63 protein-coding genes (2 of these 63 cut by a window edge) are annotated in these 53,625 nt (G+C 62.7%); 28 read left to right on the top strand and 35 right to left on the bottom strand.

Translation table 11 applies throughout. The features are described from left to right. The 4 genes in view from LDZ26_RS18630 to LDZ26_RS18615 are tightly spaced (each overlapping or abutting the next) and all read left to right on the top strand, a layout consistent with a single transcriptional unit that may run on beyond the window. On the top strand, positions 1 to 98 hold the final stretch of the coding sequence (locus LDZ26_RS18630; RefSeq protein WP_244849616.1) for a type VI secretion system tube protein Hcp. Its footprint begins 391 nt before the window's first position; 98 of the gene's 489 nt are visible here — the last part of the coding sequence; the start codon falls outside the window, past its left edge; its stop codon occupies positions 96 to 98. Then, positions 95 to 499 (top strand): DUF3592 domain-containing protein, encoded by a 405-nt coding sequence (locus tag LDZ26_RS18625; protein ID WP_244849615.1) that lies wholly within the window; start codon positions 95 to 97, stop codon positions 497 to 499. The genes LDZ26_RS18630 and LDZ26_RS18625 overlap by 4 nt, the downstream gene beginning before the upstream one ends. Then, positions 393 to 908: a DUF3592 domain-containing protein gene (locus tag LDZ26_RS18620; RefSeq protein ID WP_370650708.1), complete on the top strand. Its 516-nt coding sequence runs from the start codon at positions 393 to 395 to the stop codon at positions 906 to 908. The genes LDZ26_RS18625 and LDZ26_RS18620 overlap by 107 nt, the downstream gene beginning before the upstream one ends. After that, positions 901 to 1,470: a hypothetical protein gene (locus LDZ26_RS18615; RefSeq protein ID WP_244849613.1), complete on the top strand. Its 570-nt coding sequence runs from the start codon at positions 901 to 903 to the stop codon at positions 1,468 to 1,470. Before LDZ26_RS18620 ends, LDZ26_RS18615 begins: the two co-directional genes overlap by 8 nt. A gap of 256 nt (positions 1,471 to 1,726) precedes the next feature. On the opposite strand, the gene LDZ26_RS18610 is transcribed toward LDZ26_RS18615, so the two are convergent. Then, positions 1,727 to 2,269, bottom strand: coding sequence for a phosphonate degradation HD-domain oxygenase (locus LDZ26_RS18610; protein WP_244849612.1), 543 nt, complete (start codon positions 2,267 to 2,269; stop codon positions 1,727 to 1,729). A 156-nt stretch (positions 2,270 to 2,425) separates the two neighbouring features. On the opposite strand from LDZ26_RS18610, the gene LDZ26_RS18605 reads away from it, so the two are divergent. Both LDZ26_RS18605 and LDZ26_RS18600 read left to right on the top strand, forming a co-directional pair. Further along, the gene (locus tag LDZ26_RS18605; protein WP_244849611.1) at positions 2,426 to 2,689 is read left to right on the top strand and encodes a hypothetical protein; all 264 of its coding nucleotides are present in this window, start codon (positions 2,426 to 2,428) and stop codon (positions 2,687 to 2,689) included. Between the two features lie 67 nt (positions 2,690 to 2,756). Next, positions 2,757 to 3,311: a J domain-containing protein gene (locus LDZ26_RS18600; RefSeq protein WP_244849610.1), complete on the top strand. Its 555-nt coding sequence runs from the start codon at positions 2,757 to 2,759 to the stop codon at positions 3,309 to 3,311. Here the strand turns inward: LDZ26_RS18600 and LDZ26_RS18595 are convergent. From LDZ26_RS18595 to LDZ26_RS18580, 4 genes are all read right to left on the bottom strand, one after another. Then, positions 3,308 to 3,556 (bottom strand): hypothetical protein, encoded by a 249-nt coding sequence (locus tag LDZ26_RS18595; protein ID WP_206468891.1) that lies wholly within the window; start codon positions 3,554 to 3,556, stop codon positions 3,308 to 3,310. The two genes, LDZ26_RS18600 and LDZ26_RS18595, sit on opposite strands and share 4 nt — an antisense overlap. 193 nt (positions 3,557 to 3,749) lie before the next feature. Then, positions 3,750 to 4,121, bottom strand: coding sequence for a VOC family protein (locus LDZ26_RS18590; RefSeq protein WP_175940734.1), 372 nt, complete (start codon positions 4,119 to 4,121; stop codon positions 3,750 to 3,752). A 5-nt stretch (positions 4,122 to 4,126) separates the two neighbouring features. Further along, a complete protein-coding gene (locus LDZ26_RS18585) occupies positions 4,127 to 4,435 on the bottom strand; it encodes a hypothetical protein (RefSeq protein ID WP_244849609.1) in 309 nt (102 codons plus the stop codon). 140 nt (positions 4,436 to 4,575) lie between these two features. Continuing rightward, complete coding sequence (locus LDZ26_RS18580; protein ID WP_244849608.1) at positions 4,576 to 4,749, bottom strand: hypothetical protein; 174 nt, start codon at positions 4,747 to 4,749, stop codon at positions 4,576 to 4,578. A 241-nt stretch (positions 4,750 to 4,990) separates the two neighbouring features. Between LDZ26_RS18580 and LDZ26_RS18575 the strand changes: the two genes are divergently transcribed. The 4 genes from LDZ26_RS18575 to LDZ26_RS18560 all read left to right on the top strand — a co-directional run bounded on the left by LDZ26_RS18575 (position 4,991) and on the right by LDZ26_RS18560 (position 8,400). Then, complete coding sequence (locus LDZ26_RS18575) at positions 4,991 to 5,530, top strand: DUF3280 domain-containing protein (RefSeq protein ID WP_244849607.1); 540 nt, start codon at positions 4,991 to 4,993, stop codon at positions 5,528 to 5,530. A 150-nt stretch (positions 5,531 to 5,680) separates the two neighbouring features. Next, on the top strand, positions 5,681 to 6,745 hold the full coding sequence (locus tag LDZ26_RS18570; RefSeq protein WP_244849606.1) for a beta-propeller fold lactonase family protein: 1,065 nt from the start codon (positions 5,681 to 5,683) through the stop codon (positions 6,743 to 6,745). Positions 6,746 to 6,855: 110 nt separating this feature from the next. After that, entirely contained in the window at positions 6,856 to 7,266 is a 411-nt protein-coding gene (locus LDZ26_RS18565) for a hypothetical protein (RefSeq protein WP_244849605.1), read from the top strand. Between the two features lie 81 nt (positions 7,267 to 7,347). Next, positions 7,348 to 8,400 (top strand): ATP-binding protein, encoded by a 1,053-nt coding sequence (locus LDZ26_RS18560; RefSeq protein ID WP_244849604.1) that lies wholly within the window; start codon positions 7,348 to 7,350, stop codon positions 8,398 to 8,400. Here the strand turns inward: LDZ26_RS18560 and LDZ26_RS18555 are convergent. The 11 genes from LDZ26_RS18555 to LDZ26_RS18505 all read right to left on the bottom strand — a co-directional run bounded on the left by LDZ26_RS18555 (position 8,331) and on the right by LDZ26_RS18505 (position 18,627). After that, positions 8,331 to 9,029, bottom strand: a complete 699-nt coding sequence (locus tag LDZ26_RS18555; protein WP_244849603.1) for a response regulator transcription factor — start codon at positions 9,027 to 9,029, stop codon at positions 8,331 to 8,333. The genes LDZ26_RS18560 and LDZ26_RS18555 overlap by 70 nt on opposite strands. Positions 9,030 to 9,033: 4 nt before the next feature. Next, entirely contained in the window at positions 9,034 to 10,221 is a 1,188-nt protein-coding gene (gene pqqE / locus LDZ26_RS18550; RefSeq protein ID WP_244849602.1) for a pyrroloquinoline quinone biosynthesis protein PqqE, read from the bottom strand. A gap of 24 nt (positions 10,222 to 10,245) precedes the next feature. Beyond that, positions 10,246 to 10,554 carry a pyrroloquinoline quinone biosynthesis peptide chaperone PqqD gene (pqqD, locus tag LDZ26_RS18545; protein ID WP_244849601.1) on the bottom strand — a complete coding sequence of 103 codons (309 nt, stop codon included), beginning with the start codon at positions 10,552 to 10,554 and terminating at the stop codon, positions 10,246 to 10,248. Continuing rightward, positions 10,551 to 11,285: a pyrroloquinoline-quinone synthase PqqC gene (gene pqqC, locus LDZ26_RS18540; RefSeq protein ID WP_244850321.1), complete on the bottom strand. Its 735-nt coding sequence runs from the start codon at positions 11,283 to 11,285 to the stop codon at positions 10,551 to 10,553. Before pqqC ends, pqqD begins: the two co-directional genes overlap by 4 nt. Before the next feature lie 45 nt (positions 11,286 to 11,330). Then, positions 11,331 to 12,251, bottom strand: a complete 921-nt coding sequence (gene pqqB / locus LDZ26_RS18535) for a pyrroloquinoline quinone biosynthesis protein PqqB (RefSeq protein WP_244849600.1) — start codon at positions 12,249 to 12,251, stop codon at positions 11,331 to 11,333. Between the two features lie 31 nt (positions 12,252 to 12,282). After that, positions 12,283 to 12,852, bottom strand: coding sequence for a cytochrome b (locus tag LDZ26_RS18530; RefSeq protein ID WP_244849599.1), 570 nt, complete (start codon positions 12,850 to 12,852; stop codon positions 12,283 to 12,285). A gap of 62 nt (positions 12,853 to 12,914) precedes the next feature. Continuing rightward, positions 12,915 to 13,736: a formylmethanofuran dehydrogenase subunit C gene (locus LDZ26_RS18525; protein WP_244849598.1), complete on the bottom strand. Its 822-nt coding sequence runs from the start codon at positions 13,734 to 13,736 to the stop codon at positions 12,915 to 12,917. Then, positions 13,733 to 14,674 (bottom strand): formylmethanofuran--tetrahydromethanopterin N-formyltransferase, encoded by a 942-nt coding sequence (fhcD, locus tag LDZ26_RS18520; protein ID WP_370650737.1) that lies wholly within the window; start codon positions 14,672 to 14,674, stop codon positions 13,733 to 13,735. Before fhcD ends, LDZ26_RS18525 begins: the two co-directional genes overlap by 4 nt. An 11-nt stretch (positions 14,675 to 14,685) precedes the next feature. Continuing rightward, positions 14,686 to 16,389, bottom strand: coding sequence for a formylmethanofuran dehydrogenase subunit A (locus tag LDZ26_RS18515; RefSeq protein WP_244849596.1), 1,704 nt, complete (start codon positions 16,387 to 16,389; stop codon positions 14,686 to 14,688). After that, positions 16,389 to 17,651, bottom strand: coding sequence for a formylmethanofuran dehydrogenase (locus LDZ26_RS18510; RefSeq protein ID WP_244849595.1), 1,263 nt, complete (start codon positions 17,649 to 17,651; stop codon positions 16,389 to 16,391). Before LDZ26_RS18510 ends, LDZ26_RS18515 begins: the two co-directional genes overlap by 1 nt. A 277-nt stretch (positions 17,652 to 17,928) precedes the next feature. After that, on the bottom strand, positions 17,929 to 18,627 hold the full coding sequence (locus LDZ26_RS18505) for a HisA/HisF-related TIM barrel protein (protein WP_244849594.1): 699 nt from the start codon (positions 18,625 to 18,627) through the stop codon (positions 17,929 to 17,931). A gap of 13 nt (positions 18,628 to 18,640) precedes the next feature. Here LDZ26_RS18505 and LDZ26_RS18500 point away from each other — a divergent pair, with 13 nt between their 5' ends. The 3 genes from LDZ26_RS18500 to LDZ26_RS18490 are packed head-to-tail and all read left to right on the top strand — an operon-like array spanning position 18,641 to position 21,379. Next, positions 18,641 to 19,672, top strand: coding sequence for an ATP-grasp domain-containing protein (locus LDZ26_RS18500; protein ID WP_244850319.1), 1,032 nt, complete (start codon positions 18,641 to 18,643; stop codon positions 19,670 to 19,672). After that, entirely contained in the window at positions 19,669 to 20,787 is a 1,119-nt protein-coding gene (locus LDZ26_RS18495) for a hydantoinase/oxoprolinase family protein (protein ID WP_244849593.1), read from the top strand. Before LDZ26_RS18500 ends, LDZ26_RS18495 begins: the two co-directional genes overlap by 4 nt. Before the next feature lie 4 nt (positions 20,788 to 20,791). After that, on the top strand, positions 20,792 to 21,379 hold the full coding sequence (locus LDZ26_RS18490; protein WP_244849592.1) for an aspartate kinase: 588 nt from the start codon (positions 20,792 to 20,794) through the stop codon (positions 21,377 to 21,379). Here the strand turns inward: LDZ26_RS18490 and LDZ26_RS18485 are convergent. From LDZ26_RS18485 to LDZ26_RS18460, 6 genes are all read right to left on the bottom strand, one after another. Beyond that, the gene (locus LDZ26_RS18485; protein WP_244849591.1) at positions 21,370 to 22,074 is read right to left on the bottom strand and encodes a (5-formylfuran-3-yl)methyl phosphate synthase; all 705 of its coding nucleotides are present in this window, start codon (positions 22,072 to 22,074) and stop codon (positions 21,370 to 21,372) included. The genes LDZ26_RS18490 and LDZ26_RS18485 overlap by 10 nt on opposite strands. A 22-nt stretch (positions 22,075 to 22,096) precedes the next feature. Further along, the gene (locus LDZ26_RS18480) at positions 22,097 to 22,666 is read right to left on the bottom strand and encodes a DUF447 domain-containing protein (protein ID WP_244849590.1); all 570 of its coding nucleotides are present in this window, start codon (positions 22,664 to 22,666) and stop codon (positions 22,097 to 22,099) included. Positions 22,667 to 22,751: 85 nt separating this feature from the next. Then, a complete protein-coding gene (gene pqqA, locus LDZ26_RS18475; protein WP_008354335.1) occupies positions 22,752 to 22,826 on the bottom strand; it encodes a pyrroloquinoline quinone precursor peptide PqqA in 75 nt (24 codons plus the stop codon). Positions 22,827 to 23,009: 183 nt separating this feature from the next. Continuing rightward, positions 23,010 to 24,410, bottom strand: a complete 1,401-nt coding sequence (locus LDZ26_RS18470) for a DUF6513 domain-containing protein (protein ID WP_244849589.1) — start codon at positions 24,408 to 24,410, stop codon at positions 23,010 to 23,012. Then, a complete protein-coding gene (locus tag LDZ26_RS18465; protein ID WP_244849588.1) occupies positions 24,389 to 24,988 on the bottom strand; it encodes a flavoprotein in 600 nt (199 codons plus the stop codon). The genes LDZ26_RS18470 and LDZ26_RS18465 overlap by 22 nt, the downstream gene beginning before the upstream one ends. Further along, a complete protein-coding gene (locus LDZ26_RS18460) occupies positions 24,985 to 27,042 on the bottom strand; it encodes a sigma-54-dependent Fis family transcriptional regulator (RefSeq protein WP_244849587.1) in 2,058 nt (685 codons plus the stop codon). The genes LDZ26_RS18465 and LDZ26_RS18460 overlap by 4 nt, the downstream gene beginning before the upstream one ends. 384 nt (positions 27,043 to 27,426) lie before the next feature. Between LDZ26_RS18460 and LDZ26_RS18455 the strand changes: the two genes are divergently transcribed. Then, on the top strand, positions 27,427 to 27,873 hold the full coding sequence (locus tag LDZ26_RS18455) for a dihydroneopterin aldolase (protein WP_244850317.1): 447 nt from the start codon (positions 27,427 to 27,429) through the stop codon (positions 27,871 to 27,873). 15 nt (positions 27,874 to 27,888) lie between these two features. Here the strand turns inward: LDZ26_RS18455 and LDZ26_RS18450 are convergent, their stop codons facing one another. The 9 genes from LDZ26_RS18450 to LDZ26_RS18410 form a co-directional block, all read right to left on the bottom strand. Beyond that, positions 27,889 to 28,287 carry a hypothetical protein gene (locus tag LDZ26_RS18450; RefSeq protein WP_244849586.1) on the bottom strand — a complete coding sequence of 133 codons (399 nt, stop codon included), beginning with the start codon at positions 28,285 to 28,287 and terminating at the stop codon, positions 27,889 to 27,891. 85 nt (positions 28,288 to 28,372) lie between these two features. After that, positions 28,373 to 28,882, bottom strand: a complete 510-nt coding sequence (fae, locus tag LDZ26_RS18445; protein ID WP_206468853.1) for a formaldehyde-activating enzyme — start codon at positions 28,880 to 28,882, stop codon at positions 28,373 to 28,375. Positions 28,883 to 29,072: 190 nt separating this feature from the next. Further along, the gene (locus tag LDZ26_RS18440) at positions 29,073 to 29,924 is read right to left on the bottom strand and encodes a triphosphoribosyl-dephospho-CoA synthase (protein WP_244849585.1); all 852 of its coding nucleotides are present in this window, start codon (positions 29,922 to 29,924) and stop codon (positions 29,073 to 29,075) included. Then, a complete protein-coding gene (locus LDZ26_RS18435; protein ID WP_370650707.1) occupies positions 29,911 to 30,870 on the bottom strand; it encodes a RimK family alpha-L-glutamate ligase in 960 nt (319 codons plus the stop codon). Before LDZ26_RS18435 ends, LDZ26_RS18440 begins: the two co-directional genes overlap by 14 nt. Continuing rightward, positions 30,843 to 31,853, bottom strand: a complete 1,011-nt coding sequence (gene mch, locus LDZ26_RS18430; protein ID WP_244849583.1) for a methenyltetrahydromethanopterin cyclohydrolase — start codon at positions 31,851 to 31,853, stop codon at positions 30,843 to 30,845. The genes LDZ26_RS18435 and mch overlap by 28 nt, the downstream gene beginning before the upstream one ends. A 4-nt stretch (positions 31,854 to 31,857) precedes the next feature. Further along, the gene (locus LDZ26_RS18425) at positions 31,858 to 33,009 is read right to left on the bottom strand and encodes an ATP-grasp domain-containing protein (protein WP_244850315.1); all 1,152 of its coding nucleotides are present in this window, start codon (positions 33,007 to 33,009) and stop codon (positions 31,858 to 31,860) included. Beyond that, on the bottom strand, positions 33,009 to 33,938 hold the full coding sequence (locus LDZ26_RS18420) for an NAD(P)-dependent methylenetetrahydromethanopterin dehydrogenase (RefSeq protein ID WP_244849582.1): 930 nt from the start codon (positions 33,936 to 33,938) through the stop codon (positions 33,009 to 33,011). The genes LDZ26_RS18425 and LDZ26_RS18420 overlap by 1 nt, the downstream gene beginning before the upstream one ends. A gap of 45 nt (positions 33,939 to 33,983) precedes the next feature. Then, a complete protein-coding gene (locus tag LDZ26_RS18415) occupies positions 33,984 to 35,012 on the bottom strand; it encodes a beta-ribofuranosylaminobenzene 5'-phosphate synthase family protein (RefSeq protein ID WP_244849581.1) in 1,029 nt (342 codons plus the stop codon). A 789-nt stretch (positions 35,013 to 35,801) separates the two neighbouring features. After that, a complete protein-coding gene (locus LDZ26_RS18410; protein ID WP_244849580.1) occupies positions 35,802 to 36,176 on the bottom strand; it encodes a 4a-hydroxytetrahydrobiopterin dehydratase in 375 nt (124 codons plus the stop codon). A gap of 380 nt (positions 36,177 to 36,556) precedes the next feature. Between LDZ26_RS18410 and LDZ26_RS18405 the strand changes: the two genes are divergently transcribed. From LDZ26_RS18405 to LDZ26_RS18370, 8 genes are all read left to right on the top strand, one after another. Continuing rightward, positions 36,557 to 38,365, top strand: a complete 1,809-nt coding sequence (locus LDZ26_RS18405) for a methanol/ethanol family PQQ-dependent dehydrogenase (protein WP_244849579.1) — start codon at positions 36,557 to 36,559, stop codon at positions 38,363 to 38,365. An 88-nt stretch (positions 38,366 to 38,453) separates the two neighbouring features. Continuing rightward, positions 38,454 to 38,867 (top strand): c-type cytochrome, encoded by a 414-nt coding sequence (locus LDZ26_RS18400; protein WP_244849578.1) that lies wholly within the window; start codon positions 38,454 to 38,456, stop codon positions 38,865 to 38,867. Positions 38,868 to 38,984: 117 nt separating this feature from the next. Beyond that, on the top strand, positions 38,985 to 39,836 hold the full coding sequence (locus LDZ26_RS18395; protein ID WP_244849577.1) for a substrate-binding domain-containing protein: 852 nt from the start codon (positions 38,985 to 38,987) through the stop codon (positions 39,834 to 39,836). Continuing rightward, positions 39,833 to 40,600, top strand: coding sequence for a hypothetical protein (locus LDZ26_RS18390; protein WP_370650706.1), 768 nt, complete (start codon positions 39,833 to 39,835; stop codon positions 40,598 to 40,600). The genes LDZ26_RS18395 and LDZ26_RS18390 overlap by 4 nt, the downstream gene beginning before the upstream one ends. A 6-nt stretch (positions 40,601 to 40,606) precedes the next feature. Continuing rightward, complete coding sequence (locus tag LDZ26_RS18385) at positions 40,607 to 41,620, top strand: quinoprotein relay system zinc metallohydrolase 2 (protein ID WP_244849576.1); 1,014 nt, start codon at positions 40,607 to 40,609, stop codon at positions 41,618 to 41,620. Further along, the gene (locus LDZ26_RS18380; protein ID WP_244849575.1) at positions 41,608 to 42,504 is read left to right on the top strand and encodes a quinoprotein dehydrogenase-associated SoxYZ-like carrier; all 897 of its coding nucleotides are present in this window, start codon (positions 41,608 to 41,610) and stop codon (positions 42,502 to 42,504) included. Before LDZ26_RS18385 ends, LDZ26_RS18380 begins: the two co-directional genes overlap by 13 nt. After that, positions 42,501 to 43,442, top strand: a complete 942-nt coding sequence (locus LDZ26_RS18375; protein ID WP_244849574.1) for an MBL fold metallo-hydrolase — start codon at positions 42,501 to 42,503, stop codon at positions 43,440 to 43,442. The genes LDZ26_RS18380 and LDZ26_RS18375 overlap by 4 nt, the downstream gene beginning before the upstream one ends. Before the next feature lie 39 nt (positions 43,443 to 43,481). Next, a complete protein-coding gene (locus LDZ26_RS18370) occupies positions 43,482 to 43,790 on the top strand; it encodes an EthD family reductase (RefSeq protein ID WP_244849573.1) in 309 nt (102 codons plus the stop codon). Positions 43,791 to 43,797: 7 nt separating this feature from the next. Here LDZ26_RS18370 and LDZ26_RS18365 read toward each other — a convergent pair whose 3' ends face one another. Together LDZ26_RS18365 and phnN are read right to left on the bottom strand one after the other, a co-directional pair. Next, positions 43,798 to 44,544, bottom strand: a complete 747-nt coding sequence (locus LDZ26_RS18365) for a Pr6Pr family membrane protein (RefSeq protein ID WP_244849572.1) — start codon at positions 44,542 to 44,544, stop codon at positions 43,798 to 43,800. 141 nt (positions 44,545 to 44,685) lie between these two features. Then, positions 44,686 to 45,243: a phosphonate metabolism protein/1,5-bisphosphokinase (PRPP-forming) PhnN gene (gene phnN, locus LDZ26_RS18360; RefSeq protein WP_244849571.1), complete on the bottom strand. Its 558-nt coding sequence runs from the start codon at positions 45,241 to 45,243 to the stop codon at positions 44,686 to 44,688. Between the two features lie 234 nt (positions 45,244 to 45,477). Here phnN and LDZ26_RS18355 point away from each other — a divergent pair, with 234 nt between their 5' ends. Then, positions 45,478 to 46,842, top strand: a complete 1,365-nt coding sequence (locus LDZ26_RS18355) for an aromatic acid/H+ symport family MFS transporter (RefSeq protein ID WP_244849570.1) — start codon at positions 45,478 to 45,480, stop codon at positions 46,840 to 46,842. 217 nt (positions 46,843 to 47,059) lie between these two features. Next, the gene (locus LDZ26_RS18350; RefSeq protein ID WP_244849569.1) at positions 47,060 to 47,344 is read left to right on the top strand and encodes a hypothetical protein; all 285 of its coding nucleotides are present in this window, start codon (positions 47,060 to 47,062) and stop codon (positions 47,342 to 47,344) included. Between the two features lie 96 nt (positions 47,345 to 47,440). On the opposite strand, the gene LDZ26_RS18345 is transcribed toward LDZ26_RS18350, so the two are convergent. Next, entirely contained in the window at positions 47,441 to 47,875 is a 435-nt protein-coding gene (locus LDZ26_RS18345) for a VOC family protein (RefSeq protein WP_244849568.1), read from the bottom strand. 112 nt (positions 47,876 to 47,987) lie between these two features. On the opposite strand from LDZ26_RS18345, the gene LDZ26_RS18340 reads away from it, so the two are divergent. The 4 genes from LDZ26_RS18340 to LDZ26_RS18325 all read left to right on the top strand — a co-directional run bounded on the left by LDZ26_RS18340 (position 47,988) and on the right by LDZ26_RS18325 (position 52,406). After that, positions 47,988 to 48,914 carry a LysR family transcriptional regulator gene (locus LDZ26_RS18340; protein WP_244849567.1) on the top strand — a complete coding sequence of 309 codons (927 nt, stop codon included), beginning with the start codon at positions 47,988 to 47,990 and terminating at the stop codon, positions 48,912 to 48,914. A gap of 19 nt (positions 48,915 to 48,933) precedes the next feature. Next, positions 48,934 to 50,004: an FUSC family protein gene (locus LDZ26_RS18335; RefSeq protein WP_244849566.1), complete on the top strand. Its 1,071-nt coding sequence runs from the start codon at positions 48,934 to 48,936 to the stop codon at positions 50,002 to 50,004. A 158-nt stretch (positions 50,005 to 50,162) separates the two neighbouring features. Further along, positions 50,163 to 51,986, top strand: a complete 1,824-nt coding sequence (locus LDZ26_RS18330) for an alkaline phosphatase (protein ID WP_244849565.1) — start codon at positions 50,163 to 50,165, stop codon at positions 51,984 to 51,986. Positions 51,987 to 52,163: 177 nt separating this feature from the next. Then, positions 52,164 to 52,406, top strand: coding sequence for a hypothetical protein (locus LDZ26_RS18325; RefSeq protein WP_244849564.1), 243 nt, complete (start codon positions 52,164 to 52,166; stop codon positions 52,404 to 52,406). 29 nt (positions 52,407 to 52,435) lie between these two features. Here LDZ26_RS18325 and LDZ26_RS18320 read toward each other — a convergent pair whose 3' ends face one another. Next, positions 52,436 to 53,625, bottom strand: the 3' portion of a protein-coding gene (locus LDZ26_RS18320) for an MDR family MFS transporter (protein WP_255774976.1). 370 nt of this gene lie beyond the right edge of the window; 1,190 of the gene's 1,560 nt are visible here — the last part of the coding sequence; its start codon lies beyond the right edge, outside the window; its stop codon occupies positions 52,436 to 52,438.

Raw genomic sequence — 53,625 nt, 5'->3', positions numbered from 1 at the left:
TTGACCTCTCGTTCACCAAGTTCAAGCACGAGTACGCGGCAGGCGTCGCTGGCCTGCCCGGTCCGAAAGCAACGGTGGAATACGATCTGACGCGATGAAGAACAAGCGTCTTATCAGGCGATATGCCATCGTCATTGGAGCGGCGATCTGGTTTGTGCAGCAACCTGCTCGTTCTTCCACTACGGATTTCTTGAGAACTTCGCAGGTGGTTCCGGGCGAAGTGGTGAGACTGAATTCAGATAGCCAACATCCGCAGGTCGAGTTTACGACGCTAGAGGGACAGCGCATCTCGGTCGTAGCGCAGAGTCGGTCGCCGGTCAGCGTGGGTGAAAAGGTGGAGATGCGATACGACCCGAAGCAACCGCACATCGCGAAGATCAATACCCTTTGGGATGTGTGGGGTGCGCATCTGTTTCAAGCGTGGCCGTTCATGGGGTTGCTTGTCGCTGAGATGCGCGGACTTTCCGCGAGATGGGGGGCCAGTGAAGAGAGTGATTAGCCTGAGGTCACGGCCTATTAATTGGTATGGGGTCTTTATCGGAACAGTCATGTTCTGCATTCAACTCAGCTTCCTTCCCAATACCATCGAGTTCGTTCGCGTTTCGAAAGTGGCTTTTGCAGAAGTCGTCAAGTTGAACGCGGGCGGTAAGCACCCGGAAGTCGCATTCACGACTTCGGACGGACAGCGTATCTCTGTTCCAACAAGTAGCTGGTTTCATTCTGTCGATGTGGGTGACAAGGTAGAGATACGCTACGACCCACGACAACCCGGCAACGCAACTATGAACACGTTGTTTGGTGTTTGGTCCCTGCATTTGTTTTGCGGCGTTCCAGCAATGGTTCTAATACTGAGCGGATTGCTTGGTTTTCCTCGGCAGGGATGGGGGGTTAACGAAAACGATGATTGAAAGTAAGTGGACCTTTGAGACATCGGCGGGGGGTAGCGCTGGTGTCGGACCCGTCACATTGTCCAACGGAATGTTTGTTTTGAATGACCCGTCTAAGCGTCCGTTCAAATTCGACTATCAGGTGGGTGGTTTCGCATTGGGACCGGGCCTGCGGCTGCCGTCGCGTTTTCAGCTTCCAGAACTGAAGCTGCCTCGATTCATTTCGAAAGACGGCACCCTTGCTGGAACGGGCGCGACCAGCGATTTCGACGGTGGCGGTAAGATATTTCGCTTCACGCAAAAGGAGCTTGAACCATCTGATTTCGTTGGACTCACGTTGAGTTTCGATTTCGGTGGCGGTGTGCTCGTCGCTGGGGGCATGACATGTTATCTAGCGGCTCTGCATCAGCTCATGGTCATGGCGTGGCTTTTCAATCCGGGAGTGTTTGCTAACGCCCTGTTCCGTTCTGCTAAGGCGTTGGTGGTAACGTGGGGCGTAAGTGAGGGTCTAGTAGACGGTATCAACGCGACACCGATGATCGGTTCAATCTCCCACCCAGGGCCGTACGTCGAGCAGCCATGATATGCAGATGAAGCGCATGGAGACGTTCGTCGTCGTTGTCACTTGTTCTTGATCTAACAAGAAGAAGCGGTGCGATCGCGGTAGCAGCTGTGCAATGCACAAACCAGAAACCAACGAGGCGGCATGAAGATCGTCCCGTCAAAACGATCTACAAGAAGATTGTTTGACGTTCACGGACGTTGCGGCTGCGTGGTCATCGTGTAGTCAGCGTGCATGCACCGCAGTCTGCTCGAAGGGTCGTTGCACCGCTTGCCCGCTACGCAACCCTCGCCGCGATCCCCAAATAGTGCGAAAGCGGCGGCGTGACGCGGCTTGCGTCCTTCGCGGCGTCGTCCCAGCGTCGCAAGGTCATGGCGTCTCGCGCGTAGGGCAGTGCTACGAAAGCGCGCGCTTCATCGGCATCGAAGACCCCGCCCTGCAATTGCAGGCTGCGCACCGAATCCGCCGACAGCCGCGCGTGATACGCGGGATCCATCGCGCATAGGCAGCGTTTAGCATCGACATGAAGGCGAATCGGTTCGAGCACTGCATCAGGAAACACGGCCCGCAGAAAGGGAAGCGCGAAGTACTGGTGCAGATCGTCGATACCGCGCTCGGTCGGCGTCTCGCCCTGCACGTTCAGCAGATGCCCGAGGTCATGCAGCAGGGCCGCGACGATCAACTCACGACTCGCACCCGCTTCTTCCGCGAGCCACGCCGTCTGCAGCGCGTGCTGTAACTGCGTGACAGGTTCGCCGCTGTAGGCCATCGAACCGTGCGTATCGAAGAGATGCCGGATATCGTCGATAGAAAGCGCCATCGTGAGTGAGTCGCCTCGGCGTATGCTAGATGGAACGAAGCCCGCCATTATCAACGCGCCATATGACGCGTTCATGGCGCAGCGAGTCACGTCATGCCGTTTCTCTTTCATCGACGCCCGGAACTTGCAGGTCTAACCCGTCGCGCGCGAAGCGACGTGCGACGCCTGGCGTGGCACTTCGCGCAGCGTCACTGGACGCTGCATGCGCCGGCCTTTGCGTGGATCGTCTTCGTCGCGCTGCATACGCGATTCGGCCTCGTGCCCGACCCGCGCGCGTATGTGTTCGTGACGCTCGGGCTGTTCGCGGCGGCGGTCGTCGTCATCCGGCTGCATATCGCGCATTATCTGCGTGCGGCGCGCGCCATCTACGATGCCTTGGGTCCGGCAAGCATCGACTCCATCGTCCGCACGCGCCGATAGCCGAGCCGCGGAAAGTCCCCATTTTTCGCGTGTTACGATGCCTCGCGTCCTTTCTCAACGATCGCACATGGCAACGTTATACGAAACGCTAGGCGTCGACGAACACGCCACGGAAGACGAGATCAAGCGCGCCTATCGCAAGGCCGCGATGCGCTGCCACCCGGATCGCAACGCCGGTCAGGAAGAGGCGGCACGGGCTCGTTTCCAGGAAGTGAAGGAAGCGTACGCGATTCTGTCCGACCCCGCGCAACGCGAGGTGTACGACCGAACCTTCGCCGAAGAAATCGAACGCTGGGAAGCGCGCATGCGCGAAGAGGAAGCGGAGCGTGAGGCACTTTACGCAAAGCGCGTATCGCTTGCCATGCGCTTTGCATCGCAGGGTCATAACCGCGACGTCGTGTTCGGCGTATTGCTCGGGCAGGACTGCGATGAACCCACCGCGCGTCGTATTGCGGAAAGCGTCGTCGCGCTGCATGAGTCGCGTCAGGAACCCGCGACGAGCGAAGCGAAAGAAGAGCAGTCCGCAGAGCCTGAACCCGAGAAACCCAAAGCCGACGAGCCGCATGCAGCGAACCCGCTCGGAGCGATGTGGTTTCAGTTCTTCAACAATCTGCGCCTCTAGGCCGCGAGTCGTTCAGTGCGCATGTTTTCTTTGCGCGGCGCGGCGGGATAGACGCACCATTGCCCGTCGTCGTGACGGAAGAAGAACAGCGCCTTCGACGCAGTGCCTTGCATCGTTTCCACGCACACGAAACGCCGATGATCGGCGCGCGTGCGGCTGAACTGCTTGACATGGACCGGCACGCTTGCCGGCGCGAGCCATTTCTCGACCAGAAAACGAAGCGATCGTTCGTTCGCGCATTTCATCTTAAGTCTCCTGCATGCGGCGTTCATGGCTGTATATCGGCCGAAGGCATTCGACGCTTGAGCGGTCCCATGAAAAGACGCCTGCCGCAACGCACCACACTCATGACAAAGCACTTGAACTGTACGCCTGAATTGGCCGTGTACGCGCGATTTGGCGTAATAGCAACAGGAGCGCGCGGTGACGCTCGACAGCTCAAAGCGGGCGCGCGAAGCTGAGTTCGTGGCCGTCGGGATCGGTGAGATGAAAGTAGCGCTCGTTCCACGGCGCGTCGCGCGGTGCGAACTGAGGCTCGATACCGAGCGCCTTCACTTTGCGATAGAAGGCATCGACATCCGATACATAGAAGATGATGCGGCCCCACCACGAAATGGGGCCGTGCGTTTCGCTCGTGATGTTGAGGTAAGAGTCGCCGAGCGCGAACGATGTGAACGCCTCGTTCGCACCGCCGTGCACGATGCGAAAGCCCAGCGCCTGATAAAAGCCGACGGCGCGCGCCATGTCGTGCGTGGCGAGCGTGACGGCGCTGAGACTGACGATGCGAGCATCGTCGATGGGTGTCGTCATGTAGCTCAGGAATGATGGTGATGCGAGACGATGGACAGCACGGACAGGTCGGGATGCGTGCCATCCACGATGCTCTTGCCGATATGCCGCGCATCGTCTAAAGCGTCTGCGGCGGTCTTGTATGCGTCGTCGCCATCGGAGTGGAAGTGAACCGCTTCTCCGGGCACGTCTGCATTCGCGCCATGCAGGCACACATGGCCGATGAAGACGTACCGTTGCGCCGGTTCTGACCCGGCCTTGAGTTGCGGAAGCACGTGGATATCGAAGCCTTCGTATTCGAAGACATGCCATTGAGTAGAGAGGTCGACGGTCATGATCGTCTCCTGTTTCGCCATGCCGGCAATATGACCTTACTCCTCTTGACGCGAGTAATCCATTGGCGAATGCATCGATGAAGCAGTGGCGGCCCGCGTGCACGCACTCGCGCCGCCGCTATAGTCGATCGACATCGATCTCAAACGATATTCATCTGCCAGTCGTCGATGGCCGCGGTCGAACGGCCGTCGACAGTCGCGAGAACGGACCGTCCTCCGGCGATCTGCTGCATCTGTTGCCGCGAAAGGACCGCTTCGTTGCGGCGCGTGGTGGTGTCGAGCGTGAGGTCGGTAATGACGAGAGCGGGCTTCATAGCGTCTCTCCTCAGCGTGGCGTGGGTGAATCGAATATGCGGCGAGCACATCGAGTGCTCGCGCGAAATTCTGCAAAGCCTATGCCAATGCGACGCTCATCTTCGCGTCGGCACGCGGGCTATGGCCCACGATGCTCGAAGGCCGCGCTCACCCGATGCAAGGCGTACCGGAATGTTGGACAGAAGCCGACAGACCGGCGCATGCTGTTGGCTCTTGCATCACCATGCAACGTTCGAGACCATGACCATCACATCCGTCGTCCGTATGCTGGCGTTACTCGTTCTATGTGGTCTGCCGTTGAGTGGACAGGCGCAGGCGCAACGCACGCAACAATCCATCGCGCTGCTGGATTGCACATTGATCGACGACAACGCCGCCTATAACGATGCGGACACCAATCGCATACAGACCGAGCGGCTCGCGATGGTCAGCAACGCACTGCGCGAGCAACTGCGAGAGAAGACGCCCTTACACGTGACGGACAACGCGCAGGCGAGCGATCTCATTGCAACGCTTCAACGCGCTCAGGACATGAGCGCCTGCAATGGCTGCGAGCTTCGCGTTGCGCGCGAACTCGGTGTATCGCGCGTCGGCGTGTGCTGGGTGCAGAAGATCAGCAACCTCATCCTCAATATCAATCTGCGCGTGGAGGACGTCGATAGTGGCGCCACGCTCTTCCAGCGTTCGGTCGATATGCGCGGCAATACGGACGAGTCGTGGCAGCGCGGCGCGAAGGCGCTCGTCGACCTGCTGACGACCGAAGCGTCTGTCATGCGTTAGGCATGCGGTCACATGCGCCCTCCGTATTTCGGGAATTTCTCCCGACATGCAGCGTTGCCTGCACGCGGGATCCTGCGCTAAGTTGGCTCTAGGGCCGGCGTTTAATACGCCCTTAAAAACGATACGAAGAACGTTCAGCCGGAGACGATCATGCAAGTGAGTTGCGACCCGACGCGCCTTTCACTCGCGTCGCTAATAACATTCGCGCTGCTGGTTTGCGCGAGTCACGCATACGCGGCCGCGCCGCTCGCCTATGTAACGAGCGAAAGCAGCGGCGTGGGCGTGATCGATCTCGACGGCCTGTCGCTTACGAAGACCATCGACGTCGGCAAGGACGGTCCGCGTGGCCTGAGCCTCAACAGCGACGGCACGCGCCTTTACGTCGCCAACAAGTCGACGGGCGATCTGTCCGAGATCGATACGGCGTCCGGCAACGTGCTTCGCCGCGCGAAGATCGGCAAGAATCCGGAGTTCGTGCGCGTACACGGGGGCGAGGCGTATGTCACGTATGAGCCGGGAGAATCCGGCGCGCCGGGGAAACCCGGAGAGCCGCAGAAAGATGACGACGATGCGCATTCGCCGCCCGCGGAAATCGCCATTGTCGACTTGAAGACGATGAAGGTCGGGCGTTCGGTCAAGAGCGGCCATGAGACGGAAGGCGTCGAATTCTCACGCGACGGCAAGCTCATACTCGTCACGAACGAGGGCGACGATACGGTATCGGTCTATCGCGCCGGCACCGGCCAACTCGTGCGCACGGTCAGTCTGCCCAAGGGATCGCGCCCGCGCGGCATCAAGGCATCGCCTGATGGCAAGGCTTATGTCGTCACGCTGGAGAACGCGAACAAGTTCATGGTGCTCGCGGGTAACGACCTCAAGCCGGCGAAGACCGTCGATACGAAAGCCGGACCCTATGGCGTGTCGTTCGATCCATCGGGCAAGCGTCTCTTCGTGGCCGCATCTCGCGACAAGACGCTGCAAGTCTTCGATGCTTCCACATACGCACACTTGAGCGACGCGCCGATCGGGCAGCGTTGCTGGCACTTCAGCTTCACGCCCGACGGCTCGAAGGTGCTGCTCGCATGCGGCCGTTCGAACGCGGTCTATGTGCTCGATGCTTCGAACTACGCGACCGTCAAGCAGATAAACGATGTACCGCTTGCATGGGGCATCGTGACCTATCCGCCGAGTGCGGGCTCCATCACCGGACGTTGATTTCGAGCGCACGGCCGTTTCGGTTTGTGCCGCGCATCATTGCGCATTCCACGTCGCGCCTCGCGGCGGCCGACTGCTAGTATCAGTTAGGCTCGCCGGCGAGGACAATCATGCATACATTAGCCGAGGCGTTTGACACCATCAGCGATACACCCATGCGCAAGCGCGTGCTCATCGCGTCTCAGGGTGCCACGGGCAATTGCCGCTGGCTGCCTGCCTCCATAGACAAACACGGCGAGTTGCGCTTCGACGTGTGCGAAGACGAAGGCGTCGAGATCGACGACGAAGCCGCCGATGCAGTGCGTCTCTTCGATGCCGGCTCGCTCTCTTCCTGCGCATTGGTCGTGCATCTCGGCGCGCTCGGCGTCGGCGCGCTGGTCATGGGACCGGAATCGCCGAGCGACGCCATGCGCATGCTCGAACAATTGAAAGCGCATGCGCTGAGCCGTTTCGTGGAGAACTATCTGGCGGAACTGCGGCAGCGGCGGCCGGCCAAGGTGTATCCCTTCAAGCCGCGTTGATCAGGGAGATTCTCCCGTTCATCGAAAGAAGCGCTCAAACGTGCGATGCCTACTGCGCCGCCTGTCGCAGGCGTGCGTAGAATGTTTCGCGTGAAGCCATCCGAGTCCTTCTCCTCGCCTGCGAAAGAGCCTTCCACTCGTACGCCGCGCTCGACGGTCGTGCGCGATCTCGCCTGCGTGCTCGCCGTGACCTTCATTGCGGGCGCCCTGTTCGCGACGTTCGACTTCAGCGAGTTCACATATCGCTGGACGCGCAGCGCGGAGCGTTTCCAGCTCGACGAGATGCCGGCGACGCTTGTCGTGCTGGCGCTCGGCCTGGCGTGGTTCGCATGGCGCCGTTATAGGGAAGCACAACGCGAAGCGCGGCGGCGTCAGACGCTGGAAGAAGAAGCCGAGCAACTGCTTGCGCAGAATCGCCGCCTCGCCAATCAGGCCATGTCCGCGCAGGAGAACGAGCGTCGTCATCTTGCGCGCGAATTGCATGACGAACTCGGTCAATACCTGAACGCCATGTCGCTCGATGCAGCGCGCATTCGCGACCTTTCCGCCGGACGGGAAGCGGAGATTCATCGGCTCTCTCTCGCGTTGATGCAAAGCGCGACGCATGTGTATCGCGAGATAGGCGGAATGATACGCAAGCTACGACCCATCGGGCTCGATGAATTCGGCTTGCCGACCGCGCTCGAACATTGCATCGAAGGATGGCGCGAACGCTTGCCGCAGGCGGTGTTTTCGCTGACGGTGGAAGGCGACTTCGATCACTTGAGCGATGCGCTCATTATCACGCTGTATCGGCTGGTGCAGGAAGGGCTCACGAACATATCGAAGTTCGCGCGCCATTCGCGTGTCGAGATCTATCTCGTGCGCACGCCGCAAAATGCGAACTCAGGCGCGGACGAAATCGTCGTCACCATGGCCGATGACGGTCCCGGCATCGACCTCACGATACCTCGCAAGGGCCTGGGACTGGTCGGCATGCGCGAGCGCGTCGAGGCGCTCGGCGGCGAGTTTCACATTGCAAGCAGCCCGGGCAAAGGTTTCCTCTTCTGCGCCCGCGTGCCCGCTCACGCAGGAGTGCCGTTGCCGAGCGAGCCGAACGGCGCATCGGCTGCGCCGGTGAAATCGGAAAAATGAAGACCGAGGCGGCTCGCGATTTGCGCAAGCTGCACGCCATTGTCCGCGCCGAACTTCTGGCGTATGACCGACTGGTGATTCGCCACCGTCTTCTGGCTCAGACCCAACTTCTCCGCGATGCTCGGCAACGTATAGCCCTGAACCAGCAAACGCAGGACTTCGAATTCACGGGCCGATAACTGCCGTCCCGGCGGGCCTTCACGAATCGTTTCGCGCAAGGCGAGCGCCTGCGATATGTCGGGACTCAGATAGCCGATGCGGCGCGCCACGGAGCGCACGGCTTCAACGAGCACGTCCGGCGCGCTCGCTTTCGTCACATAGCCGCGCGCCCCGGCATCGAGTGCGCGGCGTACGAAGATCGCTTCTTCGTGCACGCTGAAAATAAGCACGCGCGCTTGCGGCTCGCGTGCGAGCATGCGCCGCATCGCCTCTATGCCGCTTGCACCCGGCAATGCAAGATCCATCACGACGACATCCGGCTGCAACGCGCAGAACTTCTGATAAGCCTGCGCCGCGTCCGCTGCTTCGCCCGCGACGCTCACGTCGGGGCTCAGTTCGAGCAGACGCTTGTAGCCCTCGCGCACGACAGCGTGATCGTCCACCAGCAGCACGGAGATGTCGGCGGTCATGTGACTATCCTTCGGTGTCCGAATCAAGTGGACGATGTGCCGCCGCCATGCGCCGCGAGTTAGCGTCGTTGCGAAAGACGATGGGCTGTTCCGCGGGTTCCTGCCTCACCGATGCCGCGCGCACCACTTCGATGACCCGTTCATGATGCGGGGACTTGTCGCATACCGGGTCCGCGTTCGCCGGATCTTGCGTGAGCAGATACGCCTGACAGCGGCAGCCGCCGAGGTCGATGGCTTTCTCGTCGCAACTGCGGCACGGCTCCTTCATCCAGCCGAAGCCGCGAAAGCGGTTGAAAGCATCGCTCTCATACCAGATGTCTTTGAGCGGCGTCTGCGTCACGTTGGGGAAGGTGAGGCCTGGCAAAGAGCGCGCCGTATGACACGGCAACGCGGCCCCATCCGGCGCGATGCCGAGAAACACGGAGCCCCATCCGTTCATGCAACGCTTCGGCCGACGCTCGTAGTAATCGGGCACGACGAAGAATATCTTGCACTTGTCGCCTATCTCGCGCCGGTAACGCTCGACCACCGCTTCGGCTTCCTGCAACTGCTCGGCGGTCGGCATGAGTTGCGCGCGGTTCGCGTGCGCCCAGCCGTAGTACTGCGTGTTCGCGAGTTCGAGATACTCGGCGTCCATCGCGAGCGCCATGTCGATGATGCGGCCGATATGCGGCAGGTTATAGCGGTGCAAGACGCAATTGAGCACCATCGGGAAGCCGTGGGCCTTGATGAGATTGGCCACGCGCTTCTTCAACTCGAAGGTCTTCGTGCTGGAGAGAAAGTCGTTCAGCTCCTGCGTCGAGTCCTGAAACGAGAGTTGAATATGATCGAGTCCCGCGTCCTTCAGAGCAGTCAGACGCTTGTCCGTGAGACCGATGCCTGACGTGATGAGATTGGTATAGAAGCCGAGTTTGCGTGCCTCTGCGACGAGCGTTTCCAGATCGTCGCGAAGAAGCGGCTCGCCGCCTGAAAAGCCGAGTTGCGCCGCGCCGAGCGCGCGCGCCTGCCGCAATGTGTCGAGCCATTGCTCGGTGTTCAACTCTTGCGTATGTTCCGCATAATTGACGGGGTTGTAGCAGAACACGCAATGCAGCGGACAGCGGTACGTCAGCTCGGCGAGCAGCCAGAGCGGCGGCGGTATGGCCGCGCCTTCGTGCTCGGGCTTCGCAACGGGTTCGGAAAGATCGGTCATGCTCGTGCCTCTGCTTGTGCCTCGTTACTCCAGCCAGCCGCGCGAACGTGCGCCGGCGATGAACGCCCGCACGTCGTCGCCGAGGCCGCTTGCGTTGAACGCCTGTTCCAGATCCGCGACGAGCGCGGGAATGTCGCGCGTGCCGTCACAGCGCAAAAGAATCTGCGCGGCGCTTTGGTTGAGCTTCACCATGCCTTCGGGATAAAGCAGGACGTGCGCATCCTGCGCGGGCTCCCATTGCAGGCGAAAGAGACGCTTGAGCTTCGGATGCAGTGAGTCATCCGGTGCTTCGACGGCTTCCTGGACACGCTGCGTCGGGTTCGTATCGCTCATGACGGAAAGGCCTTTTCGATGGAATCCAGCATGGTCCAGAGAATATCCAGCTTGAATTGCAGAATGTCGAGCGCGCGTTGTTGTTGCTCGCGTGTCGTGAAGTGAGCCAGCGTCACTTCGAGACCGTGTTCGACATCGCGCTGCGCGAGCGACACACGCGAGCGAAAATAAGCGAGACCATCGGCTTCGATCCACTTGTAATGCTCGGGCCATGTCGCCAGGCGATCCTTGTGAATCTGCGGCGCGAACATCTCCGTCAATGACGAGCACACCGATTCCTGCCACGGGGCGCGCCGCGCGAAATTCACGTAGGCGTCGACGGCGAAGCGCACGCCGGGCGTGACGAGCCGAAGCGACCACAGATCGTCGCGCGATAGACCCACTGCATCGCCCAGGCGCGCCCACGCTTCGATGCCGCCCGGCTGATTTTCATAGCCATCGTGATCGAGAATGCGCAGCACCCAGCGGCGGCGCGTCTCGCGGTCCGGGCAGTTGGACATGACCGCCGCGTCCTTCAGCGGAATGTTGATCTGATAGTAGAAGCGGTTAGCGACCCAGCCGCGAATCTGCTCGGGCGAGCATCCACCGCTATTCATCTTCACATTGAACGGATGATGGATGTGGTACGCCGTGCCTTTCGCGCGCAGTTGTTCTTCGAACTGTTCGCGCGTCCACGCTGGCTCCGCGGTCTCCACTGCGGTGAAGTGCGGGCCGGTCGTGGGGTTGAGCATCGGCGTGAACGGGTGGTCAGACATTCATCGTTCTCCAGGGATTCTTCATAGCTCGAAGCTCATGCCGTCGTGCGCCACTTCGATGCCATGCTCCGACAGCATGCGGCGTTCAGGACCATCTTCGATGAGAATCGGGTTCGTGTTGTTGATATGGATTAGCACTTTGCGCATTTCCGCGCGCGCGATTGAATCGAGCACTTCGATCATGCCGCCTGCGCCGCTCTGAGCGAGATGACCCATGTCGGCGCCGGTCTTCTTCGTCAGGCCCAGACGAATCATTTCGTCGTCGGTCCATACCGTGCCATCGATCAGCAAGACGTCGGCCCCGCGCATCGCCTCGAGCACATGCGGTTCGATCGCGCCGAGCCCCGGCGCATAGAACGCTCGCTTGCCCGTTGCGCTGTTCGTGAACACGAGGCCGATGTTGTCGCCCACTTCGGGCGCTTCGCGGTGCGGCGAGTAAGGCGGCGCCTTGCTCGAAAGCGGTAGCGCTTCGATCTGCACGCGCGGCAGTTCCGGCACGCTCAACGCGGCGCCGTCGAGCGCAATGCGCCGATGTTCGACGCCGCAGTAATGCGAGAGAATCGACGTGACCGGAAAGCCGGTCGAAAGGTCTTGCCACACGGCGTCGGTGGCATAGAGCGGCAACGGCGTGCCGCGTTCGCGCAGCATCAGAAGACCGGTGACATGATCGATCTGCGCGTCCATCACGATGACCGCCGCGATGCCCGTATCGCGCACGCGGCGCGCGGGCTGCAGCTCGGGATTTGCCGCGATCTGCGCGAGTATGTCCGGCGAAGCATTGACGAGCAGCCAGTCCTCGCCGTTATCGCTGACGGCAATGGAAGACTGCGTGCGCGCCCGCGCCGCTATCGTGCCGCGACGCACGCCGTCGCAATTGCGGCAGTTGCAGTTCCATTGCGGGAATCCGCCGCCTGCCGACGAGCCCAGCACACGAATCTTCATAAGCCAGCCTCGCTGACCTGCATCACGGCGCTCATGGCCACATTCTCCTTAAGAGTCCGTCCTTGTCGATCAATTGATGTTTCATCGCGCCCAGAAAATGCAGCACGATCAGCGCGGCCATGATCCACGCCAGATATACATGGATGCCGAAGAACAGTTCCCGCATGCCCTTGTCGTCCCATCCCCATTGCGGCAACGGCACGCCCCAGAAGCGCGTGCCGTACTTGTTGAACGACGAGCCGAGGTAACCGGTCAGCGGCATCGCGATCATGCCAACGTATAAAAGAGCCTGCGTGGTGCTCGCGGCGGCGCGTTGCCACGCTCCCATCGGCGGCAGAGGCGGCCGGCCATAGGCCAGGCGTACCAGGATGCGGATCAGCACCAGCAGGAAAACCGTCATGCCGAGCGACTTGTGGAAGTTGATGAGCGTCGACTTGAACGGCAGCCCGCGCGGCAGACCGACCATGTAGAAGCCGATGCACAACATCGCGATAATGGCGGCCGCGATGATCCAGTGCAGCGCAACGAGCGGACGCGCGAAGCGATCGTTCGCCGCGACCGCCTTGCCGTGCGCCGCAGCGGAGATTCGTGCAGCGGTCATGGCGCGCCTCCTTCGTCAAAGGGCATTCGTCCGCCGGATATGAGTGCATTGTTCTCGTCTGTTCATGAATTGGCGATCAGCAATTCCCCCCGTCCGTCCACGGCGAGATCGCCTGCATAGCGCGTCGGCATGGTGCTGTCGGCGAGCGTCGCGAATAGCGGCATCTCACGCGTGAGCATCCGGGTCAGCAGCCGCCAGAAGACGTCGAAGCCACGGCCGCCTTCGACGAAAGTCGGTTCGATGCGTCGCGGCGCCTTCAATAGTACGACCGTGCCGCGTCGCATGCCATAACCGAGGTGCGCGCCCGTACCGCCCGCGATGCAAAGCGTCCCCGCCACGAGCCGCGATGCCGCGAAATCGCCCGCATTGCCGCCGATCAGCACGGTGCCGCGCCGCATGCGGTCTGCAAGACGCGCGCCTGCATCGCCGTGGACGATCAAAACGCCGCCGCGCATGCCTTCCATGTCGCCGGGCAGCGCGCCCGCAGCAAAATCGCCGACGCTTCCACGCACCGTCATGCGGCCGCCTTGCATTTCGCATGCGGTGAAGCGGCCCGCATTGCCGTCGATATGCAGCTCGCCGCCGCTCATGCCGATGCCCGCGTAGTCGCCTGCTTCGCCGTGGACGAAGAGCGAACCGGCATCGAGCGACGCCCCGATGCGGTCGAGCCACGCAACATCGCCTTCTATATGGAGTATCGGCGCTTCGCTCTGCGCTCGGGTGATGTCGAAGAGATCGGCTAACGCGCACTGCTCGCCGTGACCTTGCAATATGGATCGCGCGACTTCGCTATCCTCCAAGCGACCGAGTGCGCAAGGAAGTAACTTCGACGCATCGACGCGAAAGCCGGGCGCAGTTTTTACACGTAACGTAATGGCGCTCATGCACGACTCCCCGCGATGCCGGCCGCGAGTTCGTGCAGCTTGAAGTGATACGGCCCGAGCTTGCCGCCGTAATTGCCCGCCGATATACGCAGCATGCCGCCCGCTCGTCCTATTGCAGTCGCGGCCGCGATGCCGGCAGCCATCGCGGCGCGCACATCCGCATCGGTCAGACCGTCGATCACGATTTCGAGCACGCATGCGACCTCGGGCGTGAGCTCGCTTTTCTTCGACAAGCCGACGAGCGTGGGGCAGAAGGCATCGTTCGTGGAGGCGGTCGCGCCCGCGTATTTCGAGCCGATCTTGGAGCCGGAGCGCACCACGCCGCCTGGAAAGGGCGTGATGATGTTCGGCAGCGCGTGCATGGCGGCAACGGCGGCTTCGGCGGCGTGCAATGCGCTGTCGAGATCACGCGCGAGGAACAGCAGGTTGCCGCCGCCCACTGCCTTCACGGTGGCCGTGAATTCCTCGCAGACGAATTCGCCGTCCATCACGGGCACGCGCCAATAGCGCGTCGTGCCGAGCACTTTCGATATCTGGAAGCCGTCGCCGAAGAAGCGCAGGCCCGCGCCGAGCGGTGCGTTGTCGGAGAGCGGCGCGCGGCTCGTTGCCGGATCGATGCCGCCATAGACTGCGGTGGTCGGGCATGTGAGCACGCATTGCCCGACGCGCCGCGCGACTTGCTTTGCCAGTTCTTTCGACGACACAGCGAAGATGAGCACCGAAATGCCCGGCCTGCCATCGGGCGTCTCATCGGCTGCGAGATCGCGTTCGATGCCCGCTTCGCATCCGCAATCGATCACGGATGTCGCAAAGCCCGTCAGCGAATTGGCGGCGTGACGCGCCCATCTCGGCGTATGCGCGGTAATGACGAGGCGCGTCGCCTTCATCGGGAACGCTTCGGCGAACGTGTCGTCGATCTCCGTGTCGTTGATGCGCATGGCGGTCATGGTCATGCGTTCCCGCGCGTGGCGAAGCACGCGACCGGCAACAGCCTGCCGCCGTTGCAGCATGCGCAGATTTCGTCGTCGCCGATAGCCGCGTTCTCGAAGCGCGCCGCAAGGTTGGCTTCGGTGAAAGCGCGCACGCGCGCTTCGACCGAACGGTCATAGTCCGGCTGCACGTAATGGATACCGCCTGTCGGTACGGTGAGAAGCACGCCATCGCGTGCGATTAATTCGCCATCCTTAAAGACATAGGCCGGTGACGTGAACATGCGTTCGCGGTCCGCATCCTCGCGATAAACGGCAATGTCCGCTGCTGCGCCGACTCCAAGATGCCCGCGATCCATCAGCCCGAGCAATCGCGCGGGTCCGGCGCGCGTGATGATGGCGATCTCGTAGAGCGAGAACTCGCGAGTGAGTTCACCGAGCGCGGTCGCGGTCTTCGCATCGGCGTGCAACTTGTCGAGTTGCTCGTCGCGAAAGGACTTGTCCATCAGGAGCCGAATGAGATGCGGGTAACTCGTGAACGGACCGCCGTTCGGATGATCGGTCGTTATCGATACGCGCCACGGATCGTCCACGAGCAAAAAGATCTCCAGCCCGATGATCCATTGCAGCGCGTTCACGAAGCTCTCTTCGCGATACCGGAAGGGCAGCACGCCACAGCCGCCATCGCATTCGATATCTCCGAGTATCCATTTACGCGGACGAGCGAGCGGCGCGTTGCGGAACTGCATCATCGTGTCGCCCGAAGCGGTGACGGTCTGACCGAAGATGATCTGCCCGACATCGATGGTCACGTTGGGACGCGCGTTCACCGCTTCGGCAATGGCGCGCGCGCCGGATGAAAATTTGCGCGGCCCTTCCGTGCCGTAGCTGTGGAACTGGATATGCGTGAGATGCACGGGCAGGCCTTCTGCCGCATCCATCGTGGCGATGGTCGAATCGATGTTGCCGGGCACGCCGAGATTGCTTGCGTGCACATGCAACGGATGCGGCACGCGCAAGTCGGTGAGCGCGCGAGTGAGTGTCTTGAGCACGTCGCGCGGCGTGATGCCGTAATGCACGTGTGCTTCGTCGAGATCGAGCGAACGCTGATTGAACTTGAAAGCGGATATGCCGCCCGGGTTCACCACCTTGACGCCGAGCGCCTTGCTCGCGTTGATGGTCCAGCCGACGTAATCGCGTATGCGTTCGTAGTCTTCGCGTGCCGCCAGCATCTGCAGGAACAGTTCGTCGTTGCCCATCATCACGTAGGCGCCGTGATCGATGATCGGCGTATCGCCCATTTCGAGGTGAGTATGACGCGCGTTCGAGGCGATCATCGCGGGCTCGAATGCAGCCGTGTAGCCCATTTCCGCGTAACGATATCCGGTGGCGAGCGTGCCCGGCGCGCATGTGCCGCAGGAAGGCAGACGCATATAGCGGCCTTCGTCGGGCCGGTTCGGCACGGCGCGCGGATCGTCGCGATGATCCTCCGGCAAGAGCAGACGAGAGAGATTGGTCTTGCCGCCGCCGATATGCGAGTGCAGATCGATACCGCCCGCCATGACCACCATGCCGCTCGCATCGAAGTCACGTTCAGGCGGGATGTCGTGATCGTTCAGGCCATCCACGATACGGCCGTCGCGGATCGCGATGTCGCGCTGTTCGCCGTTGACGCCGTTCGTCGGATCATAGACGGTGCCGCCTCTCAGTCGCGCCGTGCTCATCACGTCCTCCTTGCGCGTACAGACTGCACGAGTTCACTCGCGATGGCGGCCACGGTCGGCAATGCCGTACCGCGTGCCGGCACGAGCGGCGCGACCACCGATGTATCCATGCGAAAGAGGTGTCCGCTGCTATCGACGCCGGGTGTCGCAACGGGAATGAACACAGTGGGCGCCCTGCGTTCATCGAGCGCTTTGGCGGGATGCGCGAGAACGATCGCGGGAATATCGTCGGCGAGTGCATCGGGCATCGGCTCGGGACCGAAGCTGGATACCCACAGCAGCGCGTCAGCTTCACGCTTATGCAAAAGCGTTTGCGTGCGATAGCGATATGGATCGTGCTCGAGGGGCATCCCCACGTTGACGCGCGTTCTGAGCGGAAAGCCGGAGAGCCACGTGACCGTCTGATTGACCGAGAGCGCGCCGTCGTCCCCGGTCAATGCAAGGACGCCCGCGCGCATGGTGCGATTGAGCGTCTTCACAATTCGGTGTATCGCTTCTATCGCGAGCGCTGAATGCGGGCTTGGCAATGCGGCGGGTTCATAGATGAACGCGGTGTAGTGCGCCGTCTGGATGCGTTCGGTCAAGGCCTGCAAGACGTGGGCGGTTTCTGCGTCTGCGAACGCATCGGGCTTGCGGTCTTCGAGGAGCGCGGACCAGAGCGCGAGCGTATCGAAGGCATCGAGATCGCGCAGCAGTGTCTCGCCACGCGGGGCGGCCGTATCGACGTCGCATCCGACGAAGACGATCTTCTTTTCATGCTGCGCGGTTTGCAGCCGCTCAAAGAAGCGCGGAAAACGGCGTGATGGTTCGCACGCGAACACGATGATGAGATCGGCGCGCGAACGCACTTCGGATAGCGTGGTGAAGAGCGCGCCGCGATCTTGCAGCGCGAGCGTGGTCGCGGCGAGCGAATCGCCGTGCATGTGATCGAGCATTGCGCCGCTGTGGGCGGCGAGTTCGTAGAGCGCGCGTGCGCCGGCTACGTCGGTGGCGAGGCCGCCGAAGAGCGGGCGGCGGGCTTTCGTCAGGATGTCTGCGGCACGCGAGATTGCTGTACGAATGTCGGTTTGGGTTCCGTTGACTTTCGGTTGTGCGTTTGCCGTTCCGGCGGTCATGCTCGCGAGCGAGTTCGCTAGGCGCGGACAGGCCGTGTTCTCTGCGCTCAGGCGCGCGTCGGCCGCGACGTCCAGCGCAATGTCGTCGCATAAGAGCGGGCAGAATGGACACGTCCAGAGGGGTTTTGCTGGCGCTGGTTTGGGCATGGTGCGCGGGTCATTGCAAGGTCTATGCCGAGATTGTTTTTTGCTCGCGCTTTCTTGTTTGTCGTGGAGCTTTTATTCGTGTCGGTCTATTAGTGTTGCCCCTCCCCGGGGCGGGGCAACACTAATAGACCGACACCAAAACAAGTTCCACGAAAAAACTGACGCAGAAGAAACACACATGAAACACACTGTCACGCCGAGCGGCAGCTTAGAGACCACAACACCGAACCAATGCCATTGGCACAAATATTGAGTCGCCCGTTGGGCGAATGCCAACTCAAACCGTCCGATCATGAATCGCAGAAGCAACGAGCCACCCGTGCGCGCCGCGCAACCCGACCTGCGTGAGGTCGTCGCGATCCCGCACCCCTCCCGCGCCGATCAAAGAGCGGTCACCGGCCAAAGCCCGCACGGCATCGAACGTATCGAGGTCCGGTCCGGCCTTGGCACCGACATGATCCAGCGTCATCACGATCACGCGCGAAGGCCACCACGCGCTATCGCCATTAAGCGCACCGAGCGCGCGCCCGCCGCGAAAGTCGAGCGAGAGAATCGGTTCATAGCCGGCGACGCTCGCTTCGCCAATCGCGCCTGCGTCGAGCAAGGTCTCCGTACCGAACACAGGCACGAGCGTCGCAGCCGGAGCGCATGGCGTCATATTCACGATGCGCTCGAACAACACGCGCATGGACGCGAAATCGCGAAAGCCCGCGTCGAGCCAGATAGCGACGCCATCGCCGAGCGCCTCTCGAAGCGACGCCAAGGTGTCGATATGCGCACCGCGCCCGAGAATCGCGCCGAGATCGGCCACGTATAGCGTGCAAGCGCCGGTCGCGGCCAGCAAAGCACGGGCGACCTCCAACGGTTCGCTTGTCGCGCACAACGAAGACTGGATCGGCCGGTAGCGCGAACGCTCGCCGCGCACTGCGCGCACCGCGTGGCCGTCGAGCAGATCGAGAACGGGTATCACCTGCATGGATGGCTTCCCCTTGACCAGAATATTCGTGTTCGAGTACCTCACCGGCGGCGGCATCGATCCCGATGTCGCGAGCGCAAGCACGCTCGCCGATCTCAGCGCGCTCATCGTCGAAGGCCGCGTCATGCGCGACGCCATCGCCGCCGACTTGCGCGCGCTCGAAGGCGTCGATGTCACCGTCGCCACGTCGCGCTTCGAAGAGATGAGCAAGGATCACGCGCATGCGCGCCCGCAGCCCGGCGAGCCGATCACGCGCTTTGTCTCACGCATCGCCCGTGAGCACGACTATGCCATCATCATCGCGCCCGAATGCGACGGTCTGTTGTTGCAGTTGCACGATGCCGTCGGCGCGGCGCGCTGGCTCGGCTGCGCCAAAGAAGCCATACGCACGGCGTCGAGCAAAAGCGCGACAGCCGCATGCCTCGCGGTCCATGACATCTCCGTCATGCCCTCGCTCGAACCCGAGCAGGCCGTCGCGTCACACGGACGCCGCTGGGTCGTGAAGCCGGATGACGGCGCGGGCGCACTCGACACGTATGTCTACGATCAACTCGACGCAGCCCGCGAAGAACACGAAGCGCGCGCTGCGGCCGGGCGCAATCCCGTTATGCAGGAATGGGTCGATGGCGAACCGCTCAGTCTTTCGCTTCTCTGCGAGGACGCGGGCGCGCGCCTCTTGTCCATCAACCATCAACGTATCGCGCTTTCCGAAGCAGCGCAGTCTAAACCACACGAGCGCGTCGTACAGTTCGATGGCGTCGATGTAAATACCGTTGCGCGCCATGGCGACCGAGGGCGCGTGCTCGAAAGACTCGCGCAGCGCGTGGCGCATGCGGTTCCCGGCTTGCGCGGCTTCGCGGGCATCGACCTCGTATGGCACCCGCAACGCGGACCGGTCGTCATCGAAATCAATCCGCGCGTGACGATGGCTTATGCCGAACTCAGCAAGACGCGCAACATTGCGGCGGAATTGCTCGCGGCGCACGGTGTACCGGGCTTCGCACAACGTGAGCCATATTTACGCGCATGGGGAGCGTCGTCATGACGACGCGTGCAGGCGGCGCGCCGGTCTTCGGCTGGGACGTGGGCGGTGCGCATGTGAAGGTGTGCCTCGCGACGGCGGGCACGGCGGTCGATGTTGCGCAATGGGCGTGTCCGTTGTGGCAAGGCATAACGCATCTTGAGCGAACCGTCGATAGCGTGTTCGAACGCTGGCCGCAAGCCGCCGACGCGAGCGCGCGCCACGCGGTCACCATGACCGGCGAAATGGTCGATCTCTTTGCGGATCGCGCAGAAGGCGTGCGCACGCTGACCCGCATGCTCGCGCAACGGCTCGGGCCGCGCACGCTCTTTTACGGCGGAAAAGCAAACTGGCTCGCCCGTTCCGCGTGCCGCGAGGGCTGGCGCAAGATCGCATCGGCGAACTGGCTCGCCACCGCGGAATACGTCGCCACGCGCTTGCCTCATGCGTTGCTCGTCGATATCGGCAGCACGACCACGGACATCATTCCGATCGTCGCAGGCCACGTCGCCGCACGCGGCATGAACGATGCACAGCGTCTCGTGAGCGGCGAGCTCGTGTATCAGGGTGTCGTTCGAACGCCTTTGTGCGGTGTCGCGCATCGCATCGCATTCAGGGGCGAAACCACGGGCGTGATGAACGAGTGGTTCGCGACGACAGCGGACGTGTATCGCCTGACCGGCGAGTTGTGGGCCGAGCACGACCAGCATCCGAGCGCGGACAACGGCCCGAAGACGGAAGCCGCGAGCCGTGCGCGTATTGCACGAATGATCGGACGTGACGCGTGCGATGCAAGCCCCGATGAATGGCGGCGATTCGCGCTTGCATGGCGGCGCGAACAGTTGCGCGTGCTCGAAACCAATCTGGCTCGCGTGAGCGCGCAACACGAGTCGTTGGCAAGGGCGCCTATCGTCGGCGCGGGATGCGGGCGCTTCCTCGCTGCGGCGCTGGCGCAACAGGAAGCGCGCAGCTATGTGGACTTCGCGCGGCTCGCGGGAGTCGCGTCGGACGATGCAGCGCAATACGAATGGGCTTCGACGTGCGCGCCGAGCGTGGCGGTCGCGCTGCTGGCTTCGTCGCCCTTAACGGGTTTGAATACGGACGGCGCGAACGAGGCGGTCAATCTCGAACGAGGATAACGGCATGTGGGTGATCAAGATCGGCGGAAGCCTGAGCCACGATCCCGTGCTGCGCGAGTGGCTCACGCGGCTTTGGGAACTGGGCGGCGGGCGTGTCGTGATCGTGCCTGGCGGGGGCGATTTCGCGGATGCGGTGCGGCAGTATCAGCGCGAATGGCGCTTCGACGACCTCGCCGCGCATAACATGTGTCTGCTCGCGATGACTCAATACGCGATTCTCATGCAGGGCGTGCTACCGGAGTTGGTGCTTGCATCGAACGAAGAACGCATCCGGCGCGCGCTGCGCGATGGCCAGGTGGCCGTATGGGTGCCGACCGATCTGATGCGCACCACGCCCGACTCGATGACCAACTGGGACACGACATCCGACAGTCTCGCCGCGTGGCTTTCGACCACGCTCAACGCCGAGCGCCTGATGATCGTTAAGTCGTGCGCGATCGAAGCGCACGCGCCGCTCGAAGCGCTCGCTGCAAGCGGCGTGATCGACAGACGTTTTCCCGCCTACGTCAGAGACGCGAATTATCTGGTGGAAGTGTTCAGCAAGGGCGATGCGTCGGTCATGCGCGAGCGGCTGCTCGCATTTCACGCGTGAGCGGTCATGCGCTCGCCATGCAGCGCACGCGACCACTGACGCACACGCGATGCGTCGAGCCGTCCCGTGCGTCCATCGCGCTCGTCGCATAGCGCGCCTCTGAAGCCCGCGATATCCGGTGCAAGCGCGCGTATCCGTTCGAGATCCCGCCAGCCTAGCGATCCTGCGAGGGCGGTCATCATGCCGCGTGACCGCGCTTGCGAAAGGCATGTGGCGAGCGTTGCGGTATCGACGCAATCGAACAGCGTGCGGCCGTCCTTGTTCGCGGTATCGAAGACGAGCGCGACGAAGCCGAGCTGCGCGGCGAGTGTAACGAGCGAACGCTCGATGCCGTCGTCGCAAAGCAGCACCGGCACGACCGTCGCCGGCAAGGTCGCGAGATGACGCAAGCACGCCGCGGCGCGCGGTCCCGGCGCGACGCCGGCCTTCACATAATCGACGCCGGTGCTCGCGACGTCCAGCACGCGGTTCGTCATTTCATCGAGCGCGTCGTTCGGCAAGTCTCCAATGGTCGCGCTGATGGGCCGCACCGCGTACGGCGCCCTCAATGCGCTAACGATGCGCTTGATCTTGTCCGTCGCGACGCCGCCGAGCGCGCCCGCGCGGGGTTCCTTCAGATCGATCACGTCCGCGCCCGCTTGTGCGGCATCGAGCGCTTCGTCCACCGAGCGGACGCTTGCGAGCAATGCGGTCATGGTCGAACTCCCGAGCGTTGGATCAGGGATGAAGCGTCTTTGCGCGATGCTGTTCGATGGCCTGCAATAGCCAGTTCCACGCGGTGCGTTCGGCATCGCCCGCTGTCTTCTCGATGGCAATGCGCAGATAGTCGATCTCGCTATCTACCTTCTCTTGCGGCAGCATGAATAGACGGCTCACCAGAATCGCGCCTTCCACCACCGCAGCCTGCGCGCGATTGAAGCCGGGAAACGGCGCATGCGTCTCGCGATGCACGCACGCCATGCGCAGCGTGGGGCGCGTGTCGTCGTCGTTCATTTCCACCAGTTGCAACTCCGCATGCGCGAGCGTTTGCGCGAGCCGCACGCTCGGCACCGCTGTTGCGCGAAGCGTCGGCCAGTCGCGCTGAAAGCCCGTGACGCAGCCTGCGAACACGCGCACGTCCGTCGTGAAGTTGATGACGGCGCTTCGCGTCGCGATGACGTTATCGAGCGTCGTCGAAGGGCGAAACGGCGCGAGAATGGCTGATTCTTCCTGAAAGCGCACGCCCATGGGCGCGACATGCGGACGGCCATCGCGATCCGCCGTGGTGACGATCGTCTCGTAGATCATGGCTGTCCGCGCGCGCGTTCACAGGCATGTGGCTCGCACGAAGGCGCATTGACGCACGCGGCTTCGTGCAAGTGGGACGTTGCACTCAGCGCGTGGCGATATACATCGTGATTTCGAAACCGAAGCGCATATCGGTGAAGCTCGGCGTGGTCCATTGCATGGCATTTTTCTCCTTGGTTAAACGAGTGAATCAGTCGATGCCGACGACGCCCTTTCGATTCGAGCGGCGTGCGCGTGCGAACATACGCAAGCGCCATGCCAAACGACGATGCTTCGTCTGCGCGCATGACTGTGACGGGAACGCAGCAAAGTGTCCCGCTGGGTGACGCGAAAGGCGCATGGGTCAGCGCTTTTTCATGGTCGTGCCGGGCGCGTGCCATGCCGTCAGATCTTCCTCAGGACGATCCACCTCGCATCCCCAATCGAGCGGCTGGTCCTGATCGAAACGCTTGCCGAGTTGCCATGCAATCTCGGCCCGCGCAAGTTGCACGCCCATGTAGAACGCGTGGCCGCCGTCGGCTTCCAGCTTGAGGTCGGGGTAAAGCGCGAACGGGTCGGTGGCAATGCGATGTCCGTCACGGTTATAGACATGAATTCCTTGGGCCGAAACCTGAACGCGAAAGTTAGGATCACGTACGAACAGCGAAAGTTCGTGAATCTCTTCGGCACTGTAGGGAAAAGGGCGCCTGGCATGCAGCGCGCACAGGTCGCCCGACATGCCTTTGGGCAGCGTCTGCGTTTCGCGTGCGGCGTGCATCACGCGTCGCGCGACATCGGCTTCGCGCACGGCACGGCGCGCATGCAGGCTCACGGACGTCGTGAGCACGGCCGCGATGCGCAGTTCCGCCGCCATGCCGAGCAGCACCGCGTTGATGCCGCTCGTGTCCGCTTCCGTCAACTCGGTCACGTTGCCGATGCCCATCATGATCGCAACGTCCGGATGACGCTCGCGCAAGCTCACATAACGCGCGATGGATGCCGCGAGCCCGAATGGAATCGGATCGAGAATCGGGTCGGCGAGGAACGGTCGATTGCGTGCTTTCATTGCGTCGATGGCCGCTTCGAGCGATGCCATGTCGTGCGGCTCGCGCGGCACGAGAACGGGCGTCGATGCCGTTTCCTCCGCGATCCAAAGCGTATCGACGTTCAGGCTCATCAAGTAATCGGCGCCTGCGCGTGCGCCGCGCACCAGTTCGTCGGTGAGCATCGAATCGACGCTCACGCGATAGCCCTGTTCCTTGAGCATCGCCACTGCGTCTTCGAGATGCGGAAACGGCGTCTCGGGCAGGCAGCCGATGTCGATCACATCCGCGCCCTGTTTAGCGTAGTCGCGCGCGCGGCCGGCGATGCCTTCGAGGTCGAGACGCGGTGCATCGACGATCTCCGCGAAGATCTTCGTCTCGTAGCGCGATAGATCGACATGCCTCGCTTCGCGCCCGAAGAACTGCGGCAAGTCCTTCACTTCCTCCGGACCGCGCTCGACCTTCACGCCGTAGTGCGCGGTGAGCGCATCGAGGTCGCCGCGGCATCGGCCCGGCACGATCATGCGGCTCGTGCCTTCGCCGAGCGGAGTCGCAACCCGCCGGCGAATCATGTCGGCGGTCATGAGGCCCGCCACTTGCAGCCCGATCTCGCGCACTTCCCATGTAAAGGGCGATGCGGCGCTTGTCGGCGCAATGCCTTCGAGCACGCGACGAAGGCTCTGTTCGGCGAGCCTGCCCGTCAGGAAGACAATGTGTTCCATGCGAGATTCAGGTCCGAAAGCCGTTGTTCGAGCGCGGCCTTCAGGTCATCGAGCGTGCGCGCGACAGTCGTATGTTCGATGCGCGCCAGGCGTTCGACGTTATCCAGCTCGATGGCGCGCGGCCTCACTTCGACCCATTCGTGAGGCGTTTGCGTGATGACGCTCGGCGCTGTATCGCATGCGAAAACGATGCCCGGCACGCATTGCTTGCCGGCTTGCGCAAAGAGATTGGTGGGCAACGTGTCGGAGATGCCGAGCGCGCACTTCGCCACCGTGTTGCTGGTTGCGGGCGCAATCACGACGGTGTGATATTCGCCGTGATAGATCATGCCCACGGGCACGCTGCTCGCGCTGTTGTCGCGAAAGACCTTGAAGTGCTCGCGCAGCTTACGTATAGGCCAGCCATAGAGCGGCAGCACTTCCTCGCCTGCGCGTGAGAGGAAGAGATCGCAGCGCGGCAGGCGCAAAGCGAGTTCGAGCGATTCCTCGATCATGTGCCCCGAACCGGTCACGCACCACGCGAAGCGCGCGTCGGGCTTGAACTCGTCGAGCCGGCGAGCGGGCGCGGGCTGCGTCATGCGTGATCCGGCGTGGGCGAATCGTGCGACAGCCTGATGTGCAGCCGATGCATCTTGCGATACAACGTGTTCCGGCTGATGCCGAGCACCTTCGCGACGTTGCTCACGTTCCAGCGATGTTCGTCGAGCAGCATCAACACGGTCTCGCGTTCCCTCACCTGTATCGCGTTGAGCGCGGAGGTGTCGGCGTCGTCGGTGAGATGCGGCCGTGGCGACGTGGCGCTTGCCGTGGATGCATTCGTCGCGCTCACGGCACGCGCGCCGTTCATGATCTCGGGCGGCAGATGCGCGCAGCGAATCTCAGGACCGTCGCAGAGCGCGATCGCCATTTGCAGGACGTGCCGCAATTGACGGATATTGCCGGGCCACGAATAACTCAGCAGAGCCTGTCGTGCTTCGGCGCTCAGCGCGGGCGGATCGGTGGATTCGGTTTCGAGAATGTGGCCGATGAGCGCGAGGGCATCGGCGCGTTCGCGCAGCGGCGGCAAGTTGATCTCGATGCCGTTGAGCCGGTAATACAGGTCTTCGCGAAAGAGGCCTGTCTGCACGAGCTCCGCGAGATTGCGGTGACTCGCGCTAATGAGTTGGAAGTCCACCTTCACGGTTGTTTCCGCGCCGAGCGGCGTGACTTCGTGTTCTTCGAGCACGCGCAGCAGCCGCGCCTGCAGCGTGAGCGGCATGTCGCCGATCTCATCCAGAAACAGCGTGCCGCCGTTCGCCTGCACGATCTTGCCGCGCCGTCCTTCACGCTGCGCGCCGGTGAATGCGCCCGCGCGGTAACCGAACAACTCGCTTTCGATGAGATTCTCCGGCAGCGACGCGCAATTCACCGCGACGAACGCGCCCGCTCCGTTCGGGCTGATGCTGTGCAGCGCATTGGCGAAGACTTCCTTGCCGGTGCCCGTTTGCCCGCGCAGGATGATCGGTATCTTGCGTTGAATCACGCGTGCGGCAAGCTGAATCTGCGAGGCCATGCGCGGATCGCCGAATTCCAGATGCGAGAGCTTGTCGAGACGGCCTGCGCCTGCAACCGCATTCTCGCGCGACTCCTTGCGCGCGGGCTTTAAACGCGTGCTCGTCGTCAACGCGGAGTCGTTCATCAGTATGCGCGTCGCGCCGCCTGCCGCTTCGCGCGGCGTCTGCGCGGTGAGGAAGAAGCGGCTGTTCGCCTTCGCGCTGTACACGGTGACCGGATGAAACGAGCCGCGTATGCTGCGCGCGATCATGTCTTCGAGCGACGCGTTGAACGCCTCTTCGATGCGCTTGCCGCACAGTTCCGCGGGCGTGCGCAGATCGAGCTGAAAGAGCGCGCTGCGGCTCGCGGCCAGCACCACGCCGTCGTCGCTGACCGCGAGCTTGCCCGCGTGCAGCGTGCCGACGAATTCCGGCCGGCTATGGAAGTGGATCATGTTCGCGTGCCGGTAGCGCGCATCGATCAGACGGTTTTCGATCATCTGCCGCGACATGCCGACGAGCACCAGCGAATGCTGCTGCAAGAGCTTCGAGCGGCTCGTGACATCGAGCACGCCGGCAATCGTGCCGCGTTCATCGAAGATCGGCGCGGCGGAGCAGGTGAGCGACGTATAGCGCGGATAGAAGTGCTCGTGCTGGCACACGGCAATGCAGTCGCGCTCGATCAGACACGTGCCCATGCCGTTGGTGCCCGCTTCGCGCTCGCTCCACAGCGCGCCGACGCGCAGGCCGTCGGCGGCGACAGCCTCGCCGAACGGCACCGAGGACACCTGATGCACGATCACGCCGTCGGCATCGACGAGCACGACCGCGAGTTCGGGATCAGCGAGCTGCTGGTACAGCGTCGTCATTTCGAGCTTGGAGGATGCGATGAGATCGCTCGCGGCTTCGCGGCGCTCGGTGAGTTCGCGCGATGTCAGCACCGGCGGCATCACGAAGCGCGCGGGGTCGAGGTGGAACTCGGTGAGGCAACGCATCCACGATTGCGCGACGGAATCGCTCGCGCGCCGCGTGGCGAGCGGGTTGTGGACGATGTTCAGCACTTCCCGGACATGCGTGTCTACGTCAGCTAGCGACGACATGGGGCCGTGTCTCCGTGGCGTTTTTCGTTGCGTTCGCGCATGAGCCGCGCGTTGCGTCCGACGCCGAATCTGTTGTGTTTCCGCGGGCGCCGCGGCCTCCGCGGCACTTTCGTTGCCGTCGTGCTGTAGCCGTTCGCGTGCGCGCCTCGTGGCCGGGCGTGCGTTTCGGTCAGGATTTCCGCCCCGCTCTGGCCCGGTTCCCAAAAACTCTACATCCGATGGCGCGCCGGTTCAATAAGTAGTCGCATAGAGTTTGGCGCTGCGCGCGGTTTTTGCTTTTCTCCTCGAATCACCCGCGTTTGACGCTTTCATCACTCACCGGGCCGCTCGCGCGGCGACACGCACATGGGCCGATTCGATCCGATCCGCGAAGCCGTTCGCGACATGGCGCCGCGCGCTGCCGAGGAAAACCCGCCGATGGATATCGTATTTATCGAGGGACTGACAGGGCAGACGGTGATCGGCATCGACAAGAGCGAGCTGCACATCGCGCAGCCCGTGCGCATGAGTCTCGCGATCGGCGTGCCGTCGTTGCGGGCGTGTACGACGGATCGCATCGAGGACACGGTCAACTACGCTGCGGTGCGCGAAGCCGTTCACGCGCTGCTTGCGTCGCATCGCGTTCAGCTATTGGAGGCGCTGGCCGAGCACATCGCGCAACTGGTCATCGCACGGTTCGGCGCGCATTGGGTGAGGGTGTCGCTCGCAAAGCCCGCCAAGTTCGACGATGTCGATGCGGTCGGCGTCGTGATCGAGCGGCGGCGCGCGCCGTGCATGCAAGGTGGGCAAGGCGGGCTCGGCTGGATCGGCCTGGGTTACGTGCCGCAATAAGCCTTGCGTGAAGCGTTATTTCGCGGCCGCTGCGGGCTTCACGAGTCCGCACGCCTTGAATGCTTCGCGCTGCAACTCGCGATACTTCTTCGTCTGCGCCTTCGCGCGATCGACGCGAAACTCGGCGCCGCCTTCGCCGCCGAGCGCGGCGTATTTCGAAAACGTCGACTGCTCCACGAAGTCGTCATAGGTGAGCACCTGCGCGATCTTGTCGATGGCGCACGAGCACTTGTAGACGTTCACGAAGTCATGCCCGTTGTCGTCCATGCAGGCGAGGACGTATTCCACGCGGCCTTCGGTCGGATAGTCGTGGCCTTGTGCCGGCACGCCCGCAGCCGCAAACGACAACGGGCACACGAACGCCAGGGCGACGAACACGCTAAACACGCTAAGCGCGCTGCAACGTGGAGTCATTCGGATGAACCTCGTATCGTGGACGATGACATGCGGCCGGCGCGCAACGGCGGCGCCGGCCGCACTATCGACGGTGTGTTGACGATCAGGCCGCCGCGAACGGATGCGCGACCGATGACTTCCTCGACACCACTTCGGATGCCTTCGGTTCGCCCGCTACCGCGCGCTGAATGGCTTCTTTCGTCGCCTGATAGTTGAACTCCTGAATCTTCTTGTCGTCGGTTGCTTCCCAGTGAATGAACACGCCGACACAGATAAAGAGGTCGTCGGCCTCGTCGGCGGGAATGGTGCCGTCTTCCACGCTGTCGGCGACCGCGAGCGCCACCGCATGCTGCGCGGGCCCGAACATCTGCACGGCCTGCTTCGCGCCTTTGATGGTGACCTTGTTGAAGAGAATCGTATTGGGCTTGGTGATGAGATTGGGCGCGACCACGGCCAAGAGCGACGTGAAGCCGTCCTTGTTGTTCGTGAGCGCGTGGCAGAACGCGGTCTCCGCAGCGGAGCCTCGCGGTCCGATGATCAAGTCGATATGAGCGACCTCGTTGCCGTCGCCGACGAGCGACTCGCCTATCAGGACGCGGTTGATCTTGGCCATGCTGTTCCTCCAGTGAAGGGTTCTTGGGACGATCGACTTGCTCCAGGGCTCAGGCGGCCACGGTCGATAACCCGAAGACCGCGCAACGCATCCTCGATGCAAACGGCTGCACAGAGGGCGGCATAACCGCGTACGTCCTAAACATGAACCGTGCCAATTTCCCGGTATGGCGCCGCGCGCATCGACTGATTCATGCGGTCACGAGCGCGACGAAAAGCGTCGCCACGGCGAGGTCCGCGCTCGTTCCCGGGTTGATGCGTTGCGCCTTGAGTTCGGCGTCCCATGCGTCGAGCGCGGGCGCGTGCGAAGGACGGCCCGCCGCGCGCCAGTTCGAGCGTTGAACGGCGGCATGGCGCGTGACACTTTGCGCCGTCGCCGCGCCGTGCTTGCGCACAATGTGCGAGTCCGGCCAGAGCGAGAGGAACGTGAGGAACGTATCGAGCATGGCCGCGTGTGGATTCGCGATGCCCGCGTGTCTCGCCGCATCGAGGCCCGCGCCGAACACGTCGGCGAAGCCGTTCGCGTATTGCCGCGCGATGCTGTCGCGGTTCGCGGCGAGCGTCATCGCGGCGCGCAGGTCCACGGTCGGCGGCGCATGCACGGATTGCTCGCGTGCTTCGCCGAGGCCGCCGGGATTGGCAAGCGCGATCGCGCGATAGGCCAGGCGTGCATCGTCGATATCGAGCGATGCAAGCGTCGCTTCGGTCGCGGCATGCCAGTGCCCGATGTCGACAGGATGATCGCGCGGCAGGCGTTCGAGCGCGGCGCACAACGGCGCGGCGAGCAGCACGATGCCGAGATTCGTGTTGCAGCCGACTGCATCGGAGGTACGGCGCACGGCGTCGAGAATGCGCATGCCGACGTTTGCGCCCGCTACGAAGAGACCCGCCGCCGCCATTTCCGCGCTCTCGATGAACTGCGCCGCCGTCATGCCGTGGCCCGCGCTCGCGATGCTTACGTTGCCGGGCTTGCGCGTCTCCACGTCGAGGGCGCAGGCGCGCATGAACGCGTCGCGCGCGTGCATCGGCTCACGCGCGGGCATCGCCGCTTGCCAATGCGAACGTGCGCTGCGATAGAGCGAGCTTGCGGTCGAGCAGATCGTCGGCGAGCAATGCGGCGATATCGAGCGGCGTCACCGACTGCAACCCGCGCCACGCCGCCACGCCGTTCACTTCGAGCACGAGCGGGCGTCCATCCGCTGCGATCAGATCGACGCCCGCATAGTCCAGGCCGAGCGCGTGGCTCGCCCGCACCGCAGTATCGGCGAGCGAGGACGTCAGCTCGGCCGGCTCGCACCGCGCGCCACGGGCGAAGTTGTGAATCCAGTCGTCGCCGCCCACGCGCTTCATCGCCGCGACCGCCCGCGTGCCGATCACGAGCACGCGCCAGTCGAAGCCGGGATGCCCGGCATCGACATAACGCTGTAGATACGCGACGCCGCTGAAGTCTTCGAGCGATGGCAACGTTTCGCATGCGTCGTCGCCGAGCCGCCGCAAGCCTTTGCCTTGCGAGCCGAAGAGCGGCTTCATCACGAGCTTGCGGCCCGCCGCCGCTTCGCGCATCAGCACGCGCTTGGCAAATGCGGGCGATTCGCCGGCCCATGTCGCGGGCGTCGGCACGCCGAAGCGGTTGAGCAGAAAGCTCGTCATCGACTTGTCGACGCTGCGTTCGATGGCGCGGGCGTCGTTATAGACCGGCACGCCGCTTTCGCGCAGCGCGTGCAGGATGCCGAGCCGCAGCGTCACCTGTTCGAATGTGCCGCCCGCGATGCCGCGCACGAACACGGCATCCGGCAGCGCGTGGCCGAAGCCGGGAATGGCGAGCCCGTGCGGAGGCCACGTCGTATCGATGCGGCAATCCGCGAGATCGACGCAGCGCGCCTCGACGCCGCGCGCGCGGAACGCTTTCTTCAGACGGCTCGTGTGCCAGCCGGTCTCGTCGGTCATGATCGCGACGCGCGTCATGGCGTTTCCTGCGTGACGTGCCATTGCGCGCGAAGCAGCGCGTGGTCGAGCTTGCCGCCGTGATACGTCGCGCCGCTTTCGAGACTCGACACCCAGGCTTCGGCGGGCGCGAAGAGCGCGGCGTCGATCTGATAGAAGTCGTAGTTAAATGACTTGAAGATTTCGGCGAAAGGCTTGCCGTAGTCCCGCGCGTTCGAAGACGGCAGTTCGGCCGCGAGCCGTCGTGCGGCTCTATCGCTCTTTACTGTGAGATGCACGCGGCCGCCGTAGAGAATGGCGTCGTTGGTGCGGCCCATTGCCTGCGTGTCGTCGGGCGCGGGCGGCGGCAACGGGGCGCTGCCGCTCGCTTCCACGATCTCGCTCAAGTCCACGCCCAGCACATGCGTCTTGTGCAGCGCAACTTCCACTATGCGCGCCACGACCTGCACCGTGCCCGCGACAGAATGTGTCGGCGTGACCGCGATGACGAGCTTGTCAGGCGCCAGGCCGCAGTCGTCGATCACCTTGTCGATGACCACTTGCGGCGGCAGGCGATTCACTTCCATGACGAGCGCGCCGCGTTCGTGTTTGTCGCGATAGCCGAGTTCATCAAAGAGCGGCTCCTTGCACGCGAGCGCGCGCGCAGGGCCCGAGCCTAGCGAGAAGAACTTCTTGCCGCCGGTCTCGTCTTTGGTCGCGGACAGACTCCAGCCCGCGTACTGGCTCCCGAGGCAGGCAAGCACCGGATTCGACGTATGCACTTCGATGAAGACGGGCCAGAGCGGAGCGGCCTCGAACGCCGTGCGGCGCCCAACGTGTCCGAGCCCGCCCATGCAGATTCGCGCGATGAGAATGCCGGCATCCGCGCTGCCCGCTGCATCGACGCCTGCGTCCACGATAGTCGTGCCCGCAGGCGTGCGCGTGATGCCGACGCGAAACTCTTCGCTGCATTCGATCAGCTGCGCGACGAGCGGCTCGCTCATCGCGTTGACGCTCAATCCGGCGGGGAGGGGAGAAGTCAGTGTCATGGGCTCAATGGTTTCTGATGCGTTGCAGTATGCGCGCGCATTCGCTGTCGAGCGACGCGCGCAGCAAGTCGAGTTCGGGCGCGGTCGTCATCATCGTACAGACAGGCATGCCCGCCTCGATGCGCGCGCCGGGCAGCGGTATGTCGTGGCACGCGGGATCGGCAAAACAGGCATCGCTGAATGCCTGCGATGCGACGAAGCCGTGCGGTGCAAACACGACGCGCTGCCCCGCGATCAGCGGTGGTCGCTTGAGCGCCGTGTCGGTGTGCGGCAACTCGCCGTCGAGGCACGCGTCCAGATGCGCGCCGATCAAACCGCGCGGCCACGCGTCGGGCCATGCGGCCTCATACAGCGCCATGGTCGATGACGGGCGCGTGTTGACTTCGAGCACCTGGAACGTCTCGTTATCGAGCAGAAAGTCGAGGCTGCCAAGACCCGTGAGATCCGTTCGCCATACGATCGTTTCGATCGCGTCGACGATGCGCGTCGCCGTATCGCGCGGCAACGTCACAGGACCGAGCGACCCTGCGTGAATGAACGGCAGACGATGCGCGCTTACCGTGGTCTGCTCCGCGAAGCCGATGACCACAGCCTCGCGCTGCGCTGCGACGAAGAGCGCGGACATCGGGCGGCCTCGCGACAGCCGCTGAAAATAGGCTCCGGGCGGCGTTTGGTCGAGTTCGCGCGCCCATTCGATATGCGTGCCGCCGCAGCCGTCGCGTTGTTTGATGAGCCAGTCTCGCGCATCGGCGGGGCGCGTGAAGCGCACATCGGGATGGGCGATATGCGCGTCGTCGAGCAACGCGAAGAAGCGCCGCGGATCGCGCACGGCCGCCGACTGCGCGCCATTGCCAATGAAACGCGGCACGCCCGGCGCGCGGCTCAGTTCGATGGCGAGCGGCTCCAGCCCGCTCGTCACGACGAGCCCCAGCATGCGAGGCAGGCGTGCCACGCGTTGCAGCGCGTCGTAGAGACGCGCGCGGTCGATCGACAAGCCTTCGCCGCCGATGTCGAACCACATGCCCGCGTGCGTGCGCGTATCGCGGTCGCCGAAAATATCGAGCGCGACGACGTTCAGGCCCGCGCGCGCGGCCGACTGCGCGAGCATGCGCGCCGACAGTCCAGCGACGGCGACGCGCGGCGCGCGCGCGTTCATCACGCGCCCTGTCCCGCGACGATGGCGCGGGCTTCGTCGAATGCTTCTGGAAAACCCAGATACACCGGCTTGCCGCCGGTGCGCATGCGCACGAACAAGCGGTGTTCGGCCTGATACTTCACGTTGCCGATGGCAAGCGCGCCGATGCCGATGGCATCCGCGCGCGCTGCGCCGGCAAGCGGCTTGCCGTCGTCCATGACGTTGACCCCGGCGATGCCTTCCGGCGGCACGGCGTTCACGTCTGCGGCAATCAGCAGATGCTTCGCCTGCGCGATATCGGCGGCGTTCATCACTTGCACGCCCGCTGCGGCAGTGGCGAACACGATCTCCGCTCGCGCGAGTTCCCGATGCAATTGCTCCGTCGTACCTGTCGCGACGCCCGTTGTCGCGATATCGAAACGCCGGTTGATTTCGTCGCTGACTTGCGTGGCGCGCGACTGACTCGAATGGCTTGCGACGACGACGTCCGCGCCGAGCGATGCGGTCATCGCGGCGGCCACGCGTCCTACCGCGCCCGTGCCGCCGAGAATCAATACGCGCTTGCCGTCGAACCCGACCTGATGCGACGCCTTCAGATGCTTCTCCGCGAGCGCGACGAGCGCGGCGGCGGTCGTGTACGCGCCGCTGGGGTCGGCGAACACGGAGACTTCGAAGGGCGGCACCATCGCGTTGCGCGCGCGTTCGAGCATGTCGGCGGCGAGCATGGCGTCGCGTCCGCCGAGAAAGATGCCCGTGCGCGATACGCCTTTGGGGCCGCGCGAAAAGATGGCGTCCTGAGTGAGCTGCACGACGCTGCCCTCATCGACGTTGCAGTACGGCACGACGATCTGATAGCCGGCATCGGCCGCCATGTTCACATCGAACGGGCTCATTTGCGGCGTGCTCGTGAACATGTGCAGCACGTAAGGTCTTTCGGCGGCATCGGGCATGGTCTGGGCTCGGTCGGTGAGGATAATGATGCGTTGCGGCGCGATTCACGCAGCATTTGCGCCTGATTCGCGCGGACAGGCTGCGCGCCACGTCGCGCCGTGATTGCGGGCCGCGACGATGGAGAAGCTGAGCGATGCGTGCGGCGCCGCGCGTTGCGCGGTTGCGAGCGCGCGCTCGGCGTGCTGCGCGCTTGCAACGAATGCGAAGCCCACCGGCCCCCACGACGTCTGACCGATGCCGGCCTTCTGTTCTGCCGCAACCGCTTGCAGCGCATGCGCCACGGCGGGACTCGCGAATATGCCGCCTTGCGCGGGCGCGAAGTATTCGCCGATGGTCTGCTGCATGTCGCTGATGGCGTCGGCGAACGGTTCGAAGTCGCATTCGGCGACGGCGGGCAGAAGGCGCATCAACACGAGATGCGAAAGATGGGCGGCGAGCGCGGCGGGAAAGGGCGCAAGCGATGCGAGGCCGTGCTTTTCGGCTTCGCCGTGCAGCCCTTCGCGCGATGCGTCGTCGATGAGCAGCACGCGCCAGGCATCGGGGAAACGCTGACGCGCGAGCAGTGGCGGGAGCGTCGCGTTGTCGCTGTGCGCGGTGCTGCGTCCGCCATCGACGATCAGGCCGCCGTGATCGAAGCCGTGTATGCCGATGCCCGAACGCGCGCCGCGTCCGAGCAGGCGTGCGATATCGGCTGTGGTCAGCGCGTGACCGGTCACGCGGGCGAACGCGGTGCCGAGCGCCAGCGCCATTTGCGTGCCGGAGCCTAGCCCCGTATGGGCGCGCGGGGTTTCGTGTACTTCGATGTCGACCGGTTGGGTGACGCCTAGCGCCTCGTGGAGCCGCGCGAGGTACGCTTCGATGCGCTCGTGCTGCGCTTGCGTCGTTGTGCCGTCTATGCGCTCTTTGCGTTGGGCGCGCCGCGCGGTGATACGGGTGCCGTGTCCGTCGATGACGAGCCCCACGCTTCCGAACGCGCGGCCGAGCGAACCGTTCGGATCAATGAAGCCCAGATGCAGCCGGGCATCCGCCGAAAGGGTGATCGCCTGGGGCGGCGATAGGGCGGACTTGGGCATGGGTTTCTTTTCGCTTGCGCTCGTGGGGGGATTTTTATTGCCTCAGGCAAAAGGTGTACCAACTTTGTTGTTCTTCTTTTTTGTGGTGGAACCTGTATTCGCGTCGGTCTATTAGCGTTGCCCCTCCCCGGGGCGCGGGTCACTTTCTTGGCTGTCGACCAGAGTAGGCGCTTCAGCGCCGTACTCTGGTCCCATGCAAAGAAAGTAACCAAAGAAAGCAGCTTTTTTTAGCCCGCAGCAGCGACAGCGTGGTCACTTCGCAGAAAGTCATTGGCCCTCAGTTTGAATCAACCCTGAATCACCTTCCACGCCCACTGAGCGCCACGTCCTCCGAGCCCCTTGGCTCGTTAACACCACACCCTGTTTAGTGCTTCACGCTTCAAATCGCGCATCGCGCCGCGCATGAGTTCGCTGAGGCGCGGATCCGCCAGCACTGAGGTCAACGTATGAGAAGCACCCATACCGTTGCAAGCGTTCGGCGTTAACGAGCCAAGGGGCTCGGAGGACGTGGTGTTCAGCGGGCGCGGAGGGTGATTCAGGGCTGATTCAAACTGAGGGCCAATGACTTTCTGCGAAGTGACCACACTGTTACTGTCGCGGGCCAAAAAAAAGCTGCTTTCTTTGGTTACTTTCTTTGCATGGGACCAGAGTACGGCGCTAAAGCGCCTACTCTGGTCGACAGCCAAGAAAGTGACCCCGGCCCCGGGGAGGGGCAACGCTAATAGACCGACACGAATACAAGTTCCACGACAATAACCGCCCTCGCCCTAAACGGAAGAAGCAAAAAAATCAATCGTACTTGATATACCGAAACCGCTGATCATCGGAGGGCGTCCCGCTAAGAGGCCCTCCCTCGAGCGAGGGCCGCCACTGCACGACTTCTTCGATTTTGGAAGCAAGCGCAAAGTCTTTATCGGTGATGCCCTTGGCCGAATGCGTCTTGAGCTTCACGATCACGAACGCATAAGAAACAGTAAGGTCCGGATGATGCCAGGCCGCTTCCGCAAGATGGCCCACCGTATTGACGACCATCAGCGTGCCCTTCCAGCCTTCCGTGCGGAACTTGCGCCGGAGCCATCCATCCTCGAAGTACCAGTGTTTGAGCACACCGCTAAGACGCTCGGCAATTTCCGCATCGGAGTACACCTTCTCGGCTTGAGTCATGGCGAGGTCTCAAACAATACGTGAGTGATTCAGTATGCGCGTCTTTGTCAAAGGCGCACAAGCAAACGCAAACACTGCTGCGGCGCATCAGAAACGAATGAGCGAGAAGCCAGTGATTTCGCGGATTTGACACAGTATGTCTCGTGATACACCGCACGCTTACTCGCGAACATAAGCGAACAGCATGTCCTTCCCGCGCCATCACAGTACGCGAACGAGCGCATTAGACCGGCATGGAATATGCAATTGGCGTCGATACGCATGCGTTCGGCCATGACCGGGCACAGCGTAGCTCGTTACCTGCATTGAGAAGGCGCGCGCGATGCAAACCGGTAGCGTGGTCATCCCTGGGTCGGAGGCATCACCATTCTGGAGGAGACATGAACTTACGCACCCTGGTTCTTGGACTGGCGGTGGTTGCGACAGCAGGCCTGAATTCGTATGTGGCGCAGGCCGATCCGCAACTCGACAGCCTCATCAAGAATCCTTCGAATTGGGCAGCGCAAGCGGGCGATTACTCGAATCACCGCTATAGCACGCTCAAGCAGATCAACGAAAACAACGTCGGCAAGTTGCAGGTCGCCTGGACCATGTCCACCGGTGTGCTACGTGGTCACGAAGGATCGCCGCTCGTCATCGGCGACACGATGTATATTCATTCGCCGTTTCCCAACAAAGTCATTGCGATCAACCTAAAGGACCAAACGTTCATCTGGCAATACCAGCCGAAGCAGGATCAGCAGGTCATCTCCGTGATGTGCTGCGACACAGTCAACCGCGGCCTCGCTTATGGCGACGGCAAGATCTTCCTCCAGCAAGCCGATACCAAACTCGTCGCGCTCGACGCGAAGACCGGCGATGTCGTATGGAGCGCGCAGAACGGCGATCCGAAGAAAGGCGAGACGAACACTAACGCGCCACACGTATTCGGCGACAAGGTGCTGACCGGCATATCCGGTGGCGAATTCGGTGTGCGTGGCCGTCTCGTCGCGTACAACATCAAGGACGGCAAGGAAGTGTGGAAGGCCTACAGCACGGGCCCCGACGATGAGATGTTGCTGGACCCGCAGCAAACCATGACGTGGTCCGACGGCAAGATGATGCCCGTGGGCGCCGACTCGTCGACCAAGAGCTGGCAAGGCGATCAATGGAAATACGGCGGCGGCACGACATGGGGATGGTACGCATGGGACCCGAAACTCAATCTCGTCTACTACGGCACGGGTAACCCCGGCACGTGGAACCCGACCCAGCGCCCCGGCGACAACAAATGGTCGATGTCGATCTTCGCGCGCGACCTGAATACCGGCAAGGCGAAGTGGGTTTACCAAATGACGCCGCACGACGAATGGGACTATGACGGCGTCAATGAAATGATCTTGTCGGATCTGAACATCGGCGGCAAGCGAGTGCCCGCGATCGTTCACTTCGACCGCAACGGCTTCGGCTATACGCTGAACCGCGAAACCGGCGAACTGCTCGTCGCGCAGAAGTACGATCCGGCAGTAAATTGGGCCGATAGCGTGGATATCAAGAGCGGCCTGCCCATTCGCAACGCGAGCTATTCGACGCAAAAGGCGGGTCCTGACCACAACGTGAAGGGCATTTGTCCTGCCGCGCTCGGATCGAAAGATCAGCAGCCTGCCGCCTATGATCCGAACTCGAGTCTCTTCCTCGTTCCGACCAATCACGTTTGTATGGACTACGAACCGTTCCAGGTCGATTACGTGTCGGGTCAGCCGTTCGTCGGGGCAACGCTTTCGATGTATCCGGGGCCGAACGAAAACGGCGCGATGGGCAACTTCATCGCGTGGGATGCGGCCAAGGGCAAGATCGCATGGTCCAAGCCCGAGCGGTTCTCGGTGTGGTCCGGCGCGCTGGCGACAGCAGGCGGCATCGTGTTCTACGGCACGCTCGAAGGCTACATCAAGGCGGTACGCATCAAGGACGGCAAGGAGCTTTGGAAGTTCAAGACACCGTCCGGCATCATCGGCAACGTGTTCACGTATCAGTACCAGGGCAAGCAATACGTCGGCGTGTATTCGGGCATCGGCGGCTGGGCCGGCATCGGCATGGCGGCGGGACTCGAGAAGTCGACGGAAGGCCTCGGTGCGGTAGGCGGTTACCGCGAACTCGCGAAGTACACGGCGCTTGGCGGCACGCTCTTCATCTTCGCTGTCCCGAGTTGACATGGCGTGAGCAGGATTGCGCGGCGGCATGCGTGCCGTCGCGCAAAGCAGGGCCTTGCATAAAAAACATATTGAAGGAGACACGCGAATGATAGGCCGAACCATCCTGGTGTTGTCGATAGCGCTGGTTGCGTCATCCGCGCCTTTCGCTCAGACCTCGTCAGGGCAAATGAAGCCGGTGGCGTACCAGGTCGTCGACGGCAACAAGGTCGACAACGATACGCTGCAAGGATGGCGTACCTGGCGCGCGCTCGCGTGCGAACGGTGTCACGGGGCGAAGCAGGAAGGTCTGGTCGGTCCCTCTCTCGTCGACGCGTTCAAGACGCTCGACAAGAACGAATTTCATCGCACGGTCTTCGGCGGACGTGTCGACAAGGGCATGCCCGACTTCAGCGCAAGCCAGATGATGCAAAAGAATTGGGAGAATCTCTACACCTACCTGAAGGGACGGTCCGACGGCAAGATCAATCCGGGCGACCTGCAAGCAATCGATGCGAAGTGAAGGCATCGCGAGCGGCGCACGATGACCGCTTCTACTCCCGGAGGCTTCATGTTTCAGTGTAAGGCCAGTCGTACGGTGCGGTCCGGTCGTATGGCCGCATTGCTTTCAGCGTTTGCGATGCTTTCGACCGACGCCGCGTTCGCGCAAGGCGCAGGCGGCCCGCCGCCGAGCCTCCCGAACAACGACGGCGCCGACGGCGTGCTGCGCGTATGCGCCGACCCCAACAACATGCCGCTTTCGAACGAGAAGGGCGAAGGCTTCGAGAACAAAATCGCGAGCCAGATGGCGAGTGATTTCGGCTATAAGCTCGAATACACGTTTTATCCGCAGCGCATGGGTTTCGTGAGGAATACGCTGCGCGACAAGGTGCCGAATACCGAGCAATATAAATGCGACCTCATTATCGGCGTACCCAAAGGTTATGAACTCACTGCGACGACGCGGCCGTATCTGCATTCCACCTACGCCATGGTCTTTCCGAATCGCCCGGAATACGCGAATATCAAGACGCCCGCTGATCTGATGAGTCTGCCGCCGGATCAACTCAAGAAAATGAAGCTCGGCATCTTCGTCAAGAGCCCGGCCGTGGACTGGCTGCTCAGGAATAACCTCATCGAACAGGCGGTGTCGTATCAAGGGCAAAGCGGCGATCCAGAAGCGTTTCCTGGCGAGATGATCGAGCACGACCTGTCGCAAGGCAACGTCGATGCTGCGTTCGTCTGGGGACCGATCGCGGGATACTTCGTCAATCGTTCGGACAACAAAGTAAGGCTCGTTCCGTTCCCGCAACAGCCCGGCATTCGTTTCGACTTCGAAATCTCCATGGGCGTGCGCTACGGAGAGAAAGCGTGGCGCGACAAGGTCGATAACTGGATTGCGTCGAATCAGCCCAAGATCGACCAGATATTGACGAGCTATCAGGTTCCACTGCTGCCGCTGCAGCCGATGCAACCCGCGCAAGCACAATGAGAACGCCTGCCGTCACTCTTCGCGCGGTGATGACCGTATGCGCGCTGGGCCTGGCGCAAGGACATAGCGCGTTGGCCGCAGCGCCGCCGGCCGCTTCGACGACGAGCGCTGACATTGCGCCAGCCGAACGCCTGGTGTTCCTTCAGCCGCATATGAACGGCGTCGAGCCGCAGACGGAACTGGATTACTCGGTGGACTATTCCGGCCCGCCCGCGAAAGTCAGCGATACGGTGCGCGTGCTCGTCGTGAGTCCCGGCAACAGCAAGAACGATGCGCGCGTGACGGATCGCACCGGCCCTGTGAACGTGCCCGGCGGTCTGCCTTGCAATCCGGTCATCATCTATTTTCTGGAGCACGACATTGCCGAGATGGAGCAGTTGACGGGCGGACAGCGGCGCTACTTTCAGCAGCGCGTTCGTCTCGCATTGGCAGCCGCTCCGGCGATTACATCCGTATCGAGCGATGCGCTTGGAATCGGAGGCGGCAAGCATGTGATGGCGCGTCAGGTCGTCATTCAGCCGTACCTGAACGATCCAAATGCCGAACGTTTCGCACAGTACACAGGCAAGCGCTATACATTCGTGATTGCCGACGACGTCCCCGGCGGCCTTCTCATGATTCGCACGGAAGTGCCGGGCGCGGGCAACGACTTCGCGCATCCGCTGCAGAAGGAAACGATCGCTTATCAAGGGGCGCTCAAGAATCTGTCGCCGCCCGCGGGCGCGCCTGTAAAGGCGGGGAATGTGCCGCGCGCGAGCCGATAAGGTCGCATGAGCCTCGGCCGCTCGACTACGCATGCGCCGGGAGGCGAAGCAGCTATCGCGCGGACGTGTGGCGTTTCGGCGCGAGTACGCATCAAGGCGTTCTCATTCTCATGGCATACGTTGACGCTCTTTGCGCTTCTTGTCGGACAGACGCGCGCGGAACCGCCGCTTTCCATGCAGGAGATCGCGCCCGGCGAATACGCGCATCGCGCTCACGATGACATTGCGACACGCGCGAACAAGGGCGATATCGCGAACGTGGGCTTCATCGTCGGCACGCGCTGCGTGGCGGTGATCGACACGGGCGGCACGCTCGCAGAGGGACGCGCGCTGAGGCAAGCGGTACGACAGGTCACGCCGCTGCCGGTCTGCTATGTCATCAACACGCACATGCACCCGGACCACATCTTTGGCAATGCAGCGTTCAAAGACGATCATCCGCAATTCGTCGGAAGCGTGAAGCTCGCGCAAGCGGAGGCGGCGCGCGCGGATAACTATCTTCGCGCGCTAAACCGGGAACTCGGAGACATCGCCGAAGGAAGTGAAATCATCGGGCCGACGCAAACGGTGGATGGCAGCGCAACGCTCGATCTCGGCGACCGTGTACTGACGTTGCGCACATGGCAAACAGCGCATACCAACAACGACTTGACGGTATACGATGAGAAGAGCGGCACGTTATGGACCGGGGATCTGCTTTTCGTGCGCTGCATTCCGGTGGTGGACGGAAGTGTCGTCGGCTGGCTCGATAACATCGCACGTATTAAGCAGATGAATCCGCGACATGTCGTGCCGGGACATGGTCCGCTCGATCCGCCGTGGCAGCAGTCACTGGAAGCAGAAGAGCAGTACCTTGCCGAACTCGCGCGTGACGTGCGCGAGGCCATCAAACGCGGCGCGACGATTCAACAAGCCGTCGATACCGTTGGCCTCGATCAGCGCGACAAGTGGCTGCTCTACGAGATCTATCATCGTCGCAACGTGACTGCGGCTTATGCGGAACTCGAATGGGAGCAGTAACAGGCAGCATGGAGGGCATCATGATGACCGATACGCCTGGCCCTATGCGCGCATGCGGCGCACTGTTCGCGCTGCTTGCGTTGATGACATCGCTCGCGCAAGCGGCACAGCCGGACGACGACCCGAGTAAGGTCGCCCGCTGGCTCGATTTCAAGGAAGGCGCGTTCAAGGGACGAACGGTCGATACGCATGGCGAATCCGTCATCACGCTCGACGCTCCTGCACGCGCGGCAGATGCCGCCGTCGTTCCTATCGCGATCAACGCGCAGTTCGCGCAAAGTCCCGCGCACTACATCAAGAAGATCTACCTTTTCATCGACGAGAATCCCGAGCCGTACGCGGGCTATTTCGAATTCACGCCCGAGTCCGGACTGGCGAGCATCGAAACGCGTGTGCGCGTGGAGGACTATACGTTCATGCGCGCCATCGCCGAAACAAACGACGGGCACCTGTATAGCGCCGTGCGCTTTGTTAAGGCATCGGGCGGTTGCTCGGCACCCGCCGACAAGGACGACGATGCAGCCGAACGCGCGGCAGGCGCGGTTCGCGTGCAATCAGAGGGCACGGCGGTTGTCGGCAAGCCGCAACTCGCGCAAGTGATGGTGCGGCACCCGAACCGCACGGGCATGGCGATGAACCAGATCACGCGCAACTATGCGACGGCCTATTTCATTCGCAAGGTCGCCGTCACGTATGCGGATAAGCCGGTGATGACCGCGAACGTCAACTTCTCGATCAGCGAGAACCCGAATTTTCGCTTCTACTTTCTGCCGACCGGGAATGGCGAGTTGAAAGCGCATATAGAGGACACCAAGAACAAGCAGTTCGAAGGCGCGATTGCTATTCAGACGCAAGCGGCCGGGCAAGCGTCGGCAATGAAATGACGCTGCGCTGTGCGAAGTGGCTCATCGCCGCCCTTGTCATTGCATGCGGTGCGTTGGCCGGACCGGCGATGGCCGCGCTCGCCGGCATGCCCGCGCCAACGCGTATTGCGCCTGGCGTGTACGCGTTCATCGGCACGGGAGACGCGGTGGCGCCGGAGAATCATGGCATCGTCGCGAATAACGGCTTTATCGTCGGAAAGAGCGGCGTGACGGTGATCGACACGGGGCCGTCTTATCGCTATGGCCGCGCGATGATCGAAGCCATCCGCAAGGTGACGCCTTTGCCGGTGACGCTCGTCATCATCACGCATCAAGCGCCGGAATTCGTCTTCGGCGCGGCTGCCTTTCGCGACCAAAATGTGCCGATACTCGCGCATGTTCGCGCGGCGCAACTCATCCGTGATCGCTGCTCGATTTGTCTTGCGAATCTGCGCAAGACACTCGGTGAAGATGAGATGGCGGGCTCGCGCGTGACCGTGCCTGACCGCACCATCGACGGAACCACTGAAATAGAGAGCGGCGGCCGCAAGTTGCAATTGCTGCATTTCGGCCCCGCGAGCACACCGGGCGATCTGGCCGTGCTCGATACCGAAACCGGTGTGCTGTTCGCGGGCAGTCTGGTTTCGAATGGCCGGATCCCCGAGCTACGCAACGAGCAGATACCGGGCTGGCTCGCTGCGCTCGAAAACCTGCGTGCGCTCGATCTGAACACCGTCGTGCCCGCGTTCGGTCCGCCTTTGCGCGGCGACGCCATTCTGCAGACAGGCCTCTATCTGCGCGAACTCGATGCATCCGTGAAGCAAGCCTATAAGCGCGGCATGAGTCTTACTCAAGCAATGCACGCAGTGCAGTTGCCTGCGTTCAGCGGCTATAAGCTGTACACGACCGCGCAGCCGCAGAACGTACAACGCATCTATCTTCAGTTGGAGAAGCAGTAGCCCATTCCCTCAAGCAGCCCCGCACCAAGGAGACACGACATGGCCAAGCTGGTTGCGCTCTATAAAACGCCGTCGGACAAACAGGCATTCGATGCACACTACACATCTACGCATGTTCCGCTCGCCAAAAAGCTACCGGGCCTCAGGCGCTATGAGTTGAGCACGGGAGCCGTCACGGTGGCGCAAGGGGAATCGCCGTATCACCTCGTCGCCGTACTCGAATTCGATTCGCTCGATGCGATCCGCTCCGCGCTCGAATCACCGGAAGGCCAGGCAACCGCCGGCGATCTGTCCAACTTCGCGCAGGCGGGCGTCGAGTTGTTGATGTTCGATACCAAGGATGCCTAAGTATCGTTCAATGCGGCGCGCCCGAATCCGATACGTCGTCGGATTCGACTTCCGGGTCGGGCACGCGCAAATCGTCGCGCCGGTGATTGATGACGAGAAAGACGCTCATCAGCACGAGAAAGGCCACGATCAACATCGCCGCGTTGAGAAACACGCGCTCGTAACCCAGCTCGGACACGTCGATGAACCAGTACGGGTAAAACTCGGACTCGCTTCCGCGCCATAGCGTCACGAAGAGATAGCCCAGCGGATAGACGAGCCAGAGCGCGCATCGCCGCCACGAAAGATGAAAGCGCGGCACGAACAAGAGCCAGTACAACGCGGACAGCGCGGGCACCACCGTATGCAGCGATTCGTTGACGAACGCGCGATAGCCTGATGGCGTCCATAAGAAGCGCAGCAGCGTGTTATACGCGATGCCGACGAAGACCATATACACGACGACTGCCGTCACGACCGTCGGCTGACGAAAGAAGCGCGCAAGCGGTGCCTGAGCGCGCGTGGCGACACACGTGAAGCAGATGGCCGTGAGCAATACCGTCAGATTCGTGAGGTAGCTGCTCATGCGCGCGATACCGTCCATGACGGTCAGGCCGCGATCGAGCGAACGTGCAATGGTCAGGTCGGTTTGCGCCGCGATGGCAAGCCACGCGACCATTGCGATAGCCGCAGCCAGAGCGAGCGAAGCAGTGCTTGGGGTATGAAGCGGCAAGTCGGGCTCGTGCCGCCGCGAGTTCTCTTGGGACTTGGACATGCGGTCATTTTATCGGCGCATGTAAAAGCATGCAGGCGGGGCCTCGGCGGTAACGTATGCATTTGGACGCCTTCGTGCGTGATTGCACGAATGGTTAGGGCCGATTCAGGAGCGTGCGCCAAATGCGTTCGATTCGGCGCGCTATGGTCCAGCGTGACCGACGATGCTCAAGAACTCGTTGCCGGCGTCTGCTAGCAAGCCGGAATTATCGATGTGGACCACGCGCGCGTGGCGCGGCAGTTCGAACGCGGGCCTGCGTGCGAGCCGCGCCTCGATATGCCGCGCATCTTCGCGTCCGCGTCTCGCAAGACGCGCGGCCAGCACGGCGGGCGCGGCATCGATATGCACGAAGCATGCGTCGGGGTAACGCATGAGCGCCTCCGGCGCGTGCTGGCGCGAACCGTTGACGACGACGGAGACACCGCGCGCGAGCCACGCATCCAGTTCGATACCGATGCCATAGCGCAGACCGAGGCTTTCCCAATGCATCGCGAAGAGGCCGTGAGAAAGGCGGGCGGCGAATTCGTCGGGCGTGAGCGCGATATGGTTCTCGCCGTCGGCAATGGCGCGCGTGATGTACCGATGCGCGAACATCACGCGTGCGCCGACGCGTTCGCGTGCGAACGCCAGCAGTGAATCCTTGCCCGCCCCGGAAGGGCCCATGACATAGATCAGCCTCGCGCTTTCCGTCTTGGTCATGCGATGTCCTGTGCAATGTTCGCGATCGAAGATCGATTGTAGAGTGCAGGAACGCTGCGAGACGTGCACACGGATACGATTCGACAAGTCGGCCGCCACGTACCTTTCAATTCCGGGTAACCCCGCGTTGCGGCACATGGGGCTATTCCGTATTCTCACGCGAAACGCATAGTTCGCTATGTGAATCGTTGTTCGCATAGCGAACGTTCATCGTCTCTTTCGGAAGGGAATGAAGTGAGCAGAAGTCCAAACGTGAACGTGCAGACGTTCATCAACGAGCACCGGTTTTCGCCGTTTCAGTGGCTCATCTTCGGCATGTGCTTCGTCATCGTGCTGCTCGACGGCTTCGATACGGCAGCCATCGGCTTTATCGCGCCGTCGCTGGTGACCGAGTGGCACATCAGCCGGCCGGCGCTCGCGCCCGTGCTGAGCGCGGCGCTTTTCGGCCTCGCCGCTGGCGCGCTGCTTTCTGGGCCCTTGTCCGACCGCCTCGGCCGCCGGGCGATGCTGTTGTCGTCGGTGATCGTCTTCGGCGTCGCGTGCTTTGCATCCGCGTATTCCGCGAGTCTCGAGCATTTGACGACGCTGCGCTTCATCACCGGCCTCGGCCTCGGCGCGGCCATGCCGAACGCCGTCACGATGATGAGCGAGTTCTGTCCCGACAACCGTCGCGCCACGGTCATCAACCTGATGTTCTGCGGCTTTCCGCTGGGCGCTGCATTCGGCGGCTTCCTCGCGGCATGGATGATTCCGCAGTTCGGCTGGCGCAGCGTGCTGTTCCTCGGCGGCGTCGCGCCTCTCGCGCTTGCGGTGCTGCTTCTCATCGCGTTGCCGGAATCCGTGCGCTATATGGTGGCGAAGTCGAAGCCCGTCGAGAAAATTCGCGCGACGCTTGCCCGCATATCCGACGATGCTCATCACGCCGGCTCGTTCTTCATGACCGAAGCCGCGCCTGCCGTGCAGGGTCAGAGCGGCATGAGCGTGGTGCTGTCGCGTTCTTATGTGATCGGCTCCATCATGCTGTGGCTCGCGTACTTCATGGGCCTCGTGATCTTTTATGCGTCGATCAACTGGATGCCGATTCTCCTCAAGGAGTCCGGCTTGAGCCCGCAACGCGCGACGCTCATTTCCGCGCTGTTTCCGCTCGGCGGCGTCGGTGCGGTGCTGCTCGGCGTGCTGATGGACAAGTTCAACGCGAACCGCGTGATTGCAGCGTGCTATGCATTGACCGCGGTCAGCGTCTACTGCATCGGACAGGCCGTGGGCAACGTCGGCTTGCTCGTGCTGGTGGTGTTTCTTGCGGGCGTCTTGATGAATACCGCGCAATCGTCGATGCCCGCGCTCGCCGCCGCGTTCTATCCGACGCAAGGGCGCGGCACGGGCGTCGCGTGGATGCTCGGCATCGGGCGCTTCGGCGGCATTGCCGGATCATTCCTCGTTGCGGAACTCACGCGCCTGCATTTCAGCTTCGGCGGCATCTTCGCGGTGATCGCGGTCGCGGGGCTCGTCTCTGCGGTCGCGCTCCTCATCAAACAGGCCGCTCATCCGCAGCGCGCGGTGAATGCCGATCTCAAGACGACGGGTCCAGTGAGCCACTGAACGCGTTATGCGATTCGCGGCGCGTGGTGACGCGCGCCGCGTTGTCATGTCGATTGTCACGGTGATGCAGCTTCGTCAGCTTGCGAATCGTCAGACCGTGGCACGTCCCATGCTCCAAAGGTCTTGCGACCGGCCGTCGCTTGCATCACTCGACGGCCAGCATGCAGAACAAGCTGCAACCATCGCATTCGCAAACCGCCAACAGGAGTCATTCGACATGAAACGTATCGCTCTCTCCTGCGCCGCCGGCGCATTCGCTCTCGTTTGCGCATCCGCGTTCGCGCAGGACAATCCGCCGAGCTCGGCCACGGGCCTGCAAGCAGGCGACAACGCGCAGACCACCACGCAGGGCTCGGGAATGTCGCACAAGCACTCCCAATCGAAGAAGAAGTCCCACAGCAGCCATTCGTCTTCGAACAGCGGTTCGACCACGGGCCAGAGCGGCACCGCAACGCCGGGCGGTCCCGGTGCACCGGTCAGCGCAAGCGGCTCGGGTCAGTAAGCAGGTCAGTAAGCATTACGCTCGCACGATGTAAAAACGGGACGCCGATGGCGTCCCGTTTTCATTTGCAGCGCGAGCGGGCGAAGGGTCAACAAGTCACTTCGCGAACAGCGACGCCATGTTGGCGAAAGCCTTCACCTCCACCGCATTGCCCGACGGGTCGAGGAAGAACATCGTCGCCTGCTCTCCGACTTCCCCCTTGAAGCGAATATGCGGCTCGATGATGAAGCGCGTGCCCGCCGCCTTCAGTTTTTCCGCGAGCGCTTCCCACTGCGGGATGGACAGCACCACGCCGAAATGGCGAACGGGCACGGCGTCGCCATCGACCGCGCTCGTCGACCGATGACCGACTTCGTCCGGCGCAAGGTGCGCCACGATCTGGTGCCCGTAGAAATTGAAATCCACCCAGTCTTCCGAACTGCGTCCCTCGGGGCAGCCGAGCAGTTCGCCATAGAACGCGCGCGCATGCGAAAGACTGTGAACGGGAAACGCGAGATGAAACGGCGGCATGGCGTCGTGCGGGGTGTTCATGGTCAAGAGGTCCGTGAGGGTTGATCCAGAGAAGCCGCTAGTGTATTCATGAACGAATTCCATGAAAAACGATAAATTGCGGGTCTGAGCAACAACGGAATCGATCAATCAGATGCTGCGCGAATTGAGGACTTTCATGGCGGTCGCTCGCCACGGCACCTTTGCGGGCGCTGGGGCGCATATCGGCTTGACGCAATCGGCGGTGAGCGCGCAAATGCAGCGGCTCGAGGCGCATCTCGGCTTTGCGCTTTTCGATCGCACCGGCCGATCCGCGACGCTGAACGCAGCAGGGCGCCGCACGCTCGAACTCGCCGATGAACTGATCGCGCTCTATGCGCGTCTTGCCGAACCCGGCGGAGAGGAAGGGCGGGGCGGCACGCTTTCGGTAGGTGCTATCGCATCGGCGCATGCTGCGTTGTTGCCCGATGCCATCGCTGCGTTCCGGCGCGACATGCCGGCATGGCGCATACGTCTCGTGCCGGGCGTCTCGCTCAATCTGCTCGCACAGGTGGATGCCGCCGAAGCCGACATGGCCGTCATCATTCGCCCGCCCTTCTCATTGCCTGCGGAATTGCGCTGGCGCACGCTGATCGCGGAGCCGTTCGTGTTGCTCGCGCCGGCCGCGAAGAAGCGCGCGACATGGCGCGAGCTGATAGAGAACGAGCCGTTCATTCGATACGACCGGCGCTCGTTCGGCGGCCGGCAAGTGGACGTCTTCCTGCGCAAGAAGCGCATTGCGGTGCGAGAAGCCATCGAGGCGGATGAACTGCATGGCATTGCGCAACTCGTCGCACGCGGCATGGGTGTCGCGTTACTGCCGAAGTCGGCGGGCATCGGTGCGTGGCCGCGAGGCACCGTAGCGCACGATCTCGGCGACGATACGTTTCATCGCGAGATCGGTCTCGTCGAGCGGGCGCGGCGCGCCGAACACGACGCAGCCGCGCAGCTTGCCGAATGCATCGCCAAAGCAGCCCCGCGCGACACTGATTCAGTTCGAGCTAACGCAGTTGCACGACCCGCCCGGAAGAAGCGCAGCTAGACGCACAAGGTGAATCGCGATGAATGCTCGCTACCTGTTGGCAATGAACGCGTGGTTCGAACGCATGGACCCCGGCACGCATCGGCGCATCAAGGGCTTGCGGCTCGTGACGGCGTATGGCCTTGCCGCAGCCATCGGCGCCTTGCACGATGTGACGCGCGACGTGCCCGCAAGCGTGTCGGTCGGTTCGCTCGCCGCGACGTTCGCGCTGTGGGCGAGCGTGTCCGAGGCGCGCGCGACGCGGCCCGAATCGAGCCGGGACCTCGCGGTGCTGTCCCTGGCAGCCGCGTGCGGCGCGTTTTCCCTTGCATGGCTTGGGCCGTGGTTCGACGGACTAGGACGCAGCGGTGCCGAGTTCATCCTTGTCTCCGGGGCCTTTTTCGCGGGCTATTTCAAGCGCTTCGGCGTGACGGGCGCGGGCATCGGGTCGCAGTTCTATATCGGCCAGGTGGCCGCTTACGTGATGAAGCTCGCGCCGATGGATACGTGGGCAATCGTGGTCGCCCTGCTGATCGCCATGCTTGCGGCCATCGTGCCGCGTCTCTTGAGCGGGCCTGCGGAACATCCCGTGGTCCTGCCTGCGCTCGCATCGCAGCCGGTCTATGGCAGAGAGGCGGTGTCGCCCGCTTTCGCCATGGGTCTGCAAGCAGCGAGCGGCGCGCTCGCCGTGGCGCTGCTCAATGCGGCCTTCACGCTCGCCGAATCGGCGTGGGCCATCACGGCATGCGTCTATGTCGTCGCGACGTCCGCAGTGGGAACGGCGGACCGTGTGCGAAGGCGTATTTATGGCACGCTGGTGGGCGTGCCCATCGGAATCATTTGCTTGCCGCTTGCGGAGCACGCGCCGCTTCTCGTCTGGGCGATGGCCGCCATTGCGATGATCGTCTACGCGATGGCCTTGCCGGACCGCTACGACATTGCATGTGGGGCCTTCGCCTTTGCGCTCATCGTGACGCTGGCCGCGAGCGGCATCCATTCCGTGCCGCTGCTCGCCGCGCGCGCATGGGAGACGCTTCTCGGCGGCGCCATCGGATTGCTTTGTGCAAGGCTCGTCTTTCCTCTGCGGACCGTTCCACAGCGCGATGCTTGATAGAACGATCGTTCTATACCGGTCCGGTATTGACACTGACACCCGCTGTTTGTAGCGTGTAAGCCATCACATCGTCCGTTAGCCGCTATCGGTCGGATTCGAAGTCGACACATCGAGCGCGCATGGCCTGTCTGCCACGTTGTTTCCTGGAGGCTTTCATGGATCGTCGCCGCTTTATGTCGTTGTCCATGTTCTATACCGTTGCGGCGGCGTCCGGCACGCTCGCGGCCTGTCATCATTCGAGCGATGACGAGGGCGGCAGCAGCGCGGGCGGCGGCACCACGCCACCGCCCTCGGGCGTGTATGCGTTCGCTCAGGGCGTCGCGAGCGGCGACCCGCGCGATACGTCTGTCGTGTTCTGGACACGCTGCGTCGCCAATGCCAGCAGCGCCTCGCAAACGGCGATCGCGCTGACGTTGCAAGTTTCCACGCGTCCGGATTTCTCGCAACTCGCGGCGAGCGTGCCCCTCAGCGCCATTCCCGACTACGATTTCACGGTGCGAGCCAAGGTCACGGGTCTCAGCGCGAGGACGACCTACTATTACCGCTTCATTGCCGGCAGTGACATCAGCGCGACGGGCGCGACACGCACCGCAGCGGCGGCCACCGAATCGCTTGCGCAACTGCGCTTCGCGTGGTTCGTCTGCCAGAACTGGAGCGTGAATCACTGGCAGGCGCTTACGCTGCTCGCAGCGGAAACCGACCTCGATTTCGTCGTGCATCTGGGCGACTATATCTACGAGACCGTCGGTAGTCCGAACGAAAAGAATGCCGCCGAGCCGGCGCATCCACAGATCACGTTGCCCGATGGCGTGGCAATAGCAGGCGGCGGCGTCTATGCAAACACGCTCGCCGATTACCGCACGCTCTATCGCACGTATCGCGGCGACGCGCGCTTGCAGACCGTACATGCGCGCTTTCCCGTGATCGCCATCTGGGACGATCACGAGTTCTCGGACGATTGCTGGCAAGACCACCAGACGTACACGAACGCGAACGTGCAGCAGACAGCGCGACGCCGCAATGCGAATCAGGCGTGGGCGGAATACTTACCGGTGGATTGGGGCGATGTGTCGTTCGACCTCAACAACGCCAGCTACGACAACATTCGCATTTACCGGGACTTCCACTTCGGCTCGCTGATTCACCTCGTCATGACCGACGAGCGGCTCTATCGCGACGATCATGTGGTCAGCGAAGCGGCTGTCGCGCAGAGGCTGGGGCATGATCCGGTGAACGGCAACGATCTCGTCGGCTCGCGCTACGCGGTCCCGCAACAGGTGCTCGCGCAGTTCGAAGCGGCGGATACACAGCGTCTGGGGCGCGTTCCGTCGATGCTCGGCCCGGTGCAGACGCAATGGTGGAAGGACACGCTCAAAGCCTCGACCTCCATCTGGAAGGTATGGGGCAACGAAGTGATGATGAATCGCTTGTGGCTCGACCTGCGTTCGATCGCGCCTGCGCCCGACAACCTCGTCTTCGTCATGGATTGCGACGCATGGGACGGGTATCCATCGCACAAGGCCGATCTCACATCGTTTGTGAAGGCGCAAGGCATCACGAATCTCATCGCCATCACGGGCGATCTTCACGCGTTCCAGGCGGGCATCGTGCGCGATGTGCCTGATCCCGCGACAGGCACGCCGGTGCTCGTCGATCTCATGGCGGCGGGCGTCAGCAGCCGCCCGTTCTTTCAGGATGCGACGAACTATGTGGCCGGCATGCCGCTGGCATCGCTCATCAGTTCATCGTCGGCACTGGATGCGTTCATCAGGCAGAACAATCCAGACATGCTGTATGCGGACCACGACGCTATCGGCTATGCATCGGCGACAGTCACGCCCACGCAGTTCGTCGCGATCTACAACAAGGTGAAGGGGCTGAATGCGGACGGCACCGCGCCGCAAAACCCCTTGCAAAAGCGCACGCGTTTGACGATCAATGCGGGCGCCGTGGCGATCGCGGTGGAAGACAACGTCTGATGCCAGTGCGCAAAGCGCTTCATTCAGGGCGCTTCCGCCATTCGTATCCGCGCTTCTGGGGGGATTTCACGGTCGAGTCACGCACGTAGACTGCGTGCACATTTCGGAAGGTCGGATGCTGGCAGGGCAGTGCATTGGCCGATGAAGTGGACATCTGAAACCTTCAGGAGTACGACCATGATCAGCAAAGTTACCGGCATTGTTGTCGTTGCGGCCTCGCTTGCCGCGCCCTACGCGCTCGCAAGCGGCTATGGTCCTGCGCCGCACTACAAGCCCGATACCGGCGCGCCGACGTCGCCACAAGGCATGAACACGCAGACTATCGCGGCGGACGAATCCGCTGCGCCGGGAAGCCAGAGCGGAGACGCGAGCGTGTCCAAAGACAAGCAGGATAGCCCGCTCATTCAGGCGCAGGATTGACGCTGGGCCTGCAACGCATCGACGCCGAATCAGGCGTCGATGCCGACGCGTTCCGGTGCATCGTTCGCGCCGACCGTTTCCACGGCCGGACGCGCCCGGCCGATGTCTACTGCGGGCATGAACAGCATGGAGATCACCGCGCCCAGCGCGATCACGAACATCGCCGTGAAGGTCATATGCAGCGCATGGTGCAACGCGAAGCGAATCTCCGCGTGGCTCGCGAAGTTGCCGGGCACCGCGGATAGCAGGCGCTTCAACTGATCCGCGCTGACCGCCGGCACGCCGCTCGCATGAGCCAGTCCATAGTTCTGCACGGCGCCGAAGACAGCCGCGCCGAGCGTGTTCCCGAGATTGCGGGCGAAGAGGTTCGATGCAGTGGCGCTCCCGCGCTCGGACAGCTTGACGATTTCCTGAATCAGGATCAGGCACGACACGCTCAGTATGCCCATGCCGAAGCCCATCACCGCCGAGCCGACGCCGGCCCATACCGGACTCGACTGCGGCGTGAGAAGCACGAACGGAATCGCGCCGAGCGGAATGAAGACGGTCCCGCCGATCAACAAACGGCGCAGCCCGATGCGGCTAAAAGTGCGTGAAGTGAAAGTGGCGCCGGTGGGCCAGCCGATCATCATCATCGTGAGCGTGAGACCCGCTTCGACCGGCGAGCGATGCATGACGCCTTGAACGTACATCGGCAGGAACGTGGTCAAGCCCATCAACGCCATGCCCGCGAGCAGCGTCGCGGCGTTGCCCGCCGCGATCGGGCGATGCGCCCATAAGCCGAACGAGATCATCGGATCGGCGGCGCGCTTTTCCTGCACGACGAAGAGCACGCTCGCGACGATGCATATCGCCACTTCCGCGCCGACGCGCGCGCTGCTTTCGGTGCTGGCATCGGTGAGCGCCATCATCAGCGAAGCGACGGCGGCTGTGAAGAGGAACGCGCCTGCAAGGTCGATCGCCGGACGTTCGTGGCGCTTCTCCTCGTGCAGGAAGAGCACGAAGAGCAACGCGGCGAGCGCGCCGATCGGCAGGTTGATCCAGAAGATCCAGCTCCACGAAAGATGCCGGATGAGCAAGCCGCCGACCATCGGCCCCAACACGGCGGACACGGCCCATACGCTTGCCAGATAGCCTTGCACCTTGCCGCGCTCCCGAGCCGGATAAAGGTCGCCGACTACCGTCAGCGCAACCGGCAGAATGGCCCCCGCGCCGACGC

The organism is Caballeronia sp. SL2Y3, assembly GCF_022879575.1.
Lineage (GTDB): Bacteria > Pseudomonadota > Gammaproteobacteria > Burkholderiales > Burkholderiaceae > Caballeronia.
This window is presented reverse-complemented; position numbering and strand designations above follow the sequence as displayed.

Excerpts from the sequence above, each read along its gene's own strand:
- LDZ26_RS18625 (WP_244849615.1), top strand. The coding sequence starts at position 95 with ATGAAGAACAAGCGTCTTATCAGGCGATATGCCATCGTCATTGGAGCG.
- LDZ26_RS18620 (WP_370650708.1), top strand. The coding sequence starts at position 393 with ATGTGTGGGGTGCGCATCTGTTTCAAGCGTGGCCGTTCATGGGGTTGC.
- LDZ26_RS18615 (WP_244849613.1), top strand. The coding sequence starts at position 901 with ATGATTGAAAGTAAGTGGACCTTTGAGACATCGGCGGGGGGTAGCGCT.
- LDZ26_RS18610 (WP_244849612.1), bottom strand. The coding sequence starts at position 2,269 with ATGGCGCTTTCTATCGACGATATCCGGCATCTCTTCGATACGCACGGT.
- LDZ26_RS18600 (WP_244849610.1), top strand. The coding sequence starts at position 2,757 with ATGGCAACGTTATACGAAACGCTAGGCGTCGACGAACACGCCACGGAA.
- LDZ26_RS18595 (WP_206468891.1), bottom strand. The coding sequence starts at position 3,556 with ATGAAATGCGCGAACGAACGATCGCTTCGTTTTCTGGTCGAGAAATGG.
- LDZ26_RS18590 (WP_175940734.1), bottom strand. The coding sequence starts at position 4,121 with ATGACGACACCCATCGACGATGCTCGCATCGTCAGTCTCAGCGCCGTC.
- LDZ26_RS18585 (WP_244849609.1), bottom strand. The coding sequence starts at position 4,435 with ATGACCGTCGACCTCTCTACTCAATGGCATGTCTTCGAATACGAAGGC.
- LDZ26_RS18580 (WP_244849608.1), bottom strand. The coding sequence starts at position 4,749 with ATGAAGCCCGCTCTCGTCATTACCGACCTCACGCTCGACACCACCACG.
- LDZ26_RS18575 (WP_244849607.1), top strand. The coding sequence starts at position 4,991 with ATGACCATCACATCCGTCGTCCGTATGCTGGCGTTACTCGTTCTATGT.
- LDZ26_RS18570 (WP_244849606.1), top strand. The coding sequence starts at position 5,681 with ATGCAAGTGAGTTGCGACCCGACGCGCCTTTCACTCGCGTCGCTAATA.
- LDZ26_RS18565 (WP_244849605.1), top strand. The coding sequence starts at position 6,856 with ATGCATACATTAGCCGAGGCGTTTGACACCATCAGCGATACACCCATG.
- LDZ26_RS18560 (WP_244849604.1), top strand. The coding sequence starts at position 7,348 with ATGTTTCGCGTGAAGCCATCCGAGTCCTTCTCCTCGCCTGCGAAAGAG.
- LDZ26_RS18555 (WP_244849603.1), bottom strand. The coding sequence starts at position 9,029 with ATGACCGCCGACATCTCCGTGCTGCTGGTGGACGATCACGCTGTCGTG.
- pqqE (WP_244849602.1), bottom strand. The coding sequence starts at position 10,221 with ATGACCGATCTTTCCGAACCCGTTGCGAAGCCCGAGCACGAAGGCGCG.
- pqqD (WP_244849601.1), bottom strand. The coding sequence starts at position 10,554 with ATGAGCGATACGAACCCGACGCAGCGTGTCCAGGAAGCCGTCGAAGCA.
- pqqC (WP_244850321.1), bottom strand. The coding sequence starts at position 11,285 with ATGCTCAACCCCACGACCGGCCCGCACTTCACCGCAGTGGAGACCGCG.
- pqqB (WP_244849600.1), bottom strand. The coding sequence starts at position 12,251 with ATGAAGATTCGTGTGCTGGGCTCGTCGGCAGGCGGCGGATTCCCGCAA.
- LDZ26_RS18530 (WP_244849599.1), bottom strand. The coding sequence starts at position 12,852 with ATGACCGCTGCACGAATCTCCGCTGCGGCGCACGGCAAGGCGGTCGCG.
- LDZ26_RS18525 (WP_244849598.1), bottom strand. The coding sequence starts at position 13,736 with ATGAGCGCCATTACGTTACGTGTAAAAACTGCGCCCGGCTTTCGCGTC.
- fhcD (WP_370650737.1), bottom strand. The coding sequence starts at position 14,674 with ATGCGCATCAACGACACGGAGATCGACGACACGTTCGCCGAAGCGTTC.
- LDZ26_RS18515 (WP_244849596.1), bottom strand. The coding sequence starts at position 16,389 with ATGAGCACGGCGCGACTGAGAGGCGGCACCGTCTATGATCCGACGAAC.
- LDZ26_RS18510 (WP_244849595.1), bottom strand. The coding sequence starts at position 17,651 with ATGCCCAAACCAGCGCCAGCAAAACCCCTCTGGACGTGTCCATTCTGC.
- LDZ26_RS18505 (WP_244849594.1), bottom strand. The coding sequence starts at position 18,627 with ATGCAGGTGATACCCGTTCTCGATCTGCTCGACGGCCACGCGGTGCGC.
- LDZ26_RS18495 (WP_244849593.1), top strand. The coding sequence starts at position 19,669 with ATGACGACGCGTGCAGGCGGCGCGCCGGTCTTCGGCTGGGACGTGGGC.
- LDZ26_RS18490 (WP_244849592.1), top strand. The coding sequence starts at position 20,792 with ATGTGGGTGATCAAGATCGGCGGAAGCCTGAGCCACGATCCCGTGCTG.
- LDZ26_RS18485 (WP_244849591.1), bottom strand. The coding sequence starts at position 22,074 with ATGACCGCATTGCTCGCAAGCGTCCGCTCGGTGGACGAAGCGCTCGAT.
- LDZ26_RS18480 (WP_244849590.1), bottom strand. The coding sequence starts at position 22,666 with ATGATCTACGAGACGATCGTCACCACGGCGGATCGCGATGGCCGTCCG.
- LDZ26_RS18470 (WP_244849589.1), bottom strand. The coding sequence starts at position 24,410 with ATGGAACACATTGTCTTCCTGACGGGCAGGCTCGCCGAACAGAGCCTT.
- LDZ26_RS18465 (WP_244849588.1), bottom strand. The coding sequence starts at position 24,988 with ATGACGCAGCCCGCGCCCGCTCGCCGGCTCGACGAGTTCAAGCCCGAC.
- LDZ26_RS18460 (WP_244849587.1), bottom strand. The coding sequence starts at position 27,042 with ATGTCGTCGCTAGCTGACGTAGACACGCATGTCCGGGAAGTGCTGAAC.
- LDZ26_RS18455 (WP_244850317.1), top strand. The coding sequence starts at position 27,427 with ATGGCGCCGCGCGCTGCCGAGGAAAACCCGCCGATGGATATCGTATTT.
- LDZ26_RS18450 (WP_244849586.1), bottom strand. The coding sequence starts at position 28,287 with ATGACTCCACGTTGCAGCGCGCTTAGCGTGTTTAGCGTGTTCGTCGCC.
- fae (WP_206468853.1), bottom strand. The coding sequence starts at position 28,882 with ATGGCCAAGATCAACCGCGTCCTGATAGGCGAGTCGCTCGTCGGCGAC.
- LDZ26_RS18440 (WP_244849585.1), bottom strand. The coding sequence starts at position 29,924 with ATGCCCGCGCGTGAGCCGATGCACGCGCGCGACGCGTTCATGCGCGCC.
- LDZ26_RS18435 (WP_370650707.1), bottom strand. The coding sequence starts at position 30,870 with ATGGCACGTCACGCAGGAAACGCCATGACGCGCGTCGCGATCATGACC.
- mch (WP_244849583.1), bottom strand. The coding sequence starts at position 31,853 with ATGACACTGACTTCTCCCCTCCCCGCCGGATTGAGCGTCAACGCGATG.
- LDZ26_RS18425 (WP_244850315.1), bottom strand. The coding sequence starts at position 33,009 with ATGAACGCGCGCGCGCCGCGCGTCGCCGTCGCTGGACTGTCGGCGCGC.
- LDZ26_RS18420 (WP_244849582.1), bottom strand. The coding sequence starts at position 33,938 with ATGCCCGATGCCGCCGAAAGACCTTACGTGCTGCACATGTTCACGAGC.
- LDZ26_RS18415 (WP_244849581.1), bottom strand. The coding sequence starts at position 35,012 with ATGCCCAAGTCCGCCCTATCGCCGCCCCAGGCGATCACCCTTTCGGCG.
- LDZ26_RS18410 (WP_244849580.1), bottom strand. The coding sequence starts at position 36,176 with ATGACTCAAGCCGAGAAGGTGTACTCCGATGCGGAAATTGCCGAGCGT.
- LDZ26_RS18405 (WP_244849579.1), top strand. The coding sequence starts at position 36,557 with ATGAACTTACGCACCCTGGTTCTTGGACTGGCGGTGGTTGCGACAGCA.
- LDZ26_RS18400 (WP_244849578.1), top strand. The coding sequence starts at position 38,454 with ATGATAGGCCGAACCATCCTGGTGTTGTCGATAGCGCTGGTTGCGTCA.
- LDZ26_RS18395 (WP_244849577.1), top strand. The coding sequence starts at position 38,985 with ATGCTTTCGACCGACGCCGCGTTCGCGCAAGGCGCAGGCGGCCCGCCG.
- LDZ26_RS18390 (WP_370650706.1), top strand. The coding sequence starts at position 39,833 with ATGAGAACGCCTGCCGTCACTCTTCGCGCGGTGATGACCGTATGCGCG.
- LDZ26_RS18385 (WP_244849576.1), top strand. The coding sequence starts at position 40,607 with ATGAGCCTCGGCCGCTCGACTACGCATGCGCCGGGAGGCGAAGCAGCT.
- LDZ26_RS18380 (WP_244849575.1), top strand. The coding sequence starts at position 41,608 with ATGGGAGCAGTAACAGGCAGCATGGAGGGCATCATGATGACCGATACG.
- LDZ26_RS18375 (WP_244849574.1), top strand. The coding sequence starts at position 42,501 with ATGACGCTGCGCTGTGCGAAGTGGCTCATCGCCGCCCTTGTCATTGCA.
- LDZ26_RS18370 (WP_244849573.1), top strand. The coding sequence starts at position 43,482 with ATGGCCAAGCTGGTTGCGCTCTATAAAACGCCGTCGGACAAACAGGCA.
- LDZ26_RS18365 (WP_244849572.1), bottom strand. The coding sequence starts at position 44,544 with ATGTCCAAGTCCCAAGAGAACTCGCGGCGGCACGAGCCCGACTTGCCG.
- phnN (WP_244849571.1), bottom strand. The coding sequence starts at position 45,243 with ATGACCAAGACGGAAAGCGCGAGGCTGATCTATGTCATGGGCCCTTCC.
- LDZ26_RS18350 (WP_244849569.1), top strand. The coding sequence starts at position 47,060 with ATGAAACGTATCGCTCTCTCCTGCGCCGCCGGCGCATTCGCTCTCGTT.
- LDZ26_RS18345 (WP_244849568.1), bottom strand. The coding sequence starts at position 47,875 with ATGAACACCCCGCACGACGCCATGCCGCCGTTTCATCTCGCGTTTCCC.
- LDZ26_RS18340 (WP_244849567.1), top strand. The coding sequence starts at position 47,988 with ATGCTGCGCGAATTGAGGACTTTCATGGCGGTCGCTCGCCACGGCACC.
- LDZ26_RS18335 (WP_244849566.1), top strand. The coding sequence starts at position 48,934 with ATGAATGCTCGCTACCTGTTGGCAATGAACGCGTGGTTCGAACGCATG.
- LDZ26_RS18330 (WP_244849565.1), top strand. The coding sequence starts at position 50,163 with ATGGATCGTCGCCGCTTTATGTCGTTGTCCATGTTCTATACCGTTGCG.
- LDZ26_RS18325 (WP_244849564.1), top strand. The coding sequence starts at position 52,164 with ATGATCAGCAAAGTTACCGGCATTGTTGTCGTTGCGGCCTCGCTTGCC.